This window comes from Pseudomonas simiae (genome assembly GCF_000934565.1).
GTDB lineage: Bacteria > Pseudomonadota > Gammaproteobacteria > Pseudomonadales > Pseudomonadaceae > Aquipseudomonas > Aquipseudomonas simiae.
The window spans coordinates 2,815,208-2,872,878 of the sequence record NZ_CP010896.1 but is presented as its reverse complement, the minus strand read 5'-3'; the positions used below and the strand labels follow the sequence as shown (position 1 = coordinate 2,872,878).

Below are 57,671 nucleotides of genomic sequence, written 5' to 3'. Positions count from 1 at the left end.
TGATTTATCTGGTGGTGGCCTTGGCAATGTTCTTCCTGCCCACCGCACCGGCCACACCCTCTTCCGTTTCCAGCCAGTAAGGACCGCCTCTTGTCCAACCCTACTCCTCAGCCCTCCTCGCCACCCCGCGCCCTGCGCTGGGCCGTGGCGGGGTCGGTGGTCGTGATGATCGCCGCCGGTGGCCTGTTCTATTACGCTTCGCAACTGGCGGCCAGCAAGCGCCAGACCAACCACAATGAAATCGCGGTGACCCTCCATGGCCACGCCTGCGAGCCCAATGAACTGAGCGTGCCCGCTGGCCGCGCCAGCTTTCGCATCATCAACCGCTCCGACCGTGCAGTGGAATGGGAAATCCTCGACGGTGTGCTGGTGGTCGAAGAACGGGAAAACATCGCCCCAGGCCTGAGCCAGGTGATCAACGCCAACCTGCTGCCCGGCGACTACGCTATCACCTGCGGCTTGCTGAGCAATCCCCGCGGTACCTTGCACGTGACGCCGACCGCGGAATCCGACGCGCAAGCCAAGGCCAAGCCGTCGATGGTGGCGTTTATTGGGCCGCTGTCGGAGTTCCGTGTGTACCTGAGCGGCCAGGGCAGTGCATTGATCAAGGCCGTAACCGCGTTGCAACAAGCCATCGACGCTGGCGACCTGGCCCAGGCTCAAGCGCTCTACGTTCCGGCGCGCGAGGCTTACCAACGGCTGGCCCCGGCGTCGCAACGCCTGGCGGAGCTGGACAACGCGATCAACGCCCGCGCCGACTATTTTGAAAAGCGCGAGCAAGACCCGGCCTTCAGCGGTTTCCACCGGCTCGAATACAGCCTGTTCCAGCAACGCAGTCTCGACGGCTTGGCGCCGATTGCCCAGCGTCTGCTGACCGACGTCACCACCCTCAAGCAACAACTGCTCGCCCAGTCACTGCCGCCGGAGCAACTGGTCAGCATTGTGGTGCGCAACCTCAACAGCCTGGCCGATGTACGTGCCGTCAGTGGTGAAGAGGAACGCTACAGCCATGTCGACCTCAATGGTTTCGCCGCCAACCTGGAAGCTGCGCACAAAGTCGTCGACCTGATGCGCCCCTTGCTGACCAAGTCCGCCGCCGACCTGCTGCCTAACGTGGACAGCGCCCTTACGGCCTTCGACAGCCAACTCAACGAATTGAAAGTAGACGGCCAGTACCGCCACTACGACAGCGTCACCGCCGATCAGCGCCAGCAGATCGCCGACAAGGCCAAGGCTCTGGCCGCTGCACTCGATGGAATCGACCCCGCCCTTGGCCTTTCCGGCCTGAAGTGAAGACGACCGCACACATGAGTGATTCAGGACAATTTGACCACCAACGCCGCCGTGTCTTGCTGGGCATGGCCGCCACCGGCGCCGCCATTGCCGGCAGCGCCCTGACCTGCCCGGCCATGGCCGCCGCCGCGGAACAAGTCACCACCGCGCCGCGCAGCGACAAGACCCAGGATCACCACGACTTCTTCGGCATCCACCAGAGCGGTATCGTCACCCCGCGCCCAGCCTGCGGCATGCTTGTGGCATTCGATGTACTGGCCAGCGACCGCGAGGACCTGGAGCGCCTGTTCCGCACCTTGAACGCACGCATTGCCTTCCTGATGACCGGCGGCACCGTGCCGCAAGTCGACCCGAAACTGCCACCTACCGACTCCGGTATCCTCGGCCCGGTGGTCACGCCGGACAACCTGACCATTACCGTGTCCGTCGGCGAATCGCTGTTCGATGAGCGCTTCGGCCTTGGCGCGGTCAAGCCCAAACGCCTGAGCCGCATGGTTGGCTTCCCCAACGACGCCCTGGAACCGGCGCAGTGCCACGGTGACCTGAGCCTGCAGTTCAGCTCCAACACGCCGGACACCAATATCCACGCCCTGCGCGACATCGTGAAGAACCTGCCCGACCTGCTGCTGGTGCGCTGGAAACAGGAAGGTAGCGTGCCGCCCCAGGCACCGAGTAAACCTGGCGAACCCGCGCAGAGCGCACGCAACTTCCTCGGCTTCCGTGACGGTTCGGCCAACCCGAACTCCAACGACACCAAGGCCATGGATCAGATTGTGTGGGTGCAACCGGGCAGTGATGAACCGGCCTGGGCGGCCAACGGCAGCTATCAGGCCGTGCGCATCATCCGCAATTTCGTCGAGCGCTGGGACCGTACCCCGCTGCAAGAACAGGAAAGCATCATCGGCCGCATCAAGCCGACCGGCGCACCCATGGACGGCGACAAAGAAACCCAGGTGCCCGACTACAGCAAGGACCCGGAAGGCAAGGTGACCAAGCTCGATGCCCACATTCGCCTGGCCAACCCGCGCACCCCGCAGACTCAGGCCAACCTGATCCTGCGTCGACCGTTCAACTACTCCAACGGCGTCAACAAAAACGGTCAGCTGGACATGGGTCTGTTGTTCATCTGCTACCAGGCTGACCTGGAGAAAGGCTTTATCAGCGTGCAAACCCGGCTCAACGGCGAGCCCCTGGAGGAATACCTCAAGCCGGTCGGCGGCGGGTACTTCTTCACCTTGCCGGGGGTCACGGGACCGAAGGATTTCATCGGGCGCACGCTGCTGGCTGCAACGCACCCCCACACCACTGCCCAGACCTAAAACACACCCCAGAGCGGAAACCGTCCCATGAAAAAGTCGTCTATCGCGTTGTCGTTATTGCTGACCCTTTCGCCGTTGGCAGCCTTCGCCGCTACCGCGCCGCTGGACCTGGTCGGGCCGGTGTCGGACTACAAAATCTACGTCACCGAAGAAATCGGCGAGCTGGTCACCCAGACCCAAGCCTTTACCGACGCCATCAACAAGGGCGACCTGGCCACCGCCAAGAAACTCTACGCGCCGACCCGCGTGCACTATGAGTCCATCGAGCCGATCGCCGAGCTGTTCAGCGACCTCGACGCATCCATCGACTCCCGCGTCGACGATCATGAAAAGGGCGTGACCGCCGATGACTTCACCGGCTTCCACCGCATCGAGTATGTACTGTTCTCGCAGAACACTACCCAAGGCCTGGAAGAGCTGACTGCCAAGCTCAACACCGACGTCAACGACCTCAAGACGCGCGTCGATGGCCTGACTTTCCCACCGGAAAAAGTCGTAGGTGGTGCCGCAGCCCTGCTTGAAGAAGTCGCCGCCACCAAGATCTCCGGTGAAGAAGACCGCTACAGCCATACCGACCTGTATGACTTCCAGGGCAACATCGACGGCGCGAAGAAAATCGTCGACCTGTTCCGTGGCCAGATCGAGAAACAAGACAAAGCCTTCCTGGCCAAGGTCGACAAGAACTTCGCCACCGTGGACAAGATCCTGGCCAAGTACAAAACCAAGGACGGTGGTTTCGAGACCTACGACAAGGTCAAGGAAAACGACCGCAAGGCCCTGGTGGGCCCGGTCAACACCCTGGCAGAAGACCTGTCCACCTTGCGTGGCAAGCTGGGCTTGAACTAAGCGACAGACAAAAAAAGACCCAGTCCCCGGTTGAAGGGGCTGGGTCTTTTTTTTTGCCTGCAGGTTTACAGGATGCGGTACAGCAATCGTTCGATACGAACGCGGCTGACCCGGCGCAGGAACTTGCCAACGGCCTCTGGGTAGTCCGGCAGTGTTTGCAGGTCCTGATAACGCTCGATACGCGTGGTGTGCTGGAAAATCTGCGCCAGTTCGGTGCGTCGCGGCACCAGCCACTCATGCTTGGGATCATCGATCAACAACGCGTTTTCCAGGTCGAGGCGGAACGCGCGCGGGTTGAGGTTGTTACCGGTGAGCAAGGTGTAGCGCTGGTCGATCCACATGCCTTTGAGGTGGTACGTGTTGTCACCGTCGCGCCACAGGTGCAGGTTCAACTGGCCGCTGTCGATCATCGGCTGATGGCGCTTGGCAAAGCGGCGCAAGCTGATTTCGTAGAGGTAGGGCAGCGCAGCAATGACCTTGAACGGCTCGCTGGGCGGGATGTAGAAATCGTTGGCGGTCTTGTCGCCGACAACGATGTCGATCTTCACCCCACGTGCCAGGGCGCGGTTGATTTCGCGGGTGACCGGCAGCGGCAGGTTGAAGTACGGGGTACAGATGGTCAGCTGATGTTGGGCGCTGGCAATCAGTTCGAGGATCACCCGGTTCAGGGGGTTGTTCTTGCCGACCCCGAGCAAGGGGCTGACCGACAGTTGACCATTGGGCAACTGCCCCGCCGTGGTGTCGTAAGTCGCGTGTTTCAGGCGGCTGCGCAAATCGCCGATGTCGTTGCGCAGGCTACGGGTGGTGGGCGGATTGGGCAGGTCCAGGCGATTGACCGCCTTGGATGCCACTAGGCCGTGCTCCACCAGGTGCTGCATGGAATCGGCGAGCGCTTTGTTGTGGATCAGGTGGTAGCGGTCGAAACGGTACTTGTCGAATTTGTGCAAGTACACATTGTTCAGGCTGGCGCCGCTGTACAGCACCGAGTCATCGATCACGAAGCCCTTGAGGTGCAGCACGCCGAACAACTCGCGGGTTTGCACCGGCACGCCGTACACCGGCACTTCGCTGCTGTGGCGCTGGGTCATGGCCTGGTACCAGGCGCTGTTGCCGGGCTGCTTGCCGGCACCGATCAAGCCGCGCTGGGCACGCAACCAGTCAACCACCACCACGATGTCGAGTTCCGGCCGCGCAGCCTTGGCGGCGTGCAGGGCGTCGTAGATCTCCTGCCCCGCTTCGTCCTGCTGCAAGTACAGCGCGACGATATAGATGCGCCGGGTGGCCTGGGCAATCTTCTCCAGCAGGCAGCGACGATAAGCGTCTGCGCTGGACAGCACCTCAAGGGCGTCGGGACTGAGGGGGAAACCGCGCAGTTTGGGCAGCAGGGAGCGTTTGAAGAACGACGGCATAAGGCTCGCAATGGGTCGAATCCGAAGAGGCCCCGAGCTTACACCATGGGGGTGCTCAGGTCTCGCTGCGGCGCATGGAAAAATGTTAATTGACTATGAAGAACGATCGTTCTACTGTTAGCCACATGAACGAAATGAACCGCAATGAAACCCGCGACATTATTCTCGACGTTACTGAGAAGTTGATCTATCGCCATGGCATCGCCGCCACGGGCATGGACTTTCTGGTGAAGACCGCCGGTGTCTCGAGAAAAAGTATTTACCGCTACTTTGCCAATAAAGACGAATTGGTGATTGCCGCCCTGCAACGTCGCGATGAACGCTGGATGCAGTGGCTGCGCGATGAAGTCGAACGCCGTGAAGGCACGGGAGAACGCCTGCTGGCGCTGTTCAGCGCGCTCAAGGATTGGTTCGGCACCGCCGACTTCCGTGGCTGTGCCTTCATCAACACCAGTGGCGAAACCGGTGACCCACGCGACCCGGTGCGCCTGCTGGCCAAGGCCCATAAACAGAAACTGTTCGAGTACGCACTTGAACTGTGTCAAGCACATGGCACCCCCGACCCCGAGCGGCAGGCCGCGCAACTGCTGATCCTGATCGATGGCGCCATTACCGTTGCCCTAGTGATGGGCGATTCAACAGCTGCCGATAATGCGCAATGCATGGCGCGAACGTTATTGGGACTTTGAACCCGCTGGTAGACGCAACTTCCGATAAACCCTATTCATTGAGGAACCGTCCAATGTCATCGACTGCAGAAACACGTCCGCCACTGCCGCCGTTCACCCGCGCGTCGGCCATCGAAAAAGTACGCCTGGCCGAAGACGGCTGGAACTCCCGCGACCCGCAGCGGGTGTCCCTGGCGTACACGCTGGACACCCAGTGGCGCAACCGCGCCGAATTCGCGCATAACCGCGAAGAAGCCAAAGGTTTTCTTACTCGCAAGTGGGCAAAGGAACTGGACTACCGGCTGATCAAGGAGTTGTGGGCGTTTACCGATAACCGCATCGCGGTGCGCTATGCCTATGAATGGCACGACGATTCGGGCAACTGGTTCCGCTCCTACGGCAACGAGAACTGGGAATTCGACGAGAATGGCCTGATGGCCAATCGTTTTGCCTGCATCAACGACCTGCCGATCAAAGAAAGCGAGCGCAAGTTCCACTGGCCGCTGGGCCGGCGCCCGGATGATCATCCGGGGTTGTCCGAGCTAGGGCTGTAAAACAGTTGGGGCCGGTTTGCCGGCCCCAACGCTTAGTCCTGGTTCAACCCCACCCGATACAGCACGCCATCCTCCTCATCCGTCAGTACATACAGAAAGCCATCCGGCCCCTGTCGTACATCGCGGATGCGCGCCTTCAGCCCACCGAGCAAGCGTTCCTCATGGATCACCTTGTCGCCATCAAACTGCAAGCGGATCAACTCCTGGGTGGCCAACGCACCAATAAACACGTTGTGCTGCCAGGGCTTGAAGCGATCCGCATCGTAAAACGCCATGCCGCTGATACCCGGTGATTTTTCCCACACGTGATGCGGCGGTACTGTGCCCTCCACCGTTTTGCCTTTGGCTTCGGGAATCGGTGTCAGCGAGTAATTGATGCCGTGGGTTGCCAACGGCCAACCATAATTCTTGCCCCGCTCGATGATGTTGATCTCATCCCCCCCACGCGGCCCATGTTCGTTTTCCCAGATCGTGCCGCTCCACGGGTTAAGCGCCAGTCCCTGGGGGTTGCGCTGGCCGTAGGACCAGATCTCCGGGCGTACGCCTTGCTGACCGACGAAGGGGTTGTCATCCGGAACGCGGCCATCCGGGTAGATGCGTACGACCTTGCCCTGCAGCTTGTCCAAGTCCTGGGCGGTCGGACGATCGTTGTTTTCCCCCAGGGTCACGAACAGGTAGCCATCGCGGTCGAAGGCCAGGCGCGAGCCGAAGTGGTTGCCGGTCGACAGCTTGGGCTCCTGGCGCAGGATCACCTTGAAGTCGGTCAAGCCACTGAGGTCAGCCGCCAGGCGCCCTCGGCCCACCGCGGTGCCGGCGGTACCGTCCTTGCCGCCACCTTCGGCGTAGGACAGGTAGACCGTGCGGTCCTCCTTGAAGTCCGGCGACAAGACCACATCCAGCAAACCGCCCTGCCCTTTGGCCCAGACTTCAGGCACTCCCTTCAGTGGCGCGGACAGCTTGCCGTCGGGGCTGACAAAGCGCAGGTGGCCAGGGCGTTCAGTCACCAGGAAGCCTTGCTTGTCCGGCAGAAAGGCCACCGCCCATGGGTGGTCCAGGCCTTTGGCGATCGGCGTGGCGCTGATGCTGCCCTGTTCACTGGGGAACTGCTGGGCGTCGGCGGCGTAAGCTGCCGTCAACGGCAGCAGCGTGGTGGCGCAAAGGGCGGCTAGCAGGCTTTTGCGTAGAAACATAAGGCGGAATCCTTACCGGCGATTGCCGTTGGCATCATAAGTGGGGGCTTTGGTTTCGGTGGCTGGGCGGCTGGGCGCGGCATTGCGTTTGGGATAGCTATTGCCGATACCGCCGTTTTCCAGGGTCGGCGTGCGCGTAGTCGGCCCGGTCTGGATACCGCGGACCGCCGGAGCATTCTGTTGGGTACCCTGCATGCTATTGGGATTGGCCCGGTGGATCGGGCCGTTGTTGCCGCTGTTGTTACCGGGCAGGTTTTGCGCCTGGACCATAGGAACAAGGGCCAGACCCAACAACAGGGCTGCAACGTGACGCCTGCAACTGTTCATGACGAAGCCTCTCTGGGGCGAGGAGTACGTGCTTTCGATAACACGCTACGCCTTGGGTTCGGCTTTCGACACTAAATAGTTTCTCATCAGGTGTAACACGATCTGTCCGCGCATCTGACCGGAGAAACTTTTCCCGCCGCTTTCGAGTCACCAGAACACAGCCTCTTCGTAAGGAATCGCACTTATGCCACGGGCAATCTGGAAAGGCGCCATCAGCTTTGGCCTGGTACACATCCCGGTCTCACTGGTCTCGGCCACCTCCTCTCAAGGCGTCGACTTTGATTGGCTGGACAAACGCAGCATGGATCCGGTGGGTTACAAACGCATCAACAAGACCACCGGTAAGGAAGTGACAAAGGACAACATTGTCAAAGGCGTTGCGTTCGAGAAAGGCCGCTACGTGGTGCTCAGCGAAGAGGAAATCCGCTCGGCCCACCCCAAATCGACCCAGACCATCGAGATCATCGCGTTTGTCGCCAGCGACCAGATCCCATTGCAGAACATCGACACCCCCTACTTCCTTGCTCCGGATAAGCGTGGCGGCAAGGTCTACGCATTGCTAAGGGAAACCCTCAGGAAAACCCGCAAAGTGGCCCTGGCCAATGTCGTGCTGCACACCAAGCAGCACCTGGCAGCCTTGATGCCGTTGGACTCGGCACTTGTGCTGGTAATGCTGCGCTGGCCTGCCGAAGTGCGAAGCCTGGACGAACTGGAGCTGGGCAGCGACGTGACCAAGCCGAGCCTGGCCAAGGGCGAGCTGGACATGGCCAAGCGCCTGGTGGACGACATGAGCGCCGACTGGCAGCCCGACGACTACCGCGACAGTTTCCAGGAAAAAATCATGGCGCTGGTGGCCAAAAAGGCCAAGGCCGGCAAGATCGAGGATGTGGAAACCAGCAAAGACAGCGAAGAACGCAAGTCCGCCGATGTGATCGACCTGACGGAACTGCTCAAGCGTAGCCTGGCCGGCAAACCCACGAAGAAGCCTGCCGCGAAGAAATCCACCAAGGCCTCCTAAGTCATGTCCAAGCCCTTGAGCGAATACAACCGCAAACGTGATTTCGGGATAACCGCCGAACCGGCAGGCAGTGCGCCAGCAGGCAAACGCAAAGCCTCGGCGCTGTCGTTTGTGATTCAAAAGCATGACGCACGCAACCTGCACTATGACTTCCGCCTGGAGCTCGACGGCGTACTGCTCAGTTGGGCCGTCCCCAAAGGCCCGAGCCTGGATCCCAGCCACAAGCGCCTGGCCGTCCACGTCGAAGATCATCCCCTGAGCTATGGCGGCTTTGAAGGCAGCATTCCAGCGGGTCAGTACGGTGCAGGCGATGTCATCGTGTGGGACCGCGGCATCTGGCAGCCCCACGATGAGCCCCGCAAGGCCTACGCAGCCGGCAAGCTCAAATTCACCCTGGTCGGCGAGAAGCTCTCCGGTGACTGGGCGCTGGTGCGCACGCGCTTGAAGGGCAGCGGCGACAAGGAACAATGGCTGCTGATCAAGGAAAAGGACCCACAGGCGCGCTCGGCCGACGACTACGATATCGTCCAGGCCCAGCCGAACAGCGTGCTCAGCGATGCCTCAGTGGGCAAACCCAAGACGCGGGCCAAGGCCAGGAAAACCGCCCTCCCCGAGCAATTCACCCCACAATTGGCCACACTGGTGGATCGTGCACCCGAGGGCGATTGGCAATACGAAATCAAGTTCGACGGTTACCGCATGCTCGCACGTATCCAAGCGGGTGAAGTGCGCCTGTTCACCCGCAACGGGCACGACTGGACCGAGCGTCTGCCGCGTCAGGTCAAGGCCTTGCAGGCACTGAAGCTCAAGGACAGCTGGCTGGATGGTGAGGTGGTCAGCCTCAATGGCGACGGCCTGCCGGACTTTCAGGCGCTGCAAAATGCCTTAGATATCGGCCGCAGCCTGGACATTGTCTACTACTTGTTTGACGCGCCCTTTCTCAATGGCGAGGACCAACGCCAGGCGCCGGTCGAGGAACGCCGCGCCGCCCTAAAGGAGGCTCTGGCCGGTAGCCGCAGCACATTGCTGCGCTATTCCGAAGCGTTTACCGCGCACCACCGGGACATCTTTGAAAGCGCCTGCGACTTGGCCCTCGAAGGCGTGATCGGTAAGCGCCTGGGCAGCCCGTACGTTTCCCGTCGAAGTGCCGACTGGATCAAACTCAAATGCCGGCTGTCCCAGGAATTCGTGATCGTCGGTTACACCCGGCCACAGGGTTCACGCAGTGGCTTCGGCGCGCTGTTGCTGGCGGTGAATAACGACACGGGCCTGGTGTACGCGGGCCGTGTGGGAACGGGTTTCGATCAGGCGGCGCTGAAAGCCATTTACGCGCAGCTCACACCGCTGGAGTGCGAGACGTCACCCCTGGCGAAGCCACTGTCCAGCGCCCAAGCGCGTGGTGTGCATTGGGTCAAACCGACGTTGGTCGCGCAGGTGCAGTTTGCCGAGTGGACACGCGAAGGCGTGGTCCGCCAGGCAGCGTTTGTCGGGCTGCGCACCGACAAGCCGGTGGCGCAGGTTGTTCATGAGCAACCACGCACGGTCCACTCAAGGAAGCCGGTGAAAAAAACCAGTCGCGATGTGAACATCACCCACCCAGACCGTGTGATCGATAAACACAGCGGCACACAAAAACAGCAACTCGCGCAATTCTACGACACCATCAGCCAATGGATTCTGCCCTTCCTGCGCCATCGTCCTGTCTCACTGCTGAGAGCGCCCGAGGGTATCGAAGGCGAGCAATTCTTCCAGAAACACTCGGAGCGCCTGGCCATTCCCAACATCAAGCAATTGGATCAGTCTCTCGATCCTGGCCATGCACGCCTGATGGAAATCGACAACGTCGGCGCATTGATCGGCGCAGTACAAATGGGCAGCGTGGAGTTTCACACCTGGGGCGCCACCTCGGACAAGATCGAAACCCCGGACCTGTTTGTGCTCGATCTCGACCCGGACCCGGCACTGCCCTGGAAAGCCATGCTGGAGGCCGCGCAACTCACCCTGTCGGTTTTGGATGAGCTGGGGTTGCAAGCCTTCGTCAAAACCAGCGGCGGCAAGGGCCTGCACCTGATCGTGCCGTTGGCGCGCCGAGACAATTGGGAGACCGTCAAGGCGTTCGCCAAGGCCATCGCCCAGTTCATGACCGAGCAGTTGCCCGAACGTTTTACCGCGACATCGGGCCCCAAAAACCGGGTCGGCAAGATCTTTATCGATTACCTGCGCAATGCCCGCGGTGCCAGCACCGTAGCGGCGTATTCCGTGCGCGCACGGCCTGGCTTGCCAGTGTCGGTACCGGTCAGCCGCGAGGAGTTGGAGGGGTTACGCGGTGCGCAACAATGGACCGTCGCCAATGTGCTGCAGCGCTTGAACGCTTTGAAAGCGGACCCCTGGGCGGGGTATGCCAATCGCCAGAAGATCAGCAAGAAGATGTGGGACAAACTGGGCGCCCATCCACCGGAATGAATGGCGCCCACAAAGCGATCCTCAGATCAGCAGGAAAATAGCTGCCAATCCAGCGAAGATCGCCCATTTTTCCAGGTAGTAGCGCGTACGATTGCGCTTTTTCAGTTCCTTGCCACGCAGGCGGATCTTGTACAGACGCGTGAAGGCGCGATTGAGCCCGCCGGTCTTGTCACCCGCATCGTTGGGCGAACCTGCAGCCGCCATCACGTTACGGCTGAACCAGCGGTTGAACGCAGCCGCCCAGCGGTATTTCATCGGCCGCTCGATGTCGCAGAACAGGATGATGCGGTTCTGCTGCGTGGTGTTTTCGGCGTAGTGGATGTAGGTCTCGTCAAACATCACCGGCTCGCCATCACGCCAGTAATAGTTCTCGCCATCCACATTGATGTAGCAGCCAGGATCGTTCGGGGTGTCCAGGCCCAAGTGGTAGCGGTACGAGCCGGCATAGGGGTCACGGTGGCGCACCAGCTTGGAGCCCGGCGGCAGCTCGGCGAACATCGCGGCCTTGATCGAACCGATGCTCTGCACCAGCTCAGTGGTGCGCGGGCACAGCTTCATCGCTGAAGGGTGACTGTCGCCATACCATTTCAGGTAGAAACGCTTCCAACCCGACTTGAAGAACGAGTTGAAACCCACGTCGTTGTACTGATCCGAGCGCTTGATCTCCCCGGCACGCATCAGGTTCTGGCCTTCCAGGCGAATTTCTTCCCAATGTTCCTGGAGCGGACTCAGGTCGGGAAAATCACTGGGTGACAGATACGGTCGGCTGGGCAGCTTGGAGAAGAGGTAGAGAAAGCAGTTGATCGGTGCCAGGAAGGTCGAATGATCACTGAGCTGGCGACCCAGCTTGTGCCGCACCCGGCCACGCAGATGTACATACGCAATCGAGGCAACGTAAAGAACAACAATGATGAGTTTCAAGGGATTTCGTCACACGTCAGAAGAGAACAGGCTGCTCCTGCATGCCCACAACGGCCGAGGTTGGATAGCAGCACCTGAAATCACAATTCACACAGTCGGCACGACCCGTTGAGGTACAACGGGTTGATGGCCATTGGCAGTTATTTAGCCACAGGTTGTAACCAAAAGTTAACTAAGAATTGTGAAAAGCTGTCGCGTGAGTGTGTTGGGCGCAAGGGTCGACAAGTGTCAGCCTTGGCTATGCGCAGGCAACCATCCAGTGGTAAAAAGCAGCCCCAGCACCTAAAAGGAATGTGTATGCCCTCCCTGATAGACCCGGATGTTCAAGCCCTCCAAGGCGCCTGGGAGCAGACGTCATTGGAAGACAATGGCGTGCTCAACCCCGTCGACGCCCACAGCGCCCCCGGGGCACTGACCACGATTACCGACGACCGCTTTGAAGTGAGGACCACCTCGGGCGAAGTGTTGCTGGCGGGCCGATTCTCCCTCGACAGCAGCACCGTCCCTAAAACCATTACCTGGATCGATTCCATCGGCGAGGATGCAGGTAAGCACTTGCCCGCCAGTTATCGGCTCGACAGGGATGAGTTTGTTTTCATTGCAGCGGATGAAGGCATGCCCAGGCCGACCACATTCAGTACCGGTCCCGGGCAGACCATGCGCACGTTCGTGCGGCGCACCTGAGGGGCAGGCCCTACAAGTTTGCGACGGCATTTTCACGAAGCCTTCACTTTCGGACCTATAGGGTGAAACTTACCTACTCCAGTGAATCCCTTGGCCCGCCTCCCCTCGCGGGCCTTTTTTTGCCTGTGGCACCCCATGACGTTATCCGGGACGTTTGGTGGCGGTCAGCGTAAAACACATCGGCAATTGCGCAGGCTGGTGCTCGTACTGGTCGTACAGTTCTTCGCGGTTGGAGTGCGGATACTCCTGGAGGTTTGTGATCTGCAGGTCTGCGCGGATAGCGGCACTGACCACGTCGCCCAGGGTGTGCACGTACCAATAGGACGTTGGCCCGGCCACTTCGCCCTGCCCTTCGTAGACAATCGACTCCTGCAGCACAAACGGCTCGCGCTGAAAGTAGGAACTGGCCGGCAGGAAAGGGTTTGGCGCCCGTGGATCAAATACCTCCAGAAACGGATGGGTTTCATACATCACCAACGTGCCGCCGGGCTTCAAGGTGCTGGCAACATGACGCATGAACTGCTCCACATCCGGCATCCAGCCCAGCACGCCGATAGTCACCAGAGCGATATCGAAGCGCGCCTGCAAAGAGTGCGGCAACTGGTGGATATCACTTTCTATGAACTCAGGGTTGTGCGGTGAGACTTCGGCCAGTTCACGGGCCTGTTGCAGAAACGCCTGGGATTGATCCACGCCCACGACCGAACGCGCGCCCAGGCCGTACAACGAAAGGCTTTCCCGGCCATTGTTACAGCACAGTTGCACCACATCCTTACCGACTACCCCAACGTCTTGCAGCACGCCGGTAAGCGTGGGGTCCAGGCAAGAAAAGTCAGCGGCGCCGACACTGTTGAGCAGCACGTTCCAGGTGTCGCTGGTTTTGTGCAGGCTGGCGGATTGGTCCCAGGCGTCCTTGTTGCTGGCAATCGCCTGTTGAGCCGAGGGCATGTCCATTGCGTCTCCAGATATTCAATACAGCGGGGCTGCGAAAATAAGCCAAGTGCTCTCGGATTAAAACCCCGCGAAGCGGGCGAAACTTAACGCAGGCCCCACGGGTCATTATCGCAATGCGTGTTCTGCCCTTGAACGCCATCTCCGAAGACCTCGCCGTGGCCAAACACTCCGACCTGCGTAACGCCTTGTCCCTGGACAGCCTGAATTTCTTCCTCGCGGATGTGCGCGACGGCCTCGGCCCTTACTTGGCCATTTACTTGCTGGCCGTGCACAAATGGGACCCGGCCAGCATCGGCGTGGTCATGACCCTGGCCGGCATCGCCGCCTTGCTCACCCAGGGACCGGCGGGGGCGCTGATCGACCGCACCCGCAGCAAGCGCGCAGTGGTTGCGTTGGCCGCCATCGTGGTGACCGGCAGTTGCCTGCTGCTGCCCTTTGTCAGTTCCTTCAGCCTGGTGGCGTTGACCCAGGCCGCCAGCGCCGTCGCCGCGTCCGTGTTCGCTCCGGCAATCAGCGCAATCTCCCTGGGCATCACCGGGCCACGCGCGTTCACCCGCCGTACGGGGCGCAACGAAACATTCAACCACGCCGGCAATGCCGTCGCGGCGCTATTGGCCGGCGGCTTGGCGTATCTGTTCGGCCCAGTGGTGGTGTTCTACCTGATGGCCTTTATGGCGGTGGCCAGCGTCATCGCGATCAGTTGCGTGTCGGCTGAGGCCATCGACCATGACGTCGCCCGAGGTTTTGACCCGGAGCACCACACTGACCACGAACAACCCTCCGGTATCAGCGTGTTGCTGTCGAACCGCCCGCTATTGCTGTTCGCCATCTGCTGCGCCCTGTTCCACCTGGCCAACGCCGCAATGTTGCCGCTGGTCAGCCAGAAACTTTCACAGATCAACCTGCAGATGGCCACGCCGCTGACGTCGGCGTGCATCGTCGCCGCGCAATTGGTGATGGTGCCGATGGCTTGGCTGGTTGGGCTCAAGGCCGACATCTGGGGACGCAAACCCTTGCTGATGGCCGGGTTCATCATCCTGCCGCTGCGCGGTGTGCTCTATACGCTGTCCAGTGATCCCTATTGGCTGGTTGCCGTGCAGATGCTTGACGGCATCGGCGCGGGGATCTTCGGCGCGCTGTTCCCGGTCATCGTCAAGGACCTGACCCAAGGCACCGGGCGCTTCAACGTCAGCCTGGGCGCCCTCTCCACCGTATTCGGCCTGGGCGCGGCACTGAGCAGCAGCCTGGCCGGTTTCGTGGTGCAACAGGCCGGCTACAACGCCGCGTTCCTGACCCTGGCCGGCGTGGCGGCCCTGGCATTGGCGCTGTTGTGGCTGGCGATGCCGGAGACCTTGGCGAAACCTTCCTTCGCTAGACATACAACTGTCGCCTGACATATGCGACAATGCGCGCCAAATTCCAACACACATCCAAAATTTTCTGCTCAGCGACCGGGTTTCGCGCCTTGATGTCGCTGTTGACGCATGCCTGAAGGCGCCTGCCGACACGCTCGCAACCCATTGATAGGTAAAGTAATTGATCTCCACAGCTAACATCACCATGCAGTTCGGCGCCAAGCCGCTCTTCGAGAATGTCTCGGTCAAGTTCGGCGCCGGCAACCGTTATGGTTTGATCGGTGCCAACGGTTGCGGCAAGTCGACCTTCATGAAGATCCTCGGCGGCGACCTCGACCCGTCCGGCGGCCAGGTGATGCTGGAGCCGAACGTACGCCTGGGTAAACTGCGCCAGGACCAGTTCGCCTACGAAGAATTCACCGTGCTCGACACCGTGATCATGGGCCACGAAGAGCTGTGGAAGGTCAAGGCCGAGCGCGACCGTATCTACTCGCTGCCTGAAATGAGCGAAGAAGACGGCATGGCCGTGGCCGAGCTGGAAACCGAGTTCGCCGAGATGGACGGCTACACCGCCGAATCCCGTGCCGGCGAACTGCTGCTGGGCCTGGGTATTCCGCTGGAACAACACTTCGGCCCGATGAGCGAAGTGTCACCAGGCTGGAAACTGCGCGTATTGCTGGCCCAGGCGCTGTTCTCCGATCCTGAAGTGCTGTTGCTCGACGAACCGACCAACCACTTGGACATCAACACCATCCGCTGGCTGGAAAACATCCTGACCCAGCGCTCCAGCCTGATGATCATCATCTCTCACGACCGTCACTTCCTGAACAGCGTGTGCACCCACATGGCTGACCTGGACTACGGCGAGCTGCGCCTGTTCCCGGGCAACTACGACGAGTACATGACCGTGGCGACTCAGTCCCGCGAGCAACTGCTGTCGGACAACGCCAAGAAGAAAGCACAGATTTCCGAGTTGCAATCCTTCGTCAGCCGCTTCTCGGCCAACGCCTCGAAAGCCAAACAGGCCACTTCCCGTGCCAAGGCGATCGACAAGATCCAGTTGGCCGAAGTCAAGCCATCGAGCCGTGTGAGCCCGTTCATCCGTTTCGAGCAGAACAAAAAGCTGCACCGCCAGGCGGTCATCGTCGAGCGGATGGCCAAAGGCTTCGACGGCAAGCCTCTGTTCAAGGACTTCAGCTTCCAGGTTGAAGCGGGCGAGCGCGTAGCGATCATCGGCCCGAACGGTATCGGCAAGACCACCCTGCTGCGCACCCTGGTCAACGAACTGACCCCGGACGCCGGCAGCATCAAATGGACCGACGCCGCAGAGCTGGGCTACTACGCCCAGGACCATGCACATGACTTCGAAGACGACGTCACGCTGTTCGACTGGATGGGCCAGTGGACCCAAGGCGAGCAAATGATCCGTGGCACCCTGGGTCGCATGCTGTTCTCCAACGACGAGATCCAGAAGTCGGTGAAGGTGATTTCCGGTGGTGAGCAAGGCCGCATGCTGTTCGGCAAGCTGATCCTGCAAAAGCCAAACGTGCTGATCATGGACGAACCGACCAACCACTTGGACATGGAATCCATCGAAGCGCTGAACCTGGCGTTGGAGAACTATCCGGGCACGCTGATCTTCGTCAGCCACGACCGTGAGTTCGTGTCGTCCCTGGCCACCCGCATCATCGAGTTGAGCGCCACCGGCGTGATCGACTTCAGCGGCACCTATGATGATTACCTGCGTAGCCAGGGCGTGGTGTTTTAACAGCAGCCATTCGTTTTTAGCTGCAAGCGGCAAGATAGAGCCCCATCCTGTGTGACGGGGCTTTTTGCATGGGTATGCCGCCCCCTCATTAATAGATAGCCTGCTTTCTTTTCCCTTGGGCCCTTGCCATGATGCACTCACCGCCCGCCCGCGAACGAGTGCCCATGTCTGCCGCCGCCCCCAGCTCCCTGTCGATCACCCTGCAGATCGTTTCCATCGTCTTTTACACCTTCATCGCGTTCATCTGCATCGGCCTGCCGATTGCGGTGATTCCAGGCTATGTGCATGAGCAACTGGGCTTCAGTGCCGTGGTGGCCGGAGTGACGATCGGTTCGCAATACCTGGCGACCCTGCTCAGCCGCCCCATGGCCGGGAGAATGTCGGATACCGTGGGCACCAAGCGTGCCATTGTCTTGGGCTTGGCAGGGATTCTGGTCAGTGGCGTGCTGACGTTCTTTGCGACCTGTCTACAGAGCATGCCTGCCTTGAGCCTGAGCATCTTGATTGTCGGTCGACTGTTGCTGGGCGTGGCCCAGGGTCTGATCGGCGTGGGCACCATCAGTTGGTGCATGGGCGCCGTCGGCGCCGAACACACGGCACGCTCAATCTCCTGGAACGGCATCGCGTCCTACGGCGCCATCGCCATTGGTGCACCGCTGGGTGTGGTGATGGTGGCCGAATACGGCTACAACAGCCTCGGCATTGCGCTGGCGGTACTGTCCGCGCTGGGCCTGGTGCTGATCCGCAATAAACCCTCGGTGCCGGTGGTGCGCGGTGAGCGCCTGCCGTTCTGGGCGGTGTTCGGGCGTATCGCGCCATTCGGCGCCAGCCTGTGCCTGGCGTCAATCGGCTACGGCACCCTCACCACCTTTATCACCCTGTATTACCTCAATCGCGGCTGGGCCGGTGCGGCGTACTGCCTGACGGTGTTTGGCGTGTGTTTTATCCTGTCGCGGTTGGTGTTTATCTCTGCGATCAGTCGGTTTGGTGGCTTTCGTGCCGCAATCGCCTGCATGACTATCGAGACCCTCGGCCTGACGCTGCTATGGCTGGCACCGTCGACTGGCGTGGCGTTGATTGGCGCCGGGCTGACCGGTTTCGGCTTGTCGCTGGTGTACCCGGCGCTTGGCGTGGAGGCCATCAAACAGGTGCCCAACAGCAGCCGTGGCGCGGGGCTGAGTGCTTATGCAGTGTTTTTCGACTTGGCCTTGGCGATTGCCGGGCCATTGATGGGCGCCGTGGCACTGAACCTCGGCTATGGCTGGATCTTCTTCTGCGCCGCGTTGTTATCGGTGACTGCGCTGGGCGTGACCCTTTTGCTCAAGCGGCGCGCTTACTGATCAGCCGTCTGCATTCCGGCGCGGGTGGATTGGCCGAGGGTGTGACTGAAAAAACGCCCCGCCTCGGAAATCAGGTCGCGGTGGATGCCCTCGCGGTCGACGCCATCGGCATCGGTGCAGATCGCCGGCATGGCCGCCAACTGATCACTGTCACACGGCGCCATGAACACGAAGTGCCCTGCCCCGGCCAACAGCTTGAAGTCCGGCGGTTCCGGCAGCTTGCGTGCAAGCGCCGCGGCGTTCTTGTCCACGGCCACCAACTTGTCGCCGTCGCCGCTGTAGAGCAGCACCGGCACATGCACGTCGGCCAGGGTGTGGCGGCCGAACATCAAACTCAACGGTGCCATCAACATCAACGCATGAATGCGCGGATCGGATTGCGGTTGCAGGTCGTCGCGGTCCACCACCAGTTCACCTTGAGTGGTGCAGGCGTCGCGATCTTCCGGCCGCTCCTGGCAGTAGCGGCGCAGGCGGTCGAAATCCGGCTTGGCGCCGGCCAGGATCAACGCGGTTTCGCCGCCGGCCGAGTAACCGATCACGCCCACTTGGTCGACGTTGACGAACGGCGACAACATCGGGTCGCCCAAGGTCGCGGTGATCGCTTCGGAAATCTGGATCGGCCGGCCATACAGGTTACTCACCGTGCCCAGGCGGCTATGGTCCTTGTAGTTGTCGCCCGGGTGCAACACCGCCACCACCACAAAGCCTTTACGTGCCAGCGACGTCGCCAGGTCATGCAAAGCCAGCGGCGTACCCGTGTTGCCATGGGACAGCATCAGCATCGGGAAACGGCCGATGGCAATCCTGGCGTCTTCCGTGGCGGCGACGTGATAGGCGCCGAGCGGCGTGGTGTGTTCAAGCCCGGTGGAGGGATAAAAGGCAATGGCCTTCATCGGCTGCAAATCCAGCGGATCAAGGAACGTCATGCGATGAAAGCCCACACTCCAATGCGGGTGCGGCGCTGGCGCGGCGTGCACTGAAACCAGGCCACCGAGCAAGGAAAGAACCATAACCGCACAAAGACGCATCATGAGGATGTCCACCTTTGCTGCAAAAAAACCGGCATGTCGGGTTGAAAAGTCCATGTTCAAGGCGCTCGACCGGATGATAAACCCATGCGTGCATAACCTGGGCCAACGTATTGACCGCGCGTAAACGAAAAAAACTCCGTAGTCAGGTCGTTTTGAGGCGACCCGAATACAGAGTTTAGACGTCCCGTTTCAGAATGAAACGGGGAACAGCACGGTTTTACCTAAGCTTTACGCAGCCGCGAACAACTGTTCGTTGATCAGCACATTGGCGTCGCTCAGGGACTTGCTGCGGAACTCGTCGCCATACGCCAGGCCGTGGGCGCGGACGAACTCGATGTCGGTGATGCCAAGGAAGCCCAGCAGCACTTTCAGATAATCTTCATGGGCCACACCGGTCGCTTGGCCGACATGCAGGCCGCCCGACGTCGACACAACGATGACTTTCTTGTTGCCGCACAGGCCTTCCGGACCCGCTTCGGTGTAACGGAACGTCTGGCCGGCGACGGCGATGCGGTCGATCCATGCTTTCAATTGAGTCGGGATAGTGAAGTTGTACATCGGCGCGGCGATCACCACCGCGTCGGCAGCGAGGAATTCAGCCAGGGTCTTGGCGCTGAGCTCTGCTTCGTGCTGTTGCGCGGCACTGCGCTGGTCAGCCGGGGTACCCAGGGCGCCCAGGGTCGCGCCGGAAAAGTGGTTGAGGCCTTCGGCCGCCACGTCACGGTAGGTCACTTCCACGCCCGGCTCAGCCGCTTGCCATGCCTTGACCACACCAGCACTGAGCTGACGGGACGCCGAGTTGTCGCCGAGGATGCTGGAATCGATGTGCAACAGTTTCATGTGGGATCTCCGGTTGGGATCGTCAGGGGCGATCAGATGGTGGTGATGCTACGCATGAAACCAATAGCTGATAAGGCACCTGAAATGCGATAGTTTGTCCCACTGACAGGACAATAGGCTGACCCATGCAAGACCTCAACGTTTTCCTAGACGAACCACTTAACCCCCCCGATTTCGATCAAAACCCTACCCTCTTCAACATCGAACTCCAGTGCTTTGAGCGTACTGACATCGATCTCGAAGCCTACTCAGGGGAGGAGATAACGCAATAACCGCGATAATCGACATAACTCACTGCTCCTGAACCTCTCTCAAAATCGCCCTACCCCAACCCCCTCCCTGCCGCTTAACCCTTCGCCTGCATCCTGCCTTTCTCATTTTCCACGCCGTGCTTACCTTTGGGGATGGCGACCATACGCCCATCCCTCCCCTGAAGGCCGTGACCACCCTTGGGAATTGCAGCCATCCTTCCATCTCGACCCTGAAGGCCATGACCGCCCGGCCTGATCCCAACCATGCGTCCGTCGCGCCCTTGGAGACCATGGCCACCTTTGGGGATAGCCACCATTCTCCCGTCGCGACCTTGCAATCCATGGCATCCATCTGGGATCGTGACTTCTACTCCATCTCTTCCCTTGAACTTCATTGTTCCTTCCTTCGTCTGGCTTCTCGTCTGGCTCGATAATGCCATGACGGCTGAGCGCGGTACAAAGGGGCCAGGAGCGCGCCCTGAGTACAGACTTAGCTCCCGGTGGGCCCTGACAGCCATTGGTGCAGCATTCGCCTCCAAGGCGTAAGTCTGATCTTCTCCGGAGATCTTTTACAGGCGAGCAGTCCACCAGCTTGGTCAACGCGAACCCCGGGGGCGAAGGAAGTCCTTCACGGCCTTGTTCGTCCGCTCTGCTTGTTCTTGCGCAGAGATCAGCCCCGCTTGCCAGTCCTCGTAATACTCTTCGAGCAATGCATCCAGGGCTTTCACAGACGCCTCAACGAACACCCCTTCTACCACCTTCTCCATGCGGGCCAATTCGTTGAACGCAAGATGAATGTAGCGATCCAGGCTTTCCGTAAGCTTGTGCCCTGACCATTGCTGAAGCACCCGTTTGATCACTTCAGAATTGGCAAGGGCCCGGCGCATCACATCAGTATTCTGAAGATCGTACTGAAGAATGAGTTCTTTAAATTTGTCCGTGATGAAACGATGACGAAACATATGAGGGTGAGAACGCACTTCAAGACCAGCAAGCTTTTTAAGGTCGCCAATTTCATTCGTCAGTGTATTTATGCAGAGCGGCTGACAACTTTTTACACAAATAAAAAGAAAGCCATGATCATCGAATTTCTGCTTATGCCTAGCACACCATTTGTCAATCATAGGTTTCCGAAAGTCTGTTATGTAGTCGACCCAGGACTTAAGAACTACGTGCGGCACAGGCACAAATCGATACTCATTATGACCTTTAGCGGACGGCACACGTAATAATGGATGACTTAAATTTGAACGGTATGCCTCCATAATATCCGGCACAGTGATGCGAGCGGCCTCTATACGCCTGCACCCAGTATTTATCAGCACCGAAATAATTACCTTGGATCTCGCGCCCTTCTGTAATGGCTGTTTTTTGGCAGCGATCCTCAGAGCTTTTATTGAACTGTCAGTAACAGGCTCTCTGCGCCCGTCTTCTGAGGAAACAGGAAAAGAGTGATGATACCAAGAGATTCGACGGTAGGTCGACATGTGCTTACTTCGCATGGCGGCATCCACTTTAACTCCACGAATGACTCCGCCAAGCGCCACGAAATCCGGAAAGTCAAAAAAATCACCGCAGTAAGACAAGAAATCTAAGCAGCGCGAGCCAATAGATCGCACGATACTGGATTGACGAGCTAATTCACCGTCCTCATCTACCCCTGCGCTTAATCCCTTTATAAACATCGTAAAATAAGTATCAGTCAGCCGCAGGAAACTAAGTCGGTTCTTCTCTACAAACCTAATCAAATGGCTGAGTTGCATGCAATCTTGCCTGAGCGAACCACCTTTATTGGTCAGGGACTTTTTCTCATTGACCCACATATGTAGAATGTACGAATTCACCTCAAAGCAATATTGTCCATTAGTCCAATAAAAACATGGAATGCCCTCAGCGTCCTCCCCTATATCGGCATCATAGGTCAATCCGGCGTTCAGCTTGGCTCCGGGAGCAAGTGGGCGATGCAACTGTGAGCCAGCCATTTATTTCCTCCTTTTCTGCAGCATCTGATTGATTCTGCTTATTTCAAGTTCGTAATAGGCTTTCCTATCAATCAAGTCCAGATCAACCAAGTGATTGCAGAGACTTTTCATTTCGCTGACCACAAGACTTAATTGCTGCAAATCTCGATCTTGAGATGCTATAATTTTTTCAAGGTTAGCCTTCTTCTCCTGCAAATCCCTGCGAGAGTTAGTGACACGTGCCCTAGGTCGTCGACTGAGGGCTTTTTCGGCCTTAACCCTTAAGGCTTCAACCCCTGTAAAGCCCTCCCCTAGAGTGCAAGCCAGTGCCTTGAAAGTATTAAGGCTACATCCGACAATACCTCGTTCCTCGTTGCAATATGCAGCCAGTTTCACTTGAGTTTTGACAGCTTCCCGCAGGAGGTCATCTTGTGAAAATTCGGAAGGTGTATTTGCTGCTTGGGTCAGCAGTTCAATCAGCTGGACAACTGAGGCTTTGGTGGCCCTACGCTTGCCATCCATTAATGATTTACCCTCACCATCAGATGGATATCGGCTTGCACACCATCGCTGGTCATCAGGCGCGCACGTGTAGGAACAAGGTCAATCAGTTTCGAAGCTACAAGATGCTTAAGGTTTGAGTAAACTTCGGAATCAGATAACTTGGCCAGCTCCTCGGCACTGGGTGCATCCTCACATGCAGCAGCTTTCTCCAAAATCATGCGTAATTCAGGGATGGTCTTAATGCTCATATCGTGAAGCACATGCATCTTACACAACGCATACTTGACAGTATTAAGGTGTTCAATACTCGAGTCCTTAGCTAACACGGCTTTCGCAAGGGCTTCCGTCTTCACACTTTGAAGCATAGCACCTGGCGTAATCTCCACTATATATGTATAAAGGTGCTGAATATCACTGTGCCCCAAAAATGCACGGAGAGCATCGAGATCTTTGAATCCAGCAGCCGCAAAGAAAGCCATGGCAAAGAAGCGCCTCAATTGGTGCTGCCTGACGTAGAAACGTGCTACTTGCCCGCTTTCCAAGATGACCGTGGGTGTTTGGGTGAAATCACAAATAGTACTCAAACACGCATTGTAGGTTGTGGGGCACATCTGCCTAAAGCTTAAATTATCAGGCCGAACAAAAATAAGTAGCGGAGTATTTTTTGGAATCAAATCCAGCCGAACACAATCCTGATGTACTGCCTTAAGTGTCCACAACAACTTCGCTACCAACCTGGGAATGGGTACAGTCAGAAACTCCTTTGCATGACGATCACCTGTTTTTCCGGCCATGAAGCCAATTTCGTACTGTATGCATTTGTTTTCGGGAAGGTTGGGGTTTCTGTTTGGCTTTAAACAATTGCCCTCCATCATCCCCAGCAACTCCCCTTGCCTTCTTGCAGTTAGCGCACCGAGTATGATTAAATAAGCCCCCATCAGTGTTACAAATGAGTCATGCAGACTTTTATCAGACCTGAAATAATCATAGTACTCCTCATTTCGCTCTGAGAACGGCGTAAGCCAACATTCGTACTTATCAGCATTCGACATCATTCCGCGCCGAATTCTGTCATTACAAGCTGATCGGTGATTCGCCTTGATATATCTGCCATGCACCTTATTATCAATGGCGCGAGCAATAACATTCCAGAATATTGCCCTCGCATTGTTTCTAATATACACGTGCGAGTCGCGAATCAACTTGTACACAACCTCTCCTGGCAAGGAGCGAAAATTCCCCTCAACCTTTTTTGGAATCCTTTTATATACTGAGCGATAAGTTACTTTGGCTAGCACCTTCAGATTAAAATTCAACCCGGGTACCAACTGTTGCGCCAAGCCCATTAGTCGCACAGCGTTAAAATGCCTACTCAGCATTTTTTTGGAAACCGGAACTGTGCTCTCGTTACGAACGGGGACAGGCGGAAACTCGGTCTTCCAAGTGAAACCTTCATTTAATTCAGGAAAGGTCTTCGGCACCAGGCTTTTACCAGCTAGCGTATTTCTGTACAGGATTTGTGTAAAGATGGCTGAATTGTATTGCCTTACTCCAAGTGCATTTTTGTACAAGGCATTATCATAAATATAAGCACGCGCGCGCAATAACTCGCCATCATCTAAATTTAGTTCGCGCTCCCGCTCCGGGGGGATATCATCCAGGAAGGGAAAACTTTCAGCGATCAACTCAATATCACTATGCATGATACCGGCAGACACTTCCCTTAGAAGCACTGCAAGCCTGGTTGGGTAACTGTATAGGTAGGTAGATGCGGGATATTTCGTGTGATTAATCAGGTAGTCCGTAAAGTCTACCTTCCTCATCAAGTTAAGCCCCAGCTTCGATAGCTGAAATCGCTCACCATTCATCAGTATGTGATCGACAAATTTAAGGCCGCATTTAAATATCTCGGCCTCTGTTTCACCTTGCCGCCTTTGGTTATTGTTGTACCTGGGATGCAACTGCACAACCAAGAAGGCCTTGAACCCCCTCAGCAGCTGAGCATTGGCAGCCTCCGTAAGCAAACTACCATCTTCTAAGCTTACGTTAAAATCCACAGACATTCTTACATAATTGCCTTCGCTTCCGAAGCGGCATTCCCACACATTGGATTCGAATGACGTACCTTCAACCAGCCAACTGGGGAAGTCCATTTCCAGATCGCCAAATCCTCCTTGATCTCTTAACTGCTTAAGGTACAGCCTTCGTTCGTAATAGCGCATTGAGCCAAGATCGGCTTGAGCTTCTTCAAGAACACCGTCATTTTTATAATCCTTGGCTTCTTCAGAATCCTTCATGCTTCCTCCAAATACTCCAAACCAATCCATTGGTAAATATTTGCTACGAGAGGAATTGATAGTTCTATGCTGGACAAGATGGTGGCAACCTGATCAGAAATAATTTCCAGTTCACCTGTTTTGTAAAGCTCCACAGCATGCCGTGTGAACGCCGCATGTAGCTGCCATGATTCAAGCTCCTGCGGCACCTCACGCCCTGCGTTCTGCAGTTGAACTATTACGTGATCAATGCAGATCATAAAAGTCGATATACCGTAATCTACCGGCAGGACGCCTTCAGCCTGTGTTTGGGAGGGATTGCGCTGGTCTGCAGGAAGCCAGTTCTCCAAGGTAAGTTGAGGGGGCAATGGTTTTAACTTGTGAAGGCAAATGAACTCGTTCATCTCATCGAGTGAATTCACGTCCATTACTTCCATCAAGTATTGAGTCCCTTGGAATGCTTCAAGAATCATTCCATTCTGAAACAGCCGGATCCATCTCCCGAGATAGAACTTACGTATCGCTTTTGGCAAATACTTATCAATGAGCTTGGCGTTATAGTCTTCATGCCCCAAAGCCTCTGACATGGCTTGCACGCTGTTTGTTTGAAAATAAACGATTACGGCTGCGGTGACCCTCACTCTTTTCAAGGAAATTCGTTTAAGCATCACCGGCCCTTGATCACCAAATTGATCCAAAATACGCATAGCCAGCAATGATTGCCCATTTCCTTGAACAGCCATTCCTCTGATTTTTGGAATCCTTTTAGGCCGTGTTATACCTGTTGCCGTGCTCAGAAAAGTGTAGTGTTGAGCTGGATCATTCTCGCGTTCTAAATACTCCCGTGCTTCAACTGTCAGCTCATATATTTCAGGAAACAACTCTCGCGCCTTCGGTGTTGACCTAACTATCTGACGCGCTAGTTTCGCCCCTCTCCTGGGTTTAGAACTCACAGCGCTGTTGAGCTCATCATCAAACCCAAATCTCTGTCCGAATTTATCTGTGATACGATGCTTATTTAACCACGAGCCTGTAATGCTAGGGCATTCAAGAATTAGAAGATAAATAAAGGGTAGCAACGTCGTGCTATCCAGCAGTCCCAGCGTATTTCTCACATAGGTTTTACGTGCACCAAAGTAATTTTCGAATTCCCGATCATCGTCAGTAAAATATGGTCGCTGCGCCCATTTCCTGCAAAGAATAATGTACGACTGCTCTTCCTCACTGTAAGTATCAGAAAAACCAGGCGAGTCTACGTCAACCTTGCTCGCTTCGATCCGGCGCCTGTGGTTGGCAAGCGTGGCTGCTCTAGCTGCCTCACAAGCAACTCTCAGCTTCGCAGCATCATTATTTATTTGATGATACAACTTCTGTGCAGCGTCCTCATTCTGAATATGTAAAGGAATAGCAGTAATAGAACTGACAATGCCTTTGTCTTCTCCGTGAGATTGAAACGGATTATTCCCTGCCAGCTCCGCATACTCATGAAACTTGAAGTCAAATAACTTTTTCGGCAAGAATCCATGCGTAATGAAAACCTCTTCAACAACTAGCATCATTGCACGCCAATCACTCAAGAAAACCTTGGACTTAAATCCTTGACGTACCCAGCGATCATATTCGATGTCAAAAGCTGTGAAAAAAAAATCGTGCATTTCTAAGGGATTGTCAAGGAGGCGCAATTCTTCGACACTCCAGAAGTGCTCAGTTACAATCCTCATTAACATCGAGATACTTCTATTTTTTGAAATCCCAGTAGTTCTGGGGAATTTTTGTATGTAGTCTCTACATCTCCGATATATTTTCTCACACAAGCCCTCACCATATTGATGGTGCACTGCCACCAGATTTATAAATATAGGCTTATCATCATGATATTTTACCCACCAGCCCTTATAGTATTTAAGCTTGATGTAATTTTTCGGCGCCCTGGAATATGCAAGCCGACATTCCTTCTCTTTTTTCGCACCACAAGTATCACGAAATCTATCAATATTGATGCCCAGCAGGTGTGCAACATGTCTGACCTTAGTCAATAGCAACCAAGCATGTGTATAAACAACATCGGTCTCCACCAATAGAAAGCCCCAAAATTTAGACATTATTAGCTCGTCATCTAAATTTTCTCGCTTCAAATTAGTAACGACCATAAACATATCAAACAATCTTAACCCTTGATCCAAGGTGGTTCTGACTTTAGGGTCAGGAAAGAAATTGCGAGCCTGCGCCAACTCGCTTGCTGAAAAATTAACGCTTGGAAAATATGAATAGGCGGCTGTGTTTATCATGGCTACTAATATTATCTCGTTATATAACACCTAACATCTATTATCCGAGATGGCAACTATTTTTTTACCTTGCATATATATTGGCCAGCACCATAAAGGCCAGCGATTTAAAATTGGGAAATATTTATTATCCGTTCACGCCTAGGCATCTGCTGATGCATATTTTTTATGGCGCTGATTAAGCACCCGCTACGGTAGGCTCAACCACAGGTGTTGGGTTTTGCCCAATTTGGGCAAAACCCAACGAAAGGGCTAGCTGCTGGATTCAGAGCAAAGCCAATAAAGCCTAACCTATTGATATATATAGATATTATGATGTCACCATTCCCTAGATTGGCTCTGTTAGCCACCCGATCGAGCTGCAGCGCGCTGGCTGGCCCCGGCGCCAGGGGTTTGGGCAATAAATACACTCAACTTAACTAGAATCAAATATTGACAATGTTGCGCACCAGCACTTAGATAATTAATCACTGCTAACCGAATTTTCCCCAACGACAGATCACAAGCTTTTTTGGAATCAAGATGACTAAAAAATCTTCCAGCCTTGGCAAATCCCAGGCTCGCCCTCTTGTAATACGGGCCTTGACTCCTGACGAGTTAAATCAAATCGCTATTGCAGCGCGCTACTCTGGCCAGAAAATGGAGATGGCACTGCACGAACTGCTTTCATTAGGATTTCGAGCGCTCGATGTTTCTGGAGCAAAACACGGAGTAGGTAACACCGTATTTCTGGCTGCACCCAAATCTTCTCGTCGAGACAGTCACTCCCCTACACAATCTGTAGTTCTGCGAAGCGTGGAATTTTCGAACGCTATTCCGGGCGGATTGCTTTTCCCACGTCGCACCGGGCCTGGGCCTTTGGAGATGGTGAGAATTGCTCGAATATTCCATCAGTGGGTACTTCGCGCTGGCCTCGGCGAAAAGGGTGTTACGTTGCATGCGTACAGACGGTCAGTGATGACTCAGAAACTGATGGAGGCCGCATCCTCACTACCAGGATAAATGCGGAGATCTACAGCCTCTAAGTAGGACAGGCCCAGATAAACCGTATCAAGCGGATGCGTCTATTACTCTTAAAGGGCTGGTCGTGGGCGTCGGTTGCTGAGCCGCCACATGCTTGGGCTCATTGACTGCCATCGTCGATTGGTTGACGACGATCAGTCGACCATTGCTGTTCCGACTGAACGACACTGAGCTGCTTTTGGGTACGGTTCAGCAACAGTCGCTCACATCTAGCTCTCTGCCGTGTCGAAGTTAACCCATCATAGTCTCGAACTCCTCGTCAGTGAGGATTGAGGGAGTGTTGTTTGGCTTCAAAGTGAGTCCCCGGAGGCAAGGCTGTCTTAGCCTGGGGTATTGGATCGAGTCCCAAGTGGTCGCCGGCCCCCAGCGCAAAGGCCACACAAACTTACGCCGTCGAATACAACGAAGCTCCGATTGAGTGGCAGCCAGACACTTATATTCTCGTGAGTGGCAAGAAACAGGTTATGCCTAACGGAGCCCCTGAACCCGCCCCTCGCCTACTCAGGTAAATCAGAGGCAGCAGGGCGATTAAGAGGATCATATCGCCCTACATCCCTGACACTCGTCTTAATTCCCTACGGAGTCCGATCCATTACAATTGTGCAACCGCCAGCTCCTGAGGTTCTCTCCCTTTTCTTCACAAATTTGGCGCAGCTCAGCAGCTTCAAGGTGAGTGTCCGAAGCGAAGGCAAAATGATGTGCCGCTCGGTCATATTGTTGCATGGCCATGAGCAGGTGGCCGAGCTTCATGTGCGCCAGAACTACTTGGTCGGGCGAAGCATTTTCAGAACTGTACACCCGCTCGTACCAACATAACGCCTCTTCAGGATCTGGCATGATTTCCATCTCCCAAGCCCCCTCACCCGCCAGCAAGCTCGCGAGCTTGAGCTGCGCTTCGATATCGCCTCCGACCGCTGCACACCGGTAGAGCGACATCATCAAAAATTTCGTGTCGGAGGATGGGCCAAGAGCCAAATAATACTCAGCCAAGGCCGTTGCAGCCCCCTCGCACCTCATTTCGACGCAATCCTTCAGCATCTCAACAAGATGCTCAGGTCTCGGCAGCTCCCTTGGATTACGCAACCAAAGCCGAGCAAGCGCTACCCATGCAGGTGGGTAATTTCCCATTGTGGCTTCTGCATAAAAATCGAATGCGGCTCGAACGGTTTTCAACTGCCCCCCAACACCACGCTCCGCGAACTGACCCAACTGGTACTTACAGGCACTACATCCTTTGTACGCACCTGATTCATAGGCATCGCCAGCTTCATAAACACGGCCCTCCGCCAGGTAGAAATCCCCCAAAAAGCTGTACGCTGAGACATACCCGAACTCTACAGCCATCACCGCAGCTTTGAGGCCTCCGCCAGGCGTAGCCAGCGGAGGGAACTGGGCCCCCACAAGATAGAGCTTTGAGATCATTACCAACGCTCCCAACGAGCCATCCGCGTATACCATCTCAAGTTGTTCATAGATGTCGTCATACGCTGTGAGAAGGCTTTCGGGGGGCTGCCCTTGCTTTAACAAGGTCTCTAGCGTCTTGATCCGTACGCTGATCGCGCCGAGGCGAGCTTCAAGGTGTTCAATACACTCGGCCCTTATGGATGACCAGCTCCTTCCAAATCTGCTCTGGCAATGTATGTCAAAACAGTCGGGATCTCGGTAAGCCTCTTTCACCATGCTCCCATCCGGTAGCTTGAGACGGCTTTCAAGGGGCTGATCAAGGTTCAGGGGAGGGAATGTAAGGGGAGAAACGGGTGGTAGGTCTGGCTTCATCGCGATCTCCAGACAATAGAAAACGATCTCCCCGCCGAACGGGGCAGTAGTTTGTCATATGGTCTGGCCGCTTCCAGCTCACGGCGGAACGCTTGCAGCAGGCGTCTGGTATCAGATTAGAAGACACGCGAGACGTGTCAAGACGCTCGGATTTTACTGGGTAACCAATTCATTTCGCCGAGGCAAAGCTCTCATTTCTTCGCACGCCACCTTGGGAAACCTCTGACCCTCAACACCACGCCAACCCGGTGACTTAAGGAGAACGAAAAACAACGCCGGCGGCTCAAAAATGGCTCGTTTGAAGGCAAAGATGAGCGCGCGCCTGGCCGTCAGAATGACCTTGGTCAAGCCACGCACCTGGCGGCAGTGGGAGACTGATGAAGGCAGCAAGAATGCCAGATCTCCATCGCCTGCAGCATTGCGGAGCTTCATTGAGCGGTCGGGTATCTCAATTCCAGGCCTAGATCCTAGGGAAAGAATATCGCCGCGCGGCATTTCCTTCACCATTGCCAGCCCCAAAGGCGAGGTCGGTAAGACCCCCATCACGCTCAACGTGGCAGCTTGCCTGGGGGAGCCGGAAGCGGGATGAGCATTTTGGCCGGTTGGCCGCGAAGCCGGGAGACGATATGAGCGATCACCTCGACGTATTGGTTGTAGCAGCTCTCTTCCCCTCGCCGGCTAGCCGATGAGCCTTGTAACTAATTTCACTAGATTCACCCTCCTACCCCACTTCCGGCGTCATAGCACCGATGTCATTATGCCAATACTGCGCTGCCCATAGGTTTCATCACGCGCACTCGATTGGCCCATAGCACGCCATCGGGATACGCCCACTCAAGGATCGTGTTGATGTCCAACGAAAACGCCCCGCCAGCCCCAGCCCTTTCTGTAGAAGCCGTAGCACCCCCGCCCCCTGCTGACAAACCTGTGGAGCTAGATGCCAACCGTAAGGGCCTTCAAGCCTACCTAGCACCAGGGGCTTCTGATTGGGCGCCTTTGAATGAAGAAGCCTACATCGTCCTCAATGGCGTACCACCACCTGATCCAGCAAGGATCGTTTCCAACCGCACAGCACTGTCGGACATGCTCGCTGCGGCACTGCAAGTTCCCAATCTTGGCTTTTTGGCTGGAAGTGGGACTTCGCTTGGTGCACCAGGTGGGCCAAGCATGTGGGATCTGTGGAAGCGCTCCATGTGCACACCCGGCTCAGGGGATCCCACTGAAGCGGCAGGGCGCGTGATGGATGTGGTGCGCTACAAAGAAACCATAAATCCAAATATCGAGCATTTCCTTTCTCAATGCGACGCCTATCTCGCCTTCAACAAAGACGCCACCGTCGAAGGGTTTGTCAGCGAGGTCAAAGCAGTCATCCTGGATGCATGCTCAGCATTCCTGCGAGCCCCGAGCGCCGATATCTCTGCATACAGGCAGTTGCTGCAGAAGCTGGCGAGGCGACGAGTCCGAGACCCTCGCCTGAAGGTCTTCACCACAAACTATGACATGTGCTTCGAGACAGCAGCCTCTGACCTCGGGATGATGGCCATTGATGGATTCTCCTACACCCGCAGGCGGCGGTTCGATGGGAAACATTTCAGCTACGACATCGTCAGGCGAGAGGTGGAAGGTCATGAGTTCGCCGAAGGTGTGTTCCAGCTACTGAAGTTGCATGGATCGGTGAGCTGGAGCAGAGAGGGAAAGGACATCTACGAGGACACAGCGCCTACACCTGCGAACGCGTGCCTCATCTACCCAGCCAAAGGCAAATACCAGCAGGCATTCCTGCAGCCTCACCTAGAGCTTCTGTCGCGCTACCTGGAGTTTCTGCGTCAGCCCAACAGTTGCCTCATCGTGGGGGGCTTCGGCTTCAACGATGATCACCTCTCTGAGCCAATCTTCTCAGCGATCCAATCCAACCCGAGCCTGAAACTAATACTCTGCGATTTCCAGTGCATCACGCACCTGCATAACCGGGGACACCATGGCTCAAGCGACTATTGGGGCAGATTCCATGACCTCGCCAAGCGTGGCCTGGACATCCACTTCGTCAGTGGCTCGTTCAGCGATCTGGTCAGCCACATTCCGCACCTGAGAACAGCTTCTCCAGCTGAGCAGTTGGCGAATGCCGTCAGACGCCTAGGGAGCCAAAACGCATGAGTGCTCTCGACGGGATTCTGGTCAGCAATCTCAAAATTGGTGTGGTTTCGAGTGTGAGTGCCCAGCTGGTAAAGACGAACTTGGCGCATGCCGGCAATGTAAGCGGCCAGTACTTGGGCCACAACCGTTACGGCAAAGGTGAGGTCGGCGAGCTTGTGCTCATTGAAGGCCAGCAAGCAGTGCTGCTCGGGCGCATAATCGAGGTGACGCTGCCTGACAGGGATCGCTCGGAGATTTCACAGGATTTTGCAGGTAGCCGCCAAATCGACGCAATCGGCTTCATACGCCTTCTGGGCTCCGTAAACCCGCAATCACTGCGAGTCACAGCAGGAGTTAGCTCATACCCACGGCTTGGCGATCGGGTCTATTCTGCCCCTGGAGAATTTATTTCCCAGATCCCTTTGTTGACCTCAACGGGGATGAACGGTGCGCCACCTGAGGTAGCGTTGAATCTTGGTCACGTAGCCGGGGATGGCGGATTTCCTATTGCTGTCACTCCCGAGAAAATTTTCGGACGGCACTGCGCAATCCTGGGTTCCACAGGCGGAGGCAAGAGCTGGACGACATCCAAACTGATCGAAGAGTGTCGACGCTTCTCAGCCAAAGTAGTGCTGATCGATGCCACGGGAGAGTACCGCTCACTTGTTGGGGATGACACGGTTCATTGCCACCTTGGCAGCCCTCTACACTTGGCTGGAGGTTCTATAGAAGTCGCAATTCCACCGACGAGTTTCACTGAGTCCGACTTCATAGCCCTCTTCCAGCCATCAGGCAAAACCCAAGGCCCTAAGCTGAGGGAAGCGATCAAAAGCCTACGACTCGTACATCTCGCACCTGACCTCTTCCCGAGGCACATCGTCTTTAAGGTAGACCAATCAAAAGAGGTCTATCGCGAGGCCATGAACAGAGACAACAACGCAAGCCTAGCAGGAAATCCAACAACGCCATTTAACCCTCGCAAGCTGGTATCTCAGCTGGTGCAGGAGTGTTGTTACCCGACCTCTTTCAACGATTCAGAGCGTTTTGGAGGTGCCAGTAACGAGATCTCACACTGCTCATCCCTGATGACCCGCATCCTCGGCGTGATGGAGTCGCCGTCGCTCGGCTGCGTCTTCAATCCCGCTGCCGGCCTTTCCAGTTTCGTAGATCAACTGGACAGTTTCATTCGTGGCGACAAGAAGCTGTTTAGGGTCTGCTTGAGCTCAATTGGATACGAGTTCAACGCCCGTGAGGTAGTGGCCAACGTTATCGGCAGACTTCTACTGCAGCGAGCCCGGGCTGAGGTTTTCAGGACGAGGCCGCTAATCACCATCCTAGACGAGGCCCATAATTTCCTAGGCAAAACCGTCGGCAACGAGGATGACCTACAGAATCTGGATGCCTTCGAACTGATCGCTAAGGAGGGTCGAAAATACGGGCTGAACATTTGCCTGGCGACCCAGCGACCACGCGATATAACCGAAGGCGTGCTCAGTCAGATGGGTACCCTGCTCGTCCACCGGCTTACGAACGACCGTGACCGCGAAGTCGTTGAGCGAGCCTGCGGTGAGATCGATCGCTCCGCTGCAGCATTCCTGCCGAACCTAAAGCAGGGTGAGGTAGCGATGGTGGGTGTGGATTTCCCGATCCCGGTTACAATTCAAATCAGTCGACCAACTCAACCTCCCATATCGGATGGGCCGAGCTTCCAGAGCAGTTGGGGATCAACGGGGCATTGATCTGACGCATGGGCATGCATGGCAATGACGATTTCCTCGCCAAGAGAAGGAGTGTAAATCCGCATGGAAATCGTCTGAACCATCATTGCTCACTTGATGGCTAATTGATAGCCTACCAGCTCGCCTGCCTGGTAGTGCTTCCCCCCCCCAGTTCCGAGCACGCTCCAGGATGGATAGGCACACCTCGAAGGAACATTTGCAGCTCAGTCCGGCTGCAAGGAGCGCGTCCATGGATAGAAACGTCGCTGTCATCAACGCCACGCAGCTGGCACTGGTCAACCCGAGCCTCCGGGATCCTGTCGAGTACCGTAAAAGTGGCCTAAGCCTGAACCATATCGTCGGCTGCCCCCTGGACTGCAGCTACTGCGTGAGGCACCTTTTCGGTAACTTCGAGCAGCGCACGCCCCAGGCCTTGATGACCGACGAAGAAGCCTTCAGGCAGTTTGTTTCGCATCGCTTCTTCCAGCCTCATATCACGCCGATTCAGCTCTTCAACCGAGCAACCGATCCGATGCTTCCGGACGTGAAAGGCCATACCCATAACCTGCTGCGACTGCTCGATGAGGCAAGGCTGACCAATAACGTGCTTGTGATCACTCGCTGGCGGGTGACGCCCGAGGACTGCGAGCGCTTCAATTCCCTGACGAACATCAAGCTGACGGTGCTGGTGACTTACTCAGGCATCGAAGACCCGAAGATCGAGCCCATCAAATCTTCGATCGCAGCCAATAGCCTGCGAACGCTGTTCAAGCATGCACGGCGTTACCGGACGTTGCTCTACTGGCGCCCAATTGTCCCTGGGCTCAACGATTCCGAAGAACACATCGCTCGCGCCGCGCAGCTCGCAAAACACGCCCACGCAACGGTGTTCAGCGGGCTGTTTTATCGACAAGAGATTGCCCAGTACTACCAAAGCCAGGGTATTCCCGAGCCTTACACCTCAACCGCCAGACGCAAGCTGCTGCCGCTGGACGAGGAGCAACGGTTGCTGAGCATGTATCAAGCGCACGCTCCAAGCACTCCGATCTTCCGCAAGACCTCATGTGGGGTGGCCTATGCTCACCAGCAGCCCGACTACAACGGCCATTTCGGCATCACCGAGTTATGTGATACCTGCCCTTCCGCTCAATACGCCACATGCCAGGCCGCTTGGAAGAAGCCCGATGAGGCGCTTCTCAGCAGCCTATGCCAGCGGCTGGGCGCTGAGGGTGAACCGGTGGTAACAGAACGCTCCATCATTGTTCGCGGCCTCGATGAACAGCGCCGGTACTTCATGCAGCACACGCTTGGGTACCAGGTGCACGATGCCGACAAGCCACATCACTATGATCGCCATGGACGCGCGGAAGCGCAGAGGAATATCTGATGACTGATACGGAGTTTCAGTGGCCCTCCGAGCCCATCGTAGTCGTCGACGTTGAGGGTAATGGCCACACACCGCCTGACCTCGTGGAGCTGGCTATCGCCTCGTTTCCTGTCGTCGATGGTGATGAGCCTTCAAGCTGGCTCATCAAGCCGCCAAACCCCATCACCTGGCAAGCCAAGCGTGTGCACGGCATCGGCAACACAAAAGTGAAGAGCTCACCTGTTTGGGAAGAGCTGCGGGACAATGTCGAACAACAACTTCAGGGCAAATGGTTCGTCGCGCACAACGCGTCAGTCGACTACGGAGTGATGAAGCGCCATCTTCCCGACTGGGCACCGATTGGAGTGATAGACACCCTGAAGCTATCACGTCATGTGTACCCAGATGCTCAAAGCCACAGCCTCTCCGCGCTGCTGGCTCTGACTGGCCTGGACGCTGAAGTTTCGGGCGAGTTGCATCGCGCCGGGGAGGACGCCCGAGTAACCGCCCTCCTTCTGGGCCGATTGATTCAGGACTCCCTCCTCACTAGCTGGCCAGAAGTCTGCAAGATCGCTCAGCTCAAGATTCAGACCGTGGACGAAACACCCGCACCTGAACAGGGAAGCTTGTGGTGAGTTCGATCGTAATCGGGGTTGCCGGCACGCACTCAACCGGCAAATCCACCTTCTGTGCCGACTTGAGGAAGGTACTAGAGGTGAAGGGGATCCGCGTCCAAGCCATCCCCTCCTTCGGGGCACTTGCCGTTGAGCAAGGCATTCCTCTGCTCACCCAGCACACATACGACTCAACGATGTGGTTCGTCGACCGGACACTTGAGGCGGAGCACGCTGCTTGCGTCAACGCTGATGTTGTGCTGGTTGATCGCCCTGTCATGGATGCAGTGGCGTACTGGAACGCTGCCGTTGAGTACCGAGGCTGCGATTTAGCTGCGCATGAAGTCGAGGCCATTGGGGCCGTAATGATGAATTACAGCCGCAACTACACGACCGTTCTTGCCACGAAGCTGGATCCCTCCATCGCTCTCGGCCCGGGGCGAGACACGGACAGTCGCTACAGAGCATCAGTGGACACCCACCTGCATGCGCTACTTGAGCGGCACTCAATCCATCATCAGGTGCTTACTCCTGCGGCGCGCGAGGCGCTTCTGGCTCAAATCACCGCCGACGTATTCCTGCGCATGGGGTTGGCATGACGTTCACGACACACGGGATGCTGGCCGGAAAGAAGATACGTCGCCTAGGTTTTGGCACCATGCGGCTGACAGGGCCAGGCATCTGGGGGCCGCCTGCTGACGAGCAAAACGCGATCGAGGTCTTGCGCTCAGCGGTGGCATTGGGTGTCCAACACATCGACACCGCCGACGCTTACGGCCCGCACGACGCCGAAAGGTTGATCCGCAAAGCTCTATTTCCCTACGCAGAGGATTTGATCATTGCCACGAAAGGCGGGTTTACCCGCCAGGGCCCGGGGCAATGGACACCGTGCGGTGTGCCGGCCTATCTGCGCCAGTGTGTCGAGATGAGCTTGCGAAGGCTCGGAGTCGAAGCAATTGATCTTTACTACCTGCACAGAGTTGATCCCAACGTACCGATCGCAGATCAGGTCGGGGAGCTGGAGCAGTTGCGCGCAGAGGGCAAGATCAAGGCACTGGGATTGTCCAAAGTGACCGTTGCTCAAATCATCGAGGCAGCAGCGATCGCTCCGATTGCGGCAGTTCAGAATGCCTTTAGCCTTCTGAACACGGAGTCCAAAGACGTGGTGCAGTGGTGTGAGGAAAACAGCATCGCTTTCGTCCCGTATGCCCCGTTGGGGGCCGGAAAATACCTTGAGTCCGAAGATGCGTCGGCGATGTCACGCAGTGCTCTGCGCTGGCTGCTTGAATACTCTCCTGCCATGTTCCCCATCCCAGGCACCTCTAGGATCGAGCACCTGGCAGAAAACATGGGTGCCGACGTTGAGCCGACGAGTTAGTGGTTAATCGGATGCAACTCCCTCACACGAACAGTTCGCCTCTCCAACTCACGAGGATTTTGCATGACCGTTGCTACTCCTGATCCAACAGCTCAAATTGCCTTCTCCATATTTGAGAACAAAGGCGTCTATGCCGTGCTTCTTGGCTCAGGGGTGTCCCGCTCGGCAGGCATACCGACCGGGTGGGAAATCACCCTGGAGTTGGTGAAGCGTTGGGGCATCGCGATGGGTGCGGGAGAGCAGGATGATTGGGTGGCATGGTACGTAGGTCAGACAGGAGAGGAGCCCAATTACTCAACCCTACTCGAACGCCTGGCGACCACCCAGACCGAGCGACGAGCCATCATCCAGGGTTTTCTGGAGCCTAGCGATGAGGAATTGGAAGACGGCTTGAAGTTGCCTACACGTGCCCATCGGGCGATCGCAGCCATGGTCAAAGCGGGACATGTGCGCGTGATCGTTACGACGAACTTCGACCGACTCATGGAGAATGCGCTGCGCGATGTTGGCGTTGAGCCAACAGTGGTCAGCTCTGAAGATACTCTTGCAGGTGCTGAGCCGCTCACCCATGCTTCCTGCTACATCCTGAAGATCCACGGTGATTACAAGGACGCCAGGATCCTCAATACCGATGTAGAACTGGGCGAGTACCCGGCGGCGTTCAATGCGCTGCTTGATCGCATCATCGATGAGTTCGGGCTCATCGTCGCAGGATGGTCAGGTGAGTGGGATCATGCGCTGAGGGCGGCGTTTTTGAGAGCGCCGTCACGTCGCTACCCGACCTACTGGCTATCCCGGGGTCGATTGAGCGAGCGTGGTCAGGAGCTCATCACCCATCGTCGTGCCACGACCGTAACCGGGATGGATGCCGACACCTTCTTCGACGGGCTAAACCTCAAGCTTGAGACTATCCAGCAGTCCCGTCTGCCGAATCCAGCTGGCATCGAGCTCACTCTCGCTATGGCCAAACGCTTTATGGCCAGACCCGAGCACCGGATTCAGCTCGATGACCTAGTAACCAGCCAGGCTCATCAAGCGATCAGTCATCTTGCTCCTCTCTTCGCAGCACGACCTCAGGGCAGTACTTCTAAGGATTTTACCGACCTGGTTGAGATCTACGAAGCCGCTATCGAGCCCCTAGCACGCCTTTGTGCAGTGCTGGGGCGATGGGGTGCAGCTGCAGAGCATACGATCGTTCTGGATACCATTAAGGGCCTGCACGCTGCGTCTCAGGTCGAGCAGTCTGGATGGGTAGCTGGGCTTGCATTGAAGAGTTACCCGTTGGCACTTGTTACCTATGCGTATGGCATGGGGCTTGTGAGGGCCGATCGCCTGGCTGAGCTGAGCGAGCTGTTTAACATGACGCTTATCAACCGGCGCGAAATGCCTTTCCATGTGGGAGTTGATCTATCACCGTTCTACGTGGAGGGAGCTAATGGTCTGTTCGAGTTATGGAAAAGCTTTGAAGACCAAAGTAGAGCTCTCACCCCCTTGTGCAACCGACTCCATGACCTTCTTACGCCTAAATGGGCGCCTGACTTTGCAGGTCTGCACGATCACGGGCTGCTTTACGAACGGTTTGAGTTTTTGAGTTTCCTGTTCTTCTGCGAGCAACGCGGAATCAGTGAAGAATCGCTCGCGGACGCGGTGAAAAACCACGGTTTCAGGAAAATCGCATTGGGTCGGATTTCTTGGCACTCAGAAACGATCCACCGCTTTGCTCACGAGTACGCGACCGAGGAGTACAAGACGCCGGTGATTGCCGCAGGGTTTGCACTCGGATCTGAAAGCTACTTGGAGCTCATGCTCGATGGCCTAAAGCGGCTGTCCAGGTACTAAGCCAGCGCGCCGCTCGACTCCAAAAAATACTCGAATCATATGGGACATGACGTTTGCTGATGAGAAAACAGGAAAAGTTTGGACTCTGGCGGCGGGCAGCCAGGGAGGTCATCTACGCGCTCTTCATCGGGGCATTGCCACTGCTCATCAGTACCTCACCCGAGGAAGTGAGCACTTTGGTCACTGCGTTACTGGCTGCACCAGAGCTCATGGCGTACTACGTGTACCTGCTCATCGCATTCGCGATCGTCAGTGTCTTCACGCTGAGGGTAACGTTCCGATCGCTTCATCTCGTTGGCAAGTCGCGTGAGGTTCATGCGTTTTTCGTCAACGTAGGCGGTAGCCTGCTGACTGCGTGCAGGGCCGCGCTGGGGGCGATGATTGGTTACCTATGCGTATGGTGCTATCGAGCAGTAGAAGACGTGAGCGCAGGAGGCGTGTATGCAGTGGTCAGCTACGCCTCCTTAACCCTCATGTTCTGTATTGGGCTTGCCTGGACAGATGAAACCCTTAGAGACCCGCATGCCGTGAGCAGTTATCGGTGAGAGTGAAATCACCGTCCCCCTGTCGAGCCAGTCAGCGCAGGCTGGTCGAGCCAAGTCATTTGGCACTCAACTTTTGAGATTTTCATGACCAAGAGCCTCTGTCCCTGCAAGCCTGAGTTTCTATTGAACGGCTGCTGCCTGGCCTGCGACGACACCAAAATCAAGAATGCCAACAGAGAGAAAACACTGGATAGCAATCTGCGTCGGCGAATTCCTAGCTGGGAGGATTACCTTAGCTTTGATGGCGCACATTGCCGCCAGCTGTGGGCGAAGCTTGATGATCATTGGCAATGCCCATGCTGTGATCGGACGCGATACGAATTGCTGCGCTGGACGATGCTGTTCCCCAAAAGACCGGATAGACGAGAAGGCTGGGCGGCGGGACTCCATACCCACCATGATCATGGAACCGATCCCTACGCGACCAAACCTCTCCCCGGTCAACCTCGCCGCATCACCTCTTTCGCCCCAGTCATCATCTGCGAACAATGCAACAGTGCTGACGGCACGGCTAAACGACATCTGGGGCTTCCGTCTAGCTTCACCTTCGCGCCTGCGGAGATACGTCAGTTTGCGCGGCCAACGCCACACGGGAAGCACATCATCCGCTACGACTTAGCCCAGATGATCTTCGACCAAGTCACGACCGTTACCCCGTTGCCTGCCCCGTTGTTCTTCAGCTGACGGGTGGAAGAGGTGCATCGCAGTTAGTGTACGAGCCAAGCCCAGACCTGTACTTCTGCGGTGAGCAAACCATATGATCGGAACAGCACCTACCTGAATGGGAGTAACCATTTTGCCGAACGTGTTCTTCTCGTATTGCCATACAGACGAAGCGCTGCGCGACCAGCTCGAAAAACAGCTTTCCATGCTCAAGCGCCAGGGCGTCATTGAGACATGGCACGACCGCAGAATCGGTGCTGGCCAAGAAATCGATGCAGCGATCGATGATCACATCAACAGCGACGAAATCATTCTGTTGCTGGTGAGCCCCGACTTCATCGCTTCCGAATACTGCTACAACATCGAGATGACTCGTGCGATGGAGCGCCATGGAGCGGGAGAAGCGATCGTCATTCCTGTAATTCTTCGCCCGAGCGATTGGCACCACGCGCCGTTCGGCAAACTGCTTGGCACGCCCCAAGATGGTAAGCCCGTGACACTTTGGCCGGATCGTGACGAGGCATTCTTGCAAGTTGCGAAGGAGGTTCGGAAGGCCGCTGAGCGATGCAGCCGTGACCGACCGAATTCTGCTCCAAGGGCCGAGCGCAACGACTTCACTGGCGGTTCAGCGCCCTCCCCTATGGCCCCTGCTGGCCCTAGGTCTAGCAACCTTCGGATGACCAAGACGTATACCCAGCTGGACAAAGATCGCTTCCTGCTCGACAGCTTTGAGTACATCGCTCGCTATTTCGAGAACTCACTGGAGGAGCTTCAAGCACGCAACCCAGGGTACGAAGGAGTGTTCCGTCGCGTGGATGCAAATCGCTTCTCTGCGAGCGTCTATAAGGACGGTCACGACGTTGCGAAGGCGACGGTGTTCACCGGTGGCCAGCTAGGCGCCGGGATCTATTACAGTCATGGCGACTCGTTTGGCGGTGGCTCATACAACGAGGCACTCACCGTAGAGACGGACGACCAATCCATGTACCTGAAGACGTTCGGTATGGCGTTCCACACTCGGCAAGACCAGAAGCTTTCACAAGAAGGCGGCGCCGAAACATTTTGGAGCCTTCTCATCGCACCACTACAGCGCAATCGTTGAGCACTGCTGGACGCGAATGAGCATGAGCACAGGGGCGGCATGACCGCATTTACGCTGACGCCCCTGCTACCTAGAAGTCAGACTCACATAGAAGGCACACAGCATGGAAGTAGTTCTGCTCGCTCACATCACATTCAACCGCATAGGCTCAGCCAGTGGCGGCGGAGGGTTTAGTATTCAGCGTCAGGTCAGATTTTCAGCTGAGGTGACCAGCACCGATCAAAAGGTTATGCGGGAGTTGGTAATCGAAATCGCCGAGTCAAATGGCGAGGCAATGGGGGCTTTAAACGGATTGAGGTACGAGCGAAGCTACGGAGAGGAACTTGTGCTGAACATCCAAGGCCCGAGCACCTCATACAGCACCGCTTATGCCCAATGTCGCATCATCCACGCCCTGAAGGCAAACGGGCAGTACTTTGAGCTTCAGGTGGTCGACGATAGAGAGGTCAAACCCTTTGTCTCTTCTCGGCAGACTACGTAACTCGCATCGAGGGTACAGCCGCGCTTCAGCATCATGCGATCGGGCAGACTGGGCATGACATCTCGTAAACCTTTTTTTTGACTTGTAAAGCACTGCAGTTAACAGTTCAAAAAAAAGGTTTACAGACCAATGCTGTCGAGGCTTTTCGCTTCGGACGCTTAGGTAGCAGTCTCTGTGAGGAACCATACGCATTCACCACCCCTTCAACCCACCTTGCGCAGTCAGGTAGGCCCAGCGCAGGTAAGTACCAGTCATGCAAACCAACACTAAACTAGAGTTCGATTTCGCGAGTCATAGAGTAGTTGAGCCGAGAATCTAAGCCATAGCTTAGTTTCCAAGCAGCGTTTCTAGAGATTTCCATGCTCGGTCTGAACTAGAACCTCAATTACCGGCTCCAAGGTTTCCTGGTCTTTCACGAATTCGATTTCTGACATGCCGGCAAATAGATGCTTAGGCGTCGATAGCCACGCCGCTGCTTTGGCTTTGCCACCAAACATCTCCTGAGCTTTTTGCCACACTATATCGAGACCTTGCATACATCACCCTGCGCTATCCGGCGCTCCATTGGCGTGCTGATATCTTCAGCTCTGAGCCATTTGATAAGAGGTTGACGAACAGTTCGCCGGGTAAGCTGTCAAGAGCACCATGGCTCTAGTCTCAGTGCCCATTACGTCACGGGTGCCGAGGAACGCGCTCAGACCAACTCCTACATTAAAAAAGCTCTACTGCATACAAAATCAGTAGAAACGATAACTCACAAACGAAACATAAAAGTAGTATGTATGCACGAAATCAATCACCCCATCAAATCAAACGAATATCTGGCAAAATATTAACCTTTAGGAAAGTTCATGCTACACTACCCTTTGTTTTTAAGCTAAGAGGCTCGTCCATCATGAGCGAGATTGTAATCCCTTCCGGATGTTCTATAAACTATTTAGCTAACAATATCAATCACAACCAACCATCGAGCTTTAAATTCGAAAAAGACTCCAGCTTCTCCATTGGAGCCGAAGGGTTCTTTATTTCTTGCATCATAGGTTTGGGCCGATCAGGCAATCTAGAGAAGATAAAGATTCATTTATCTAGATCAGACCTTGTAGAATATGGCATTAGAGAGGACTCTTATCTCGCCTCCGCCTGTTTTATCAATATCTGCATGCAAAATCTAGTGATCTTAGACAGGTACGACAAAGATATAACACAGTATCTTTTGGAGATGGTCAGCGCTGCTGTAGACATGGAGTATGGTGCATTCCAGGGGAGCCAGTCATATTCACTCTACGCATTAGATCCTTACTATGAGCATCCTCCAGCTCTCAACCTAGGCTCAGCCGAACCCTCCGAGGAAGACTTTCGGACGCTGCTAGGCCCGAAGATTGAACAGTGCATGGTAGGAACCACAGCTGAGGCCCAGGGAGCACTTGGTAAAATTGTTAACTCAATGAGCCTTTACGTTTTCCTAAAAGAAATTTGGGAAAACACGATTCATCATGCACGGCAGCCTTCAACATCGTTACGATACATGAAAGTATCAAGAGTGATCTACAACAGCATCACAGAAATAAATAATGCAAAGCTACCTGCAGCATTAGACACATATTTAAAAGCAAGATCCACAATAGATGGCGCAAAGAAATATTTAATCATTGACATTGTTGACTCCGGGCATGGCATTTATGAATCTCTGAAAGACACACTCCCCGGGCGTAACAAGATCGAAGTTGTAGAAAGCGCTTTCTACCAGCACAGCACGTCCAAAATTCAGCGTAAGCCTATAAGGCGCGGACTTGGTTTATTTTCAGCAATGGAGTGTGCCCATACGCTGAAGGGCTTAGTCGTCATCACGACTTCCGGCACTCTATGTGCCAACTATGACTATAGCAACGACGCCTTCCTAGACAACATTAAAGTTTTATTCTCTAAAACAGAAGCTGAAACCGACGCACTACCAACATCAATCTCGTTAATTATGCCGGTTTGACTATGATCCCAATAATCTTAAATTGTATTGACATAGTTGGCCCAGCGGACATTGAGCCCCTGCTTGTAACAGCCACCAATTCAGCAAGCGACGCTTACGACAAATGCTACATCCTAGCCAAAAACTTAGACTTGGTCACAGAGATAGACAAAGATAACAACGCGCCCATTCGAAGCAAGTTGATGAACCGCTTAAGCCTCCCATTCCTTGGGATAATAGCTTATAGCACTCAGTTCGAGCGCTACCAGGTCTACCAAGTAACCAAGGATGGTGCATCACTGGTTGATGGCGACTTTGATACCAAAGAGCTAGCTTCCATTGACCTAGATCGACTCCTGAATAAGTATTCTAGCGAAAGCTTTCTTCGCGGGGGCAAGCAGTACCACTTTACAACACCATCGCACAATCACACAGACGCATTCTTCCGACTCGGTGACTCAATTAAGAACAAGGATGATCTCGACAGAGTAGCCTTCTGGCTATTGAAAGCTATTGATCGTTCTGACTATATATTCATCGACTCATGGTCGATTGCAGCACTTCCTCTTCGAGCATTGCAGATCCTCGGCAAAACAACGATCTTTGATGCTCTTCCCGCCCACCCAGCAAGGCAACATAGTGAGTGCAGGTCGGTAATATGCGCCACGACGCCAGCTTTAAAATCGTCGACTAACCCTCTACTGATCGTAAGCGTCGATAGCAGTGGTAGCCTGATCAGTACATTCAAGGACATATTCAGCGCCGCATATCCATCAAAAGAACTTAGCGTGGTCGCTGTATATTCATTCAATGATGGTGACAGCACGATATGCAAGATTGAGCACAATGTCAGACGATTCAATTTCGACAAATGCGAACTCTGCCTCGAGAGAAGCAGCCCAATAGAAATTCATGCAAGCGCATATTACGTCAAGAACCTCACTGACACCGGCATTGTCTTAAGCGAAGACACCGCCAAACTCGGAAAACCATTTTTCGAGAAGTATCATGACCGGCTTGATGACATGATAAAGTTCCATAGAGGCGACTATTTAATAGGCAACAAACATTACGCCTACTACATTGACTACAACGTTTTGTCGAAAACAGAACCCTTTATCGCTGCACTATCAGAAAAGCTATCCTCCTTTCTAACGCCGGACTCTCTCTTCCTTAGTCTAGGCGACAATGAAAGCCTCAATGAAATCGTTACTTCGTTAAAGGCGAAGTATATCTACCTGCCTGAGATCGAATCAGTACTCGAAGAACAAACTGTCCTGGCCTTTGCTGCAGCCGACAAAATCGTCGTATACGACCCAGTTGTCATAAGTGGAAAGCCTTTTGATCAACTGAACAATTTAATCAGAATGACTCCAGCCTTAAACCAGCATGTACGCGACATTACCTTCTTGTCAGGTCTGTACCGCCCACCGTCATCGAAATCTGAAAGCAAATTAAAAAGCATCGTAGCTTACAACGATCTACCAACAAAAAAGAGAAGCCTTCAATACATTGAAATGCTGGTATTACCGGAATCCAATCAGTTGGAGTGCCCTTGGTGTATAGAGCTAGACTCTATAAAAGGCTCTATGAAAATAGGCTTCAAGAACTCTGGACGCTTTTATGAAAGGCTTTCCAAGCTTTCCAATATGCGGGAGGGCTTGTCAGGTGAGCATGCGTTATTTCACATTGATCCGCGCACTGAAGCAGTCAAACTAGGTAGTGGATCTTACCTTGCTCCAGAGCACACGGGAATTTCCGGTGTGGTTCTTGCTGTTGCATCTTCGCTGCAACAGATGAGAAACCATGAGGATGAGAAAAAGCGGCTCTTGCCTGGATTCCCTTATACACAAGTGCTAGGATCCAAGAATTTTAATTATTACTCCGAGGGTCTCATCCGAGCCGCCCTTCTCAGGAACACGTCAGCTATCGAATATGGCGTACTTCAGAAAGAAGAGACCCTGAAGATTCTAATACCGGAGCTTGAAGACCCCCAGCAAGGAAACCTTTTATCCGAATATCTTATTGCTGTCATTTGTGGAAAACTACCCCCCTTCACGTCTCTGAGTGAGAATGTCGGTGCTCAACTCGCAGAACTTAGAGCACAATACCCCAAGCTCATGGCGCTGACCTCAGTAAGAGCAAACACATAGCCATTTCCATTCAATGGCCAGCACTTCCAAAATGTGCTTGATCCCAAGGGGCTGCACCTTATAGCCCCGCCCTATCAGGAATTACATAAAGTTTCAGACTTACACCTCTATGACTGCCGACCATACAGTTTGCAGCACGAGATCGGTAGGCTGGACTTAGCGGAACTGCTGGAACTGGCAGAGAAAACTACTGCTCCACGCCGGCAATGAGCATGCGCTTTTCGCATTGGAAATGAAGGCGCCGCCGGTGCCATGCGCAAAAAAAGCGGACTTTTAGGCCGTTTTTTGTTCAGTCTTCGATCAGGGTTAAGAAGCCCAGGACTCGACTTCATCAGCCCCATACTGGGCCTTCCACTCTTTAAGCAGGCGATGGTTGCCGCCCTTGGTTTCGATGATCTGGCCGTCATGAGGATTCTTGTATTGCTTCAGCTGGCGTGGCCGACGAGTCGATTTCTCAGGGGCACGAGGAGCAGCGACACGGCGGTTGAATTGAGGATCCAGAAGATTAATGACGTCCCGCAGGCCGAAGCCGTACTCAGCCAGTAAAGCACGCAGCTTGGTCTCAAACTCGATTTCTTTCTGCAACTCACTGGAGCCTTTCAGGGCTTCCAACTCAGCCAGCCGGGCTGCTAGTTTTTGCTCAAGTTGACGAAACTCTGCCAAGCGGGACATGAGACCACCTCAATTAATTAACCGAAGACATTATTTGTCACAGGGGGTACATGCTTATATTAATTACCCCGTGATTCGCTTGTCAAAAAAATACGGAAAGCTGCAATGAACAAATCCTTGAAAAGGGAATTCTACGCAGTTTAAAATGAAATTATCATGCATCCCAATAGGTTGAAGCAACCATACTGGAGTTGACTTTTGAAGAGAGGCGATTTAAGGAAGATCTTTGATGCTGAAGAGCTGTCCGCTGAAAAAGAGGCGCTGGATCTGTTGACTAGTTATTACGGAACCATGCAGTTTCTTGAGGCATTTCAGCGGGTGATCTTTGATAGAACAGCGAGGGAGATGTCAGTAAAACAGTTTTATTTGTCTTTTTTGCAAGAATTGGGCTTAATTAATACAATAGATGATATACCTGCCGAATTCACCGGAAGCAATTATAATCCTAATGAAAAGCAAGCGAGTCGAAATTTAAAATATCCGATGGGCCTAGGGGCAATTGCTGCGAATCTTTGGGTCAACTTGGGTCTGGGCAAGGATGTGGCAGCTAGGAGGTTGCCAAGAAAATTTGACCTAGAGACAAAGCAAGCTTGGGGTATTGATAATATCGATATTAGGTATAAGGATTACGACACCCTGGACGTCATGAAGGTCGCGACTCGTTTGAGAAATGCAGTCAGTCATAATAACTTCAAAATTAGAATACCTATTGAAAATATTGGCATCCAAGATGTGAGAGAAAAAGTCCAGATCATGTTTTATGATGCGAAAAATAACAAAGGTGAAGACGAGTTTTTAGCGATTGCCAGCTACGGCGTGATTGAGACCTTCATGAGGAAAATTCATAGTGCAGAGTACGAGTTCCATCATTATCCTCACTTTGAATTTGAGGAGCTGAATTCCGCGACCCTTTTTTCTTACGTGGATGCTTGCTTTAAGCACTTTTGCCGATCTGTAAGAGGGGTTTCATATGAAAATATGGTTCGACTATCTCCCTTAGATGAGTATGAGTGCCTGGTGAATGACGACATTGAACGTCCTCGTTCTGATGTTGTTATGGTTAAGGTCGAATTTTCGGTAAACGGAGTGAGCTGTGATGATCAGGTTTTTTGGATGCCTTATTTGAATTCCTCCCGCCCCGGGCTGTTCGAGTCGGAGGGAATTAGTTATGTCCTTGGTGAAAACCCGCTTGCTTGGCTTTTGTACCACGAGTCGTCCCCTATATATAATTTAAGTAAATTAATATTGAGCATGGCTGATTGTGCTAGGCTCGGTGCGAAAAGCCTTGATACTCGGTGATATTGCGCTGAAACAGTCTCGGAATGCTAATTTCCAATCCGTAAACTCCGCTTTCTCGACTGTTTTCGCATTGCCTGACCTTCTCTAAACACTTTTCACACACCGCATAGCAACGGCACCTCTAGATCAGCGTGCAAAATGCGATAGAAACTGCTCAGCCTGCTTTCAACGCCACCTCCCAATTAAGCCTTCACATCGACATTCTGCGCTCAAAGCGGAACATCACTTCGTCCAACCAATGGCGGTACGCCCCCGGTGTGGCTGGGATCATCAGATTCCGCTCCTCCAGATTCTGCTGAGAGCGGTGCGGCATCGAAATGCTGTTGGTCGCAGTTGCTGGAGGCTCTGCAAAGAGCTTGTGATCAACGCCATACAGGCCAATTTGAAACCACCCCCCCTTCCCTTCGCTCAGCAAGCTGAACGCAGCCTCGGCCCCTTTTCTGACCAAGGAGGGCGACAGGTAGAAGGAGTCCATGACGTTTCGCGAGGTCGACGCATTGGCCAGGGAAATAGAGACCGAGCAGAGCCCGCTTCCATGATGCCGCCACTTAACCTCAGGGGTATCGATCCCCGTCTGCTCGGCAGTGTCGAAGTCTTTGTAGCCGCCTTTGAGCGAACCCAGACCGGCCTGGCAGACCTTCAAGAAGAACGCCTCGTGCTGGGCATGCGCGGAGCGCAACGTGCCAGCAATTTCGGGCTGCGGGAGGAAGGCTACCTCCAGACGGGCCTCGTGATCATAACCACCCCACCGACCATTGCCATTTCTCTGCTGTAAGCGCTGCATGAACTCTTGCTCAGAGATGGCCTTACGGTTCAAGGTCATCTGATTCAAGCCCTGAACAATGGCGTCCGAGAGCTGGTACTGATCGGAGAAGGTCACCCGGAACAGGCCATCAAGGTAGTCCGATACTTCCCAGGAGAATGCCTTCTGACGCTCTTCCATCTCCACGGTTTCGAGGAAAGCCAGGATCGGTTTGCCTGCAGCCTTTGCACGCCGAAACTCTTGCTGGGTCACAGACTCCCCTGTTTTCGTCTGATAGCCAAAATTCGCGCCCAGGATCAGCACGACGACATCAGCCTGGTCGACCTCGGTCATGCACGCATGCTGTGAGGAGCACGGGCGCGCTCCGAAGTCTTCGCACATGACCGGCGTGTGCCCCAGTAAGGTGATGGCTTTCCTAGCTGCTGCTCGGTACTGCTCGAACCCACTGACGACGGAGCTAACAAACACCTTCATTGTGATCCCTCAGAGCTGACGACTTTGGCGGAACCACTGTATGTTCTAACAGGGGTGAATGCCAAGTACCCGACCCAGCAAAATGAACGCTCTCTTCGCCGAGTCGGCCTGTTTTTTCCTCACCATTGGCAGTGATTTCAGCAGGCGTGTCCGTGCTCGATCTGGGTCAGCACCTCAATCACGAGCTCTGAGCATCCCTCGTTTTTCACAAAGTCGATTGCTGTCAGCCCCCCAAACATATGCCTGGGTGTTGACAGCCACACCGCCGCTTTGGCTTTGTCACCAAACACCTGCTCGGCCTTCTGCCACACCACGCCTACATCTTGCATTCGCTACCCCGTTCTGGTCATTTCGCCCGGCGTATTGTCCCGACCGGCCCAGCAATCCCGGCAGGCGCGCTAAAAGCGCATCATCAGCACAGCCCCTAGTATAAGTAAACGTTTACCTTCGCGACCTAATCTCAACGTTCGCGAGCCGCGCCCGGATACGAAAATCACAGTGCACGATACTGAAGGGTCTGGGACTACCCAGTGCCTTGACAGCTTCGAGTGAGTTGCCGCACCATTTCGGCCACAGGTACGACTACAGGTGCCTGAGCCGCCCGCTGGCCAAGTGAGAACACTGTAAGCAAAAATCTGACGAGTTCCCAAAAATTTAGGGCCTGAGCGGGCCAGTGCTCCGAATTGGATTTATGGGGATAGTCATGTCTAACTCTCTTGTTTTCACACAGTCTCTCACCCCTGAGCTTCTGCAGAAAATCAAACGCGAAGCCAAGGTTCTAAAGCGTCAAAGTCAAAAAACTCTGCGACATAGAGCATGTCTGGCCATCGTCGCACGACGCTATGGTTTCGAGTCATGGGAGACTTGCCTGGAATCATTCCAGCAAGCTTTCAAATCGTGGCGTGACCACGGAAGAGACCTCTGCGCAGCAGCACAGGCTGACGATAGCCGGTCGTACTACTTCGTTCAGATGCACGATTACTTTGAGCGCAGCTGGTTTAGCCACTGGGTGGGATGGTCGGACGATGGGTACGAGCTTCGGGTGCCATCCAAGGTTAAACCCGCTTGGTTTATCCGTGCTTTCAGGGAATCCAGGAAGGAAACCCTTTACGTGATCGAGACAGAGGAAGACTACAACCGCTGGACGCTTTTCTGGCATGGGCCAGCATTGGTTGAGTGCGACCTCATGCTTTCAGAGGTGCCGCACTTCTTGAGTCCTGAGCCTTCGTATAACCGCCCCCGTTTAACATAAGTCTCCACGTGATAGAAAGACCTGGACTCTGGATCCGGGTCTTTTTTCCTCGCCAGGCTGACCTGAGCAACTGCGCGAGACGACTATTACCAATGGATCGAACTGAAGCAGTCGGGGGCACGGCATAACATTTCGGCCACGCGCCCTGACCAAAAGGAGACGGCATGCCACTCAGGCTCTAACAGCACTACATATTGCTTTTGACTACCTCATAATCAGCGCTCGATAGGTGTGAGTGTTCGATCATGTGATCAATCATCGTCCTGATGTAGCCATCAAGCTCAGCAAACAATTCTTGGCGCTCACCCCGAGTCTTGACCAATTGCTCAAGCCGCGCTCCCATATGCACGATCCTTGTTCTAAAGCCTATTTCCTCACCGGTCGCCTCATCTTTCTTACCCGTCAGACACTCGAATCTATCCAATATCCGCTTACGCTCTGCAAGGCCCTCAACCATATACCTGGACACCACCGTTTTCACTTTCTTGTATGACTTAAAGTCATCCGGAAAAGCTAAAAACTCTATCAGACTTAACGCTTGAACAAATTTTGAGGTGGCAGACTGGGATTGAAGCATTTGAGAATATAATGACAGCGCATGCATCACAACTTTACCAACCTCGCCATCCTTCGGAAACTGATCCCATTCAGGCTGCCGCAAGTCCAGCCCCAACCCTTTTGTGTTGATTTGACTGAACGCGGCTCCGGCTAATAATACAGAGTCCATCGCGTCAGACTTCACAAGCACTGTCGCAGACATCATCAACCTGGACGCTAACTGCCCTGGCAATGCCGGCTTAGTCTCAGACGCTAGGTGCTCAAGCCTACAACCGAGGTAATTAATGAAGTCATAACACAAGCTATCAACAATCTCGGACACTTTGACGATCATATCCATGTGAGCACCATGATCGCCCAGCCTGAGCTGCTGCCAAGAGAACTTCAAAGGGATCACAAGAAGGGGGTAGTTATCTAGGTGACCAAGCCGCACACCGGAAGCAGAAATCTGATAGGACGCCACTCTATCCAGCTGCCGTTTTTCAAGTTTGAGGCGTTTCAAATCCAGCCTTCCAACTGGGTATATCATCACCCCACGAGGCAAGAATATTGAACGATCAGCGATCAAACGAGACAGCGGAAGGATTGCCAGGTGGCACCCTTGATGAAAATACTCACTGTAAGCAGCCGACAGGTTGCCCTGATCTATCTCGCTGTAGATCGTGTGATCAAACCAATGGCCATGGCCTTCAGAGATAGAAACCTCTATCTCTGAAGGCCTTTCCTTCTTGTAAACCGACTTCACGTACTCAGAAACGCCCAGCCAGCACTCTAGGCATTTTCGCTCACAACCATTCTTATAGTTTATCGGCCAATAGAAATGGTGCTCACTCTGCTCAAAATAGTAACGTATGCTATATTCACTTTTGCACTCGGAGCAGCTTCTTACAAGCTTTGTGTCATAGGGGCTAAAAGTGAGGCCATCAATGGTTATTCTCAAAACAGAACAATCCTATTCAACGCAGCTACAATGCCGCTTAGTATGATCCATGTTCAAACAGGAGATGCTTGGCAACACTGACACCTTGGTTATCCACCAAATATGCTTACGCGCCCACATCAATCGAAAACAGCGAATCTCTCATCTGTTCACTGGCTAGCTCATCCATCGCGAGACGCCGCAACAGGACATGGTGGAGGTACTCGCGCTTGTGGTTTCGTAGCCAGAGAATTTCCGCCGCTGGATCACTGTTACGCCACTCACCTCCGAGACAGGCTCGCAACGCTGCAAAAGCCTCACGCCCTACACCGGACATGTTCATCCGGGTCAGGTCATCATGGCCCGGAGGCCGCGCATAGGCAGCAAGCGCTGCCGCGAGAATTTCCACCAATTGCTCACGGTATGATCGGGCGGCTAGTTGCCAGAACTCATTTTCAAGTTCAGCCTAATCAAATCGCGGCTACCACAGACTCCATTCGAGCCAAATTTTCGGCCAAACCGAATCTCAGCGCCACCCCTGCAATGGGTGGGATGAGCCAGTTGCCCCTGACCGCTCTCATAGGATGCCCACAGAATGCTCGTACAACTTGATCTCAATCACAATGATCGAGACGCCCTACTTCGTCACTGCCAGACATTCCGTCCAGACACGGGCGATGCACGAGAGGATGCCCGCTTAGCGGACGCACTCGATGCACTTGAGGAGGCGCTGGAGCTCCCTGTGGTCGCGCAGAGGGAGGTGCGAGGAAAGGCGAAGTGATTGGCCCAGCGGCCACAACGGCTCAGTGTTGTCCGAAACAGGAATGCCCCGGACGGACTACACCGTACTCAAGTAACCGCGTTACCTTGTTTTTTGATTCCAAAAGGAAAAGCAATTCGGCCTGTCGGCCTTAAGGAGCGACTCCCCATAGCCCCTGCCGGGGCTGATTCCATGTGAGCTTCAGCACCGTGGCAAACGCCAGAATCGAAGCAGCGAAAGCGTTCAAGGCAAGTGGCAACACCTTTCAGAACCCGTGCCCGGCTTCAGTAAAACAGCGTCGGTGGGGTCGCTGCTTTTGCTTTGTTATCAAATAGAAGAACTCCGTCTCGCTTGAAGTTTTTCAAGAGGGGGGGTGGTACTTTTTTTCGGATATGGCCATATCGTGTGATGCCCATCACAAATTTCTGACAATCCACTCCGGTTTTATCGCTTCAGTCGCTGAGCGAAAGCGCCATTTCTTCCTGCTGAACCGCATCGAAATGCCCTGAGCTTGGCATCCGCCCAATCCCACAGGACATCGCCGATGGTCGTCAAACCCAACCTTGGCCCTCATGCCGGAGCAGCGCAGAACAACCTCTCGTTCACCCGGGCGTTCAACCGGATCATGCTTGCACCTGGGCGCCAGTACATTACCCTCGGAGGCGTCCCCTTCACAGCTAGAGCGCGGCTGACACAGCGTGGCGTCCATGAGGGAGAGCCCGTGATCGTCTTCTACAGTGGTGGCCGTGAGAAAGCGCGCAGCTACGCATGCTGCTGGAGCCTCCAAACCAACTGCAACAGCACCCATATCAACACGTACACAGCGGCACTCTGACACCGCAGTTAGGGAGCAGCCTGCTTTCCCCATCTGATCAACCTCCCACAGGCGCAGGGTGGCACCGACCACGCCAGAGGTTGAAAGGCTTGTATCCAGAGCTAGCAGAGCTGCCTGACTCAGTGCTTGAGGGCCGCTGCAGAACGACGGTACTCCTCAGCAATAGCCTCGATACGCTCGGGGCGAATAACGCCATCCCCTTCTCCAGCAGCCACCATGTCGAAGATTGCGTGGATAAGCTCGTCACTATCTGGGATGTCGATCTCGATGTTTCGACAGAACAGTGAGCGAATGCGCTGACCTTTAACGATCTGACGCACAAGGATCTCGAAGCGATGCCCTTCAGGCATTTGGAACTGCTTGAGGTTGGGCGGAAGCTGCTCACGCTCCCCAGGATGCATGGGCCGCATGCGATGAGTACGATCTTTGTTTCGCTCGAACCAAGCAGCGTCGTCAGATTTCCAGGGGGTGTCAGTGAGTGAAATGGCCGTAGGCTTGGTGACTACGCCACCTTTGCGCATCACGTCTTTCGTCATGGCATCGATGGCATCAACACCTGAGCGCATGCGATCAACAGCGGCGAAAACATCTGGGGCAGGCATCTGCCCGCCCGGCGCTTGCTCCAGCACGCTCACGATGGCGTCCGTGTTCTGGTTGATATAAACCCCAGACCCCATGACCGTTTCGAGTTTGCGGACACAGCAGTTCGACGTCAGCACAACCTCACCATTAGGCAGTAGGCCGCCGAAGGTCTGAGCGTTGTGGGTCAGCGGTGCGCGACACACACCACAATTGTCCCCATCCTTGCGCAAGATCTTTGGAAACTCTTTTTCATAGCGACGCCGGGCGGTGCGATTCATATCAGGGTCTCGTGGCCGAAATTGTCGAAATCCAACTCACTGTAGACCACCTTCATACACCAGCGCAGAACGGTCATTGCTGGCCTGAGACACCCACCACAACTGGAATGCCGGATCGGCTGAAGCGGCAACAAGCCGTCCAGTCCTGCAAGGCAGCTGGGCTCACGCAACGCCAGACAGCAGCCCAGCTCCAACTCGCCAAATCGACCGTTGCTGATCTCTGGAACGACTAACACTCCACTTGCGCGCGATTGCTGGACATAAACCGGCCCCGGAAACGCCCTCCCTTCCAGCGCGAATAATGGCACTGTAGAATCACCCCCGGAAGAGGCAGGTTCTTCCTCTCGCTCGCGCGAGGGTGGTTCTGATAATGAACGGTTTCGACCGTTGAGCGCACGCTCACTGATCCTCTAGGGGATGTTCAAATGTACTCAAATCCTCCTGCCTTCTTCCCCCTATTGCTGAGGAGAGATGCGGGTGAAGGATAAGGTCTGGTTTACCTACAAGTCGCGCATCCAGGCACATAAACGCCTGGAGTGGTTAGACTTTCATTCTCAGATGCTCCTTGTCTGGTATGCCATACTCAGTACGACCCTTGGCGTGCTGACCATCCGCTACTCTCACATCATTGGCCCTGACACTGATGTCATGGCTGCCGTGCTTTCTGTTGCATTGCTCGGTGTGTCCCTCGCTGTGACCAACCGCGACTTCCGAGGTCGGGCCATGGCGATGCGCAACAATTACCTGCAGCTGCAGAACCTCTACAACGTATTGGTTGCTGAGGAAGCTGCGAAGATCCCACCGACGCCGACCCAGATAAGCAAGTACGGCGACCTTCTCGCGGAATGCGAAAATCACCGTGAGATCGATGACCGTGTCGCTCGGGTTTTCGCCAGCAACCTCAACAGTCGCCTACCAACCAAATATGAAAAAACGTATGCCATCTGCTGGCTCGGTATTCGCCTGATCGTCACCACGGCGCTCTACGCCTTGCCGCTGATCGTGGGCCTGTACGCCTGGGTAAGCAAATGAGCGCTGCGCGTAGTTTCAACAAGCATTTTTCCCGAAAGCCGCTGCTCCGGATCTACACCGACAAGATCAAGATGTCGGGCGCCATAGGGCTTGATCGTACGCGGCCCGCGAAGCTGGACGATAACCTGAGCGAGGAGCTCGACCTCATCATTCAGAAGGCTCATGAGGGCACCTACCGATTCACCGCGTACAAAGAGAAGTTGATCCTCAAGGGCGCCACTTCCAACCCTCGACAGATCTCGATTCCAACGGCCAGAGACAGGATCGTGTTGCGAGCGTTGTGCGATAGCCTCGCGGAGGTGTTCCCCGCAGCAAAGCTATCGCTGCCTCAGGAGGTCATCGATGACCTGAGGGCCGGGCTGGAGTCGGGCAAATACGCAGAATATGCGAAGATCGATCTGAAGAATTTCTACCCATCGATCCCGCACTCCCTGATCAGGTCGACGATCTGGAAGAAGGTGCGCAAGCCACAATTCAGGCACCTGATCGAATCTGCGATCACCACGCCAACCGTGCCCGAATCCAAGGGCCGAAAGGACACGCCCGACCCAACGCTCGGCGTACCTCAGGGCTTGGCGATATCCAACCTGCTGGCTGAGATCGCGCTGCAGGACATCGATGCAACGTTCAAGGCCCGTCGGAGCATCTGGTACAAGCGCTATGTCGACGACATCCTGATTTTGGCGCCGAAGGGCAAGGCCAAACGCGTGGCCGATGAGCTCATCACGGCCTTGAAAGACCTCGGACTTTCTCCCCATGACTTCGGCCCTGACTCTAAGTCTAAGGTGGCGGATCTCACTGAACCTTTCAGCTTTCTGGGATACCAGGTCGATGGCGACCAAATCATGATTCGCCGTGAGAGCATCCACCGGTTCGAATCTTCACTCGCGAAGATCTTCACCGCCTACCGGCACAGGGTAACGGGCCCGCAAACTAACAAAGACCGGCAGCGCGCCAGGGCCTACTGTGAATGGAAAGTCAACCTGCGGATCACTGGCTGCTTTTTTGACGGCAAACGACGAGGCTGGGCCTCTTACTTCTCTCAGATCACCTCGACGACACAACTGCGATCTGTCAATCACACCATCCGCAAGCTCACCCAGCGCTTCTCCCTGGAAGGAAAGATCCAAACGAAGTCACTCATCAAGACCTTCTATGAGCTGAAGCGAGGCAAACCCGAGAGTCACTCCTACATCCCAAATCTGGATAATCTCGACCTCGACCAGAAAAGGTCGCTGCTGGCGATTTGGATCGGCAATGAAGCGTGGGGAATGCCTGATGCCCGCGCTGAGCGGCTCTTTGAGATCAAAGTCACCAAGGCTGTTCGGGAGCTTGAAGAGGATATCGCTCAAACCTCCTGACCCCCCAATGCAATCATCCATCTCATGAGCAATTAGGCAAACACGTTGCTGATGGTTTGATAGCCCTGTTGAATGTTAGGTGCCAGCTGTATCCATGCAAGCGCCCGCTTCGTGAGCTTTCTCCGACACCCGATGTTTAACTACGTCTATGCGCGATGCTGACAAGTGCACACCAGCTTTTTCGTCTACTGCCTGATCTGAAGCTACAGGCGAGCCCGAAGAAAGCATTCTGACCGACAGATCCTGAGTGAGATCTTTCGGCCACGATGACATTTTGAAAACGGCTGGCCGGGAACAGATCACTCGCAGCGGCTTCTGGGATGATGGCGCACCGTTAGGATCATCGGTCTGGAGTGGCACCTCGTCTTCGTAAACGATAGCGACATACCACGAGCTCTCTTCCGAACCCGTCCTCGGGGAAAATCGAAGATTAAATCGAACCGAAATGTCGATTTCTTTAGGGAGGGTTACCAGCACGGCATCACTGAGATCAGTCATAAAGGAGTCAGAGGAGAGAACAACCCAAGCTCTTGGTGAGTCACGCTGGCCTGAGTTTCTCAGAACGACGGTAGCTGCATATCTCTTTTCTTCAGTCTGTAGATATGAAATTTGCCTTACCTCAGCAACAGCCGTCTCTCCCGACAAAACTGAAACCGAGGGATGGCCCAAGGCTATCTGATCGTTATAGACCTTCTGGGCGAATGCTTGCGATGCCGAGGACACTTTGTTTGCCGTCAGCGCAGCATCCCAGGTGTAGAAAGCTGCAACCGTAGATCCAGCTGCTGCAACAAGCGAGAGCAAGCCTAGAGCGCCTGGTTTCGATACGAGGTTTCCGAAAAAACGAGCGAAACAGATGACGCCGTCACGCACTT

Annotated in this window: 49 protein-coding genes (2 of these 49 running past the window's edge); 29 read left to right on the top strand and 20 right to left on the bottom strand. The window is 54.8% G+C overall.

Annotation, left to right across the window (positions count from 1 at the left end; genetic code table 11):
• The 4 genes in view from efeU to efeO (PF1751_RS12905) are tightly spaced (at most 27 nt apart) and all read left to right on the top strand, a layout consistent with a single transcriptional unit that may run on beyond the window.
• Window positions 1-80, top strand: partial view of an iron uptake transporter permease EfeU gene (gene efeU / locus PF1751_RS12920; RefSeq protein ID WP_044287145.1) — the final stretch only. 754 nt of this gene lie to the left of the window's left edge; 80 of the gene's 834 nt are visible here — the last part of the coding sequence; its start codon lies off the left edge, out of view; the stop codon is at window positions 78-80.
• Between the two features lie 10 nt (window positions 81-90).
• Complete coding sequence (gene efeO / locus PF1751_RS12915; protein WP_044287144.1) at window positions 91-1,293, top strand: iron uptake system protein EfeO; 1,203 nt, start codon at window positions 91-93, stop codon at window positions 1,291-1,293.
• A gap of 14 nt (window positions 1,294-1,307) precedes the next feature.
• Window positions 1,308-2,612: an iron uptake transporter deferrochelatase/peroxidase subunit gene (gene efeB, locus PF1751_RS12910; RefSeq protein ID WP_010210606.1), complete on the top strand. Its 1,305-nt coding sequence runs from the start codon at window positions 1,308-1,310 to the stop codon at window positions 2,610-2,612.
• 27 nt (window positions 2,613-2,639) lie between these two features.
• Window positions 2,640-3,458, top strand: a complete 819-nt coding sequence (efeO, locus tag PF1751_RS12905; RefSeq protein WP_010210607.1) for an iron uptake system protein EfeO — start codon at window positions 2,640-2,642, stop codon at window positions 3,456-3,458.
• Between the two features lie 65 nt (window positions 3,459-3,523).
• Here the strand turns inward: efeO (PF1751_RS12905) and pssA are convergent, their stop codons facing one another.
• Window positions 3,524-4,867 (bottom strand): CDP-diacylglycerol--serine O-phosphatidyltransferase, encoded by a 1,344-nt coding sequence (gene pssA / locus PF1751_RS12900; protein WP_021491988.1) that lies wholly within the window; start codon window positions 4,865-4,867, stop codon window positions 3,524-3,526.
• 125 nt (window positions 4,868-4,992) lie between these two features.
• Between pssA and PF1751_RS12895 the strand changes: the two genes are divergently transcribed.
• Window positions 4,993-5,556 (top strand): TetR/AcrR family transcriptional regulator, encoded by a 564-nt coding sequence (locus PF1751_RS12895; protein WP_021491987.1) that lies wholly within the window; start codon window positions 4,993-4,995, stop codon window positions 5,554-5,556.
• A gap of 53 nt (window positions 5,557-5,609) precedes the next feature.
• Entirely contained in the window at window positions 5,610-6,089 is a 480-nt protein-coding gene (locus tag PF1751_RS12890) for a nuclear transport factor 2 family protein (RefSeq protein WP_021491986.1), read from the top strand.
• A 32-nt stretch (window positions 6,090-6,121) separates the two neighbouring features.
• On the opposite strand, the gene PF1751_RS12885 is transcribed toward PF1751_RS12890, so the two are convergent.
• Both PF1751_RS12885 and PF1751_RS12880 read right to left on the bottom strand, forming a co-directional pair.
• Entirely contained in the window at window positions 6,122-7,279 is a 1,158-nt protein-coding gene (locus PF1751_RS12885; RefSeq protein ID WP_010210611.1) for a PQQ-dependent sugar dehydrogenase, read from the bottom strand.
• Window positions 7,280-7,291: 12 nt separating this feature from the next.
• The gene (locus PF1751_RS12880; protein ID WP_031290812.1) at window positions 7,292-7,606 is read right to left on the bottom strand and encodes a hypothetical protein; all 315 of its coding nucleotides are present in this window, start codon (window positions 7,604-7,606) and stop codon (window positions 7,292-7,294) included.
• Window positions 7,607-7,790: 184 nt separating this feature from the next.
• Here PF1751_RS12880 and ku point away from each other — a divergent pair, with 184 nt between their 5' ends.
• A complete protein-coding gene (ku, locus tag PF1751_RS12875) occupies window positions 7,791-8,624 on the top strand; it encodes a non-homologous end joining protein Ku (RefSeq protein ID WP_010210615.1) in 834 nt (277 codons plus the stop codon).
• Window positions 8,625-8,627: 3 nt separating this feature from the next.
• Window positions 8,628-11,087, top strand: a complete 2,460-nt coding sequence (gene ligD, locus PF1751_RS12870) for a DNA ligase D (RefSeq protein ID WP_044287143.1) — start codon at window positions 8,628-8,630, stop codon at window positions 11,085-11,087.
• Between the two features lie 21 nt (window positions 11,088-11,108).
• On the opposite strand, the gene lpxO is transcribed toward ligD, so the two are convergent.
• Window positions 11,109-12,008 carry a lipid A hydroxylase LpxO gene (gene lpxO, locus PF1751_RS12865; RefSeq protein WP_010210619.1) on the bottom strand — a complete coding sequence of 300 codons (900 nt, stop codon included), beginning with the start codon at window positions 12,006-12,008 and terminating at the stop codon, window positions 11,109-11,111.
• 297 nt (window positions 12,009-12,305) lie between these two features.
• On the opposite strand from lpxO, the gene PF1751_RS12860 reads away from it, so the two are divergent.
• Window positions 12,306-12,692, top strand: a complete 387-nt coding sequence (locus PF1751_RS12860; RefSeq protein WP_010210620.1) for a TIGR03067 domain-containing protein — start codon at window positions 12,306-12,308, stop codon at window positions 12,690-12,692.
• Between the two features lie 141 nt (window positions 12,693-12,833).
• On the opposite strand, the gene PF1751_RS12855 is transcribed toward PF1751_RS12860, so the two are convergent.
• Window positions 12,834-13,646, bottom strand: coding sequence for a class I SAM-dependent methyltransferase (locus PF1751_RS12855; protein WP_044287142.1), 813 nt, complete (start codon window positions 13,644-13,646; stop codon window positions 12,834-12,836).
• A 155-nt stretch (window positions 13,647-13,801) separates the two neighbouring features.
• Here PF1751_RS12855 and PF1751_RS12850 point away from each other — a divergent pair, with 155 nt between their 5' ends.
• The 3 genes from PF1751_RS12850 (at window position 13,802) to PF1751_RS12840 (ending at window position 18,109) form a co-directional block, all read left to right on the top strand.
• Window positions 13,802-15,040 (top strand): MFS transporter, encoded by a 1,239-nt coding sequence (locus PF1751_RS12850; protein WP_029529153.1) that lies wholly within the window; start codon window positions 13,802-13,804, stop codon window positions 15,038-15,040.
• 142 nt (window positions 15,041-15,182) lie between these two features.
• Window positions 15,183-16,769, top strand: coding sequence for an ABC-F family ATPase (locus PF1751_RS12845; protein WP_010210624.1), 1,587 nt, complete (start codon window positions 15,183-15,185; stop codon window positions 16,767-16,769).
• Window positions 16,770-16,933: 164 nt separating this feature from the next.
• Window positions 16,934-18,109, top strand: coding sequence for an MFS transporter (locus PF1751_RS12840; RefSeq protein WP_010210626.1), 1,176 nt, complete (start codon window positions 16,934-16,936; stop codon window positions 18,107-18,109).
• Here the strand turns inward: PF1751_RS12840 and PF1751_RS12835 are convergent.
• The 7 genes from PF1751_RS12835 to PF1751_RS12800 form a co-directional block, all read right to left on the bottom strand.
• Complete coding sequence (locus tag PF1751_RS12835; protein WP_021491980.1) at window positions 18,103-19,140, bottom strand: alpha/beta hydrolase family protein; 1,038 nt, start codon at window positions 19,138-19,140, stop codon at window positions 18,103-18,105. The genes PF1751_RS12840 and PF1751_RS12835 overlap by 7 nt on opposite strands.
• A 228-nt stretch (window positions 19,141-19,368) precedes the next feature.
• Complete coding sequence (locus tag PF1751_RS12830) at window positions 19,369-19,980, bottom strand: FMN-dependent NADH-azoreductase (RefSeq protein ID WP_010210629.1); 612 nt, start codon at window positions 19,978-19,980, stop codon at window positions 19,369-19,371.
• Between the two features lie 847 nt (window positions 19,981-20,827).
• Window positions 20,828-22,213: a tyrosine-type recombinase/integrase gene (locus tag PF1751_RS12820; RefSeq protein WP_044287140.1), complete on the bottom strand. Its 1,386-nt coding sequence runs from the start codon at window positions 22,211-22,213 to the stop codon at window positions 20,828-20,830.
• A complete protein-coding gene (locus PF1751_RS12815) occupies window positions 22,214-22,714 on the bottom strand; it encodes a hypothetical protein (RefSeq protein ID WP_044287139.1) in 501 nt (166 codons plus the stop codon).
• Complete coding sequence (locus tag PF1751_RS12810; RefSeq protein ID WP_044287137.1) at window positions 22,714-24,993, bottom strand: hypothetical protein; 2,280 nt, start codon at window positions 24,991-24,993, stop codon at window positions 22,714-22,716. Before PF1751_RS12810 ends, PF1751_RS12815 begins: the two co-directional genes overlap by 1 nt.
• Entirely contained in the window at window positions 24,990-27,260 is a 2,271-nt protein-coding gene (locus PF1751_RS12805; protein ID WP_226994549.1) for a hypothetical protein, read from the bottom strand. The genes PF1751_RS12810 and PF1751_RS12805 overlap by 4 nt, the downstream gene beginning before the upstream one ends.
• Window positions 27,261-28,850: 1,590 nt before the next feature.
• Window positions 28,851-30,059: an SEL1-like repeat protein gene (locus PF1751_RS12800; protein WP_044287134.1), complete on the bottom strand. Its 1,209-nt coding sequence runs from the start codon at window positions 30,057-30,059 to the stop codon at window positions 28,851-28,853.
• Between the two features lie 849 nt (window positions 30,060-30,908).
• On the opposite strand from PF1751_RS12800, the gene PF1751_RS12790 reads away from it, so the two are divergent.
• The 11 genes from PF1751_RS12790 to PF1751_RS12740 all read left to right on the top strand — a co-directional run bounded on the left by PF1751_RS12790 (window position 30,909) and on the right by PF1751_RS12740 (window position 41,898).
• Window positions 30,909-32,213 (top strand): SIR2 family protein, encoded by a 1,305-nt coding sequence (locus PF1751_RS12790; RefSeq protein WP_167337369.1) that lies wholly within the window; start codon window positions 30,909-30,911, stop codon window positions 32,211-32,213.
• Window positions 32,210-33,931: an ATP-binding protein gene (locus tag PF1751_RS12785; RefSeq protein WP_044287132.1), complete on the top strand. Its 1,722-nt coding sequence runs from the start codon at window positions 32,210-32,212 to the stop codon at window positions 33,929-33,931. The genes PF1751_RS12790 and PF1751_RS12785 overlap by 4 nt, the downstream gene beginning before the upstream one ends.
• Before the next feature lie 229 nt (window positions 33,932-34,160).
• On the top strand, window positions 34,161-35,297 hold the full coding sequence (locus tag PF1751_RS12780; protein WP_044287131.1) for a radical SAM protein: 1,137 nt from the start codon (window positions 34,161-34,163) through the stop codon (window positions 35,295-35,297).
• Window positions 35,297-35,911 (top strand): 3'-5' exonuclease, encoded by a 615-nt coding sequence (locus PF1751_RS12775; protein WP_044287130.1) that lies wholly within the window; start codon window positions 35,297-35,299, stop codon window positions 35,909-35,911. Before PF1751_RS12780 ends, PF1751_RS12775 begins: the two co-directional genes overlap by 1 nt.
• Window positions 35,908-36,489, top strand: a complete 582-nt coding sequence (locus tag PF1751_RS12770; protein WP_052806511.1) for an AAA family ATPase — start codon at window positions 35,908-35,910, stop codon at window positions 36,487-36,489. Before PF1751_RS12775 ends, PF1751_RS12770 begins: the two co-directional genes overlap by 4 nt.
• Window positions 36,486-37,268, top strand: a complete 783-nt coding sequence (locus tag PF1751_RS12765) for an aldo/keto reductase (protein WP_044287129.1) — start codon at window positions 36,486-36,488, stop codon at window positions 37,266-37,268. The genes PF1751_RS12770 and PF1751_RS12765 overlap by 4 nt, the downstream gene beginning before the upstream one ends.
• Before the next feature lie 63 nt (window positions 37,269-37,331).
• A complete protein-coding gene (locus tag PF1751_RS12760) occupies window positions 37,332-39,107 on the top strand; it encodes an SIR2 family protein (RefSeq protein WP_044287127.1) in 1,776 nt (591 codons plus the stop codon).
• Between the two features lie 59 nt (window positions 39,108-39,166).
• Window positions 39,167-39,652, top strand: a complete 486-nt coding sequence (locus PF1751_RS12755; RefSeq protein WP_044287126.1) for a hypothetical protein — start codon at window positions 39,167-39,169, stop codon at window positions 39,650-39,652.
• Between the two features lie 84 nt (window positions 39,653-39,736).
• Window positions 39,737-40,336, top strand: a complete 600-nt coding sequence (locus PF1751_RS29465) for a hypothetical protein (protein ID WP_226994548.1) — start codon at window positions 39,737-39,739, stop codon at window positions 40,334-40,336.
• Window positions 40,337-40,448: 112 nt separating this feature from the next.
• Window positions 40,449-41,417, top strand: coding sequence for a toll/interleukin-1 receptor domain-containing protein (locus PF1751_RS12745; RefSeq protein ID WP_044288129.1), 969 nt, complete (start codon window positions 40,449-40,451; stop codon window positions 41,415-41,417).
• 103 nt (window positions 41,418-41,520) lie between these two features.
• Window positions 41,521-41,898, top strand: a complete 378-nt coding sequence (locus tag PF1751_RS12740; protein ID WP_044287124.1) for a hypothetical protein — start codon at window positions 41,521-41,523, stop codon at window positions 41,896-41,898.
• 347 nt (window positions 41,899-42,245) lie between these two features.
• Here the strand turns inward: PF1751_RS12740 and PF1751_RS12735 are convergent, their stop codons facing one another.
• Window positions 42,246-42,434: an MbcA/ParS/Xre antitoxin family protein gene (locus tag PF1751_RS12735; protein WP_044287122.1), complete on the bottom strand. Its 189-nt coding sequence runs from the start codon at window positions 42,432-42,434 to the stop codon at window positions 42,246-42,248.
• 359 nt (window positions 42,435-42,793) lie between these two features.
• Here PF1751_RS12735 and PF1751_RS12730 point away from each other — a divergent pair, with 359 nt between their 5' ends.
• Together PF1751_RS12730 and PF1751_RS12725 are read left to right on the top strand one after the other, a co-directional pair.
• A complete protein-coding gene (locus PF1751_RS12730; RefSeq protein ID WP_044287121.1) occupies window positions 42,794-43,882 on the top strand; it encodes a hypothetical protein in 1,089 nt (362 codons plus the stop codon).
• A gap of 2 nt (window positions 43,883-43,884) precedes the next feature.
• Window positions 43,885-46,014: a hypothetical protein gene (locus PF1751_RS12725; RefSeq protein WP_044287119.1), complete on the top strand. Its 2,130-nt coding sequence runs from the start codon at window positions 43,885-43,887 to the stop codon at window positions 46,012-46,014.
• A gap of 306 nt (window positions 46,015-46,320) precedes the next feature.
• Here the strand turns inward: PF1751_RS12725 and PF1751_RS12720 are convergent, their stop codons facing one another.
• Window positions 46,321-46,686: a histone-like nucleoid-structuring protein, MvaT/MvaU family gene (locus tag PF1751_RS12720; RefSeq protein ID WP_044287118.1), complete on the bottom strand. Its 366-nt coding sequence runs from the start codon at window positions 46,684-46,686 to the stop codon at window positions 46,321-46,323.
• 198 nt (window positions 46,687-46,884) lie between these two features.
• Here PF1751_RS12720 and PF1751_RS12715 point away from each other — a divergent pair, with 198 nt between their 5' ends.
• Entirely contained in the window at window positions 46,885-47,985 is a 1,101-nt protein-coding gene (locus PF1751_RS12715) for a hypothetical protein (protein WP_044287116.1), read from the top strand.
• Window positions 47,986-48,175: 190 nt separating this feature from the next.
• Here the strand turns inward: PF1751_RS12715 and PF1751_RS12710 are convergent, their stop codons facing one another.
• Both PF1751_RS12710 and PF1751_RS12705 read right to left on the bottom strand, forming a co-directional pair.
• A complete protein-coding gene (locus PF1751_RS12710; protein WP_080923204.1) occupies window positions 48,176-49,222 on the bottom strand; it encodes a DUF4062 domain-containing protein in 1,047 nt (348 codons plus the stop codon).
• Window positions 49,223-49,359: 137 nt separating this feature from the next.
• On the bottom strand, window positions 49,360-49,551 hold the full coding sequence (locus PF1751_RS12705) for an MbcA/ParS/Xre antitoxin family protein (protein ID WP_044287115.1): 192 nt from the start codon (window positions 49,549-49,551) through the stop codon (window positions 49,360-49,362).
• A 374-nt stretch (window positions 49,552-49,925) separates the two neighbouring features.
• Here PF1751_RS12705 and PF1751_RS12700 point away from each other — a divergent pair, with 374 nt between their 5' ends.
• Window positions 49,926-50,474: a hypothetical protein gene (locus PF1751_RS12700; RefSeq protein WP_144407258.1), complete on the top strand. Its 549-nt coding sequence runs from the start codon at window positions 49,926-49,928 to the stop codon at window positions 50,472-50,474.
• Window positions 50,475-50,661: 187 nt separating this feature from the next.
• On the opposite strand, the gene PF1751_RS28045 is transcribed toward PF1751_RS12700, so the two are convergent.
• The 3 genes from PF1751_RS28045 to PF1751_RS12675 form a co-directional block, all read right to left on the bottom strand.
• Window positions 50,662-51,972, bottom strand: a complete 1,311-nt coding sequence (locus PF1751_RS28045; RefSeq protein ID WP_052806510.1) for a hypothetical protein — start codon at window positions 51,970-51,972, stop codon at window positions 50,662-50,664.
• 106 nt (window positions 51,973-52,078) lie between these two features.
• Complete coding sequence (locus PF1751_RS12690) at window positions 52,079-52,360, bottom strand: hypothetical protein (protein WP_193387813.1); 282 nt, start codon at window positions 52,358-52,360, stop codon at window positions 52,079-52,081.
• Window positions 52,361-53,665: 1,305 nt separating this feature from the next.
• Window positions 53,666-54,406, bottom strand: coding sequence for a hypothetical protein (locus PF1751_RS12675; RefSeq protein WP_044287111.1), 741 nt, complete (start codon window positions 54,404-54,406; stop codon window positions 53,666-53,668).
• Window positions 54,407-54,877: 471 nt separating this feature from the next.
• Here PF1751_RS12675 and PF1751_RS12670 point away from each other — a divergent pair, with 471 nt between their 5' ends.
• Window positions 54,878-55,438, top strand: a complete 561-nt coding sequence (locus PF1751_RS12670; RefSeq protein ID WP_044287110.1) for an SLATT domain-containing protein — start codon at window positions 54,878-54,880, stop codon at window positions 55,436-55,438.
• A complete protein-coding gene (locus PF1751_RS12665; RefSeq protein ID WP_044287109.1) occupies window positions 55,435-56,799 on the top strand; it encodes an RNA-directed DNA polymerase in 1,365 nt (454 codons plus the stop codon). Before PF1751_RS12670 ends, PF1751_RS12665 begins: the two co-directional genes overlap by 4 nt.
• A gap of 75 nt (window positions 56,800-56,874) precedes the next feature.
• Here the strand turns inward: PF1751_RS12665 and PF1751_RS28385 are convergent, their stop codons facing one another.
• A protein-coding gene (locus tag PF1751_RS28385) for a hypothetical protein (protein WP_080923203.1) crosses the window boundary here: on the bottom strand, window positions 56,875-57,671 show its 3' portion. 37 nt of this gene lie beyond the right edge of the window; 797 of the gene's 834 nt are visible here — the last part of the coding sequence; the start codon falls outside the window, past its right edge; it ends in the stop codon at window positions 56,875-56,877.

What these genes read in the sequence shown, in the direction of transcription:
- PF1751_RS12785 (WP_044287132.1), top strand. Translation starts at nt 32,210, where the DNA reads ATGAGTGCTCTCGACGGGATTCTGGTCAGCAATCTCAAAATTGGTGTG.
- PF1751_RS12780 (WP_044287131.1), top strand. Translation starts at nt 34,161, where the DNA reads ATGGATAGAAACGTCGCTGTCATCAACGCCACGCAGCTGGCACTGGTC.
- PF1751_RS12810 (WP_044287137.1), bottom strand. Translation starts at nt 24,993, where the DNA reads ATGAAGGATTCTGAAGAAGCCAAGGATTATAAAAATGACGGTGTTCTT.
- PF1751_RS12775 (WP_044287130.1), top strand. Translation starts at nt 35,297, where the DNA reads ATGACTGATACGGAGTTTCAGTGGCCCTCCGAGCCCATCGTAGTCGTC.
- PF1751_RS12815 (WP_044287139.1), bottom strand. Translation starts at nt 22,714, where the DNA reads ATGGATGGCAAGCGTAGGGCCACCAAAGCCTCAGTTGTCCAGCTGATT.
- PF1751_RS12740 (WP_044287124.1), top strand. Translation starts at nt 41,521, where the DNA reads ATGGAAGTAGTTCTGCTCGCTCACATCACATTCAACCGCATAGGCTCA.
- PF1751_RS12800 (WP_044287134.1), bottom strand. Translation starts at nt 30,059, where the DNA reads ATGAAGCCAGACCTACCACCCGTTTCTCCCCTTACATTCCCTCCCCTG.
- PF1751_RS12765 (WP_044287129.1), top strand. Translation starts at nt 36,486, where the DNA reads ATGACGTTCACGACACACGGGATGCTGGCCGGAAAGAAGATACGTCGC.
- PF1751_RS12890 (WP_021491986.1), top strand. Translation starts at nt 5,610, where the DNA reads ATGTCATCGACTGCAGAAACACGTCCGCCACTGCCGCCGTTCACCCGC.
- PF1751_RS12760 (WP_044287127.1), top strand. Translation starts at nt 37,332, where the DNA reads ATGACCGTTGCTACTCCTGATCCAACAGCTCAAATTGCCTTCTCCATA.
- PF1751_RS12860 (WP_010210620.1), top strand. Translation starts at nt 12,306, where the DNA reads ATGCCCTCCCTGATAGACCCGGATGTTCAAGCCCTCCAAGGCGCCTGG.
- PF1751_RS12830 (WP_010210629.1), bottom strand. Translation starts at nt 19,980, where the DNA reads ATGAAACTGTTGCACATCGATTCCAGCATCCTCGGCGACAACTCGGCG.
- PF1751_RS12705 (WP_044287115.1), bottom strand. Translation starts at nt 49,551, where the DNA reads ATGCAAGATGTAGGCGTGGTGTGGCAGAAGGCCGAGCAGGTGTTTGGT.
- PF1751_RS12665 (WP_044287109.1), top strand. Translation starts at nt 55,435, where the DNA reads ATGAGCGCTGCGCGTAGTTTCAACAAGCATTTTTCCCGAAAGCCGCTG.
- efeB (WP_010210606.1), top strand. Translation starts at nt 1,308, where the DNA reads ATGAGTGATTCAGGACAATTTGACCACCAACGCCGCCGTGTCTTGCTG.
- PF1751_RS12855 (WP_044287142.1), bottom strand. Translation starts at nt 13,646, where the DNA reads ATGGACATGCCCTCGGCTCAACAGGCGATTGCCAGCAACAAGGACGCC.
- PF1751_RS12700 (WP_144407258.1), top strand. Translation starts at nt 49,926, where the DNA reads ATGTCTAACTCTCTTGTTTTCACACAGTCTCTCACCCCTGAGCTTCTG.
- PF1751_RS12805 (WP_226994549.1), bottom strand. Translation starts at nt 27,260, where the DNA reads ATGATAAACACAGCCGCCTATTCATATTTTCCAAGCGTTAATTTTTCA.
- PF1751_RS12885 (WP_010210611.1), bottom strand. Translation starts at nt 7,279, where the DNA reads ATGTTTCTACGCAAAAGCCTGCTAGCCGCCCTTTGCGCCACCACGCTG.
- pssA (WP_021491988.1), bottom strand. Translation starts at nt 4,867, where the DNA reads ATGCCGTCGTTCTTCAAACGCTCCCTGCTGCCCAAACTGCGCGGTTTC.
- PF1751_RS12835 (WP_021491980.1), bottom strand. Translation starts at nt 19,140, where the DNA reads ATGATGCGTCTTTGTGCGGTTATGGTTCTTTCCTTGCTCGGTGGCCTG.
- PF1751_RS12790 (WP_167337369.1), top strand. Translation starts at nt 30,909, where the DNA reads ATGTCCAACGAAAACGCCCCGCCAGCCCCAGCCCTTTCTGTAGAAGCC.
- PF1751_RS12710 (WP_080923204.1), bottom strand. Translation starts at nt 49,222, where the DNA reads ATGAAGGTGTTTGTTAGCTCCGTCGTCAGTGGGTTCGAGCAGTACCGA.
- PF1751_RS12720 (WP_044287118.1), bottom strand. Translation starts at nt 46,686, where the DNA reads ATGTCCCGCTTGGCAGAGTTTCGTCAACTTGAGCAAAAACTAGCAGCC.
- PF1751_RS29465 (WP_226994548.1), top strand. Translation starts at nt 39,737, where the DNA reads ATGACCAAGAGCCTCTGTCCCTGCAAGCCTGAGTTTCTATTGAACGGC.
- ku (WP_010210615.1), top strand. Translation starts at nt 7,791, where the DNA reads ATGCCACGGGCAATCTGGAAAGGCGCCATCAGCTTTGGCCTGGTACAC.
- PF1751_RS12725 (WP_044287119.1), top strand. Translation starts at nt 43,885, where the DNA reads ATGATCCCAATAATCTTAAATTGTATTGACATAGTTGGCCCAGCGGAC.
- PF1751_RS12670 (WP_044287110.1), top strand. Translation starts at nt 54,878, where the DNA reads ATGCGGGTGAAGGATAAGGTCTGGTTTACCTACAAGTCGCGCATCCAG.
- PF1751_RS12735 (WP_044287122.1), bottom strand. Translation starts at nt 42,434, where the DNA reads ATGCAAGGTCTCGATATAGTGTGGCAAAAAGCTCAGGAGATGTTTGGT.
- PF1751_RS12755 (WP_044287126.1), top strand. Translation starts at nt 39,167, where the DNA reads ATGAGAAAACAGGAAAAGTTTGGACTCTGGCGGCGGGCAGCCAGGGAG.
- PF1751_RS12730 (WP_044287121.1), top strand. Translation starts at nt 42,794, where the DNA reads ATGAGCGAGATTGTAATCCCTTCCGGATGTTCTATAAACTATTTAGCT.
- PF1751_RS12675 (WP_044287111.1), bottom strand. Translation starts at nt 54,406, where the DNA reads ATGAATCGCACCGCCCGGCGTCGCTATGAAAAAGAGTTTCCAAAGATC.
- ligD (WP_044287143.1), top strand. Translation starts at nt 8,628, where the DNA reads ATGTCCAAGCCCTTGAGCGAATACAACCGCAAACGTGATTTCGGGATA.
- PF1751_RS12895 (WP_021491987.1), top strand. Translation starts at nt 4,993, where the DNA reads ATGAACGAAATGAACCGCAATGAAACCCGCGACATTATTCTCGACGTT.
- PF1751_RS12820 (WP_044287140.1), bottom strand. Translation starts at nt 22,213, where the DNA reads ATGGCTGGCTCACAGTTGCATCGCCCACTTGCTCCCGGAGCCAAGCTG.
- PF1751_RS12840 (WP_010210626.1), top strand. Translation starts at nt 16,934, where the DNA reads ATGTCTGCCGCCGCCCCCAGCTCCCTGTCGATCACCCTGCAGATCGTT.
- PF1751_RS12880 (WP_031290812.1), bottom strand. Translation starts at nt 7,606, where the DNA reads ATGAACAGTTGCAGGCGTCACGTTGCAGCCCTGTTGTTGGGTCTGGCC.
- efeO (WP_010210607.1), top strand. Translation starts at nt 2,640, where the DNA reads ATGAAAAAGTCGTCTATCGCGTTGTCGTTATTGCTGACCCTTTCGCCG.